The organism is Psychrobacter sp. UBA3480 (assembly GCF_002377945.1).
GTDB lineage: Bacteria > Pseudomonadota > Gammaproteobacteria > Pseudomonadales > Moraxellaceae > Psychrobacter.
Map to the genome: position 1 here is coordinate 1 of NZ_DFQV01000027.1, position 57,671 is coordinate 57,671.

At 42.4% G+C, this 57,671-nt stretch carries 48 protein-coding genes and 1 tRNA gene (1 of these 49 running past the window's edge); 25 read left to right on the forward strand and 24 right to left on the reverse strand.

Going from position 1 to position 57,671, the window contains the following annotated elements:
* The first annotated feature begins 29 nt into the window (after window positions 1–29).
* The 6 genes from yidD to B2863_RS11225 all read left to right on the forward strand — a co-directional run bounded on the left by yidD (window position 30) and on the right by B2863_RS11225 (window position 6,798).
* Window positions 30–410, forward strand: coding sequence for a membrane protein insertion efficiency factor YidD (yidD, locus tag B2863_RS11200; RefSeq protein WP_296210569.1), 381 nt, complete (start codon window positions 30–32; stop codon window positions 408–410).
* A gap of 215 nt (window positions 411–625) precedes the next feature.
* A complete protein-coding gene (gene yidC / locus B2863_RS11205) occupies window positions 626–2,308 on the forward strand; it encodes a membrane protein insertase YidC (protein ID WP_102094844.1) in 1,683 nt (560 codons plus the stop codon).
* Window positions 2,309–2,588: 280 nt separating this feature from the next.
* Entirely contained in the window at window positions 2,589–3,977 is a 1,389-nt protein-coding gene (gene mnmE / locus B2863_RS11210; protein ID WP_296210682.1) for a tRNA uridine-5-carboxymethylaminomethyl(34) synthesis GTPase MnmE, read from the forward strand.
* 87 nt (window positions 3,978–4,064) lie between these two features.
* Window positions 4,065–4,523: a transcriptional regulator NrdR gene (gene nrdR / locus B2863_RS11215; protein WP_057762240.1), complete on the forward strand. Its 459-nt coding sequence runs from the start codon at window positions 4,065–4,067 to the stop codon at window positions 4,521–4,523.
* Between the two features lie 113 nt (window positions 4,524–4,636).
* The gene (ribD, locus tag B2863_RS11220) at window positions 4,637–5,692 is read left to right on the forward strand and encodes a bifunctional diaminohydroxyphosphoribosylaminopyrimidine deaminase/5-amino-6-(5-phosphoribosylamino)uracil reductase RibD (RefSeq protein ID WP_296210574.1); all 1,056 of its coding nucleotides are present in this window, start codon (window positions 4,637–4,639) and stop codon (window positions 5,690–5,692) included.
* A 431-nt stretch (window positions 5,693–6,123) separates the two neighbouring features.
* Window positions 6,124–6,798 carry a riboflavin synthase gene (locus B2863_RS11225; RefSeq protein WP_296210575.1) on the forward strand — a complete coding sequence of 225 codons (675 nt, stop codon included), beginning with the start codon at window positions 6,124–6,126 and terminating at the stop codon, window positions 6,796–6,798.
* Window positions 6,799–6,903: 105 nt separating this feature from the next.
* Here the strand turns inward: B2863_RS11225 and B2863_RS11230 are convergent, their stop codons facing one another.
* A complete protein-coding gene (locus B2863_RS11230; RefSeq protein ID WP_296210579.1) occupies window positions 6,904–9,657 on the reverse strand; it encodes a response regulator in 2,754 nt (917 codons plus the stop codon).
* 327 nt (window positions 9,658–9,984) lie between these two features.
* Between B2863_RS11230 and fmt the strand changes: the two genes are divergently transcribed.
* The 9 genes from fmt (at window position 9,985) to B2863_RS11275 (ending at window position 20,671) form a co-directional block, all read left to right on the forward strand.
* Window positions 9,985–11,055 (forward strand): methionyl-tRNA formyltransferase, encoded by a 1,071-nt coding sequence (gene fmt / locus B2863_RS11235; RefSeq protein WP_296210581.1) that lies wholly within the window; start codon window positions 9,985–9,987, stop codon window positions 11,053–11,055.
* A gap of 65 nt (window positions 11,056–11,120) precedes the next feature.
* Window positions 11,121–12,701 carry a transcription antitermination factor NusB gene (locus B2863_RS11240; RefSeq protein ID WP_296210584.1) on the forward strand — a complete coding sequence of 527 codons (1,581 nt, stop codon included), beginning with the start codon at window positions 11,121–11,123 and terminating at the stop codon, window positions 12,699–12,701.
* Window positions 12,702–12,705: 4 nt separating this feature from the next.
* Window positions 12,706–13,191, forward strand: coding sequence for a hypothetical protein (locus B2863_RS11245; RefSeq protein ID WP_290178166.1), 486 nt, complete (start codon window positions 12,706–12,708; stop codon window positions 13,189–13,191).
* A 41-nt stretch (window positions 13,192–13,232) separates the two neighbouring features.
* Window positions 13,233–14,654, forward strand: coding sequence for a threonine synthase (gene thrC / locus B2863_RS11250; protein WP_296210587.1), 1,422 nt, complete (start codon window positions 13,233–13,235; stop codon window positions 14,652–14,654).
* 325 nt (window positions 14,655–14,979) lie between these two features.
* Complete coding sequence (locus B2863_RS11255) at window positions 14,980–16,077, forward strand: LysM peptidoglycan-binding domain-containing protein (protein ID WP_296210590.1); 1,098 nt, start codon at window positions 14,980–14,982, stop codon at window positions 16,075–16,077.
* Between the two features lie 75 nt (window positions 16,078–16,152).
* Window positions 16,153–17,403 (forward strand): DNA-processing protein DprA, encoded by a 1,251-nt coding sequence (gene dprA / locus B2863_RS11260; protein ID WP_201568551.1) that lies wholly within the window; start codon window positions 16,153–16,155, stop codon window positions 17,401–17,403.
* Window positions 17,404–17,520: 117 nt separating this feature from the next.
* Entirely contained in the window at window positions 17,521–18,150 is a 630-nt protein-coding gene (locus tag B2863_RS11265) for an L-threonylcarbamoyladenylate synthase (protein ID WP_296210592.1), read from the forward strand.
* Between the two features lie 290 nt (window positions 18,151–18,440).
* Window positions 18,441–19,451: a TIGR01777 family oxidoreductase gene (locus B2863_RS11270; protein ID WP_296210594.1), complete on the forward strand. Its 1,011-nt coding sequence runs from the start codon at window positions 18,441–18,443 to the stop codon at window positions 19,449–19,451.
* An 86-nt stretch (window positions 19,452–19,537) separates the two neighbouring features.
* Window positions 19,538–20,671 carry a metallophosphoesterase gene (locus tag B2863_RS11275; RefSeq protein WP_296210597.1) on the forward strand — a complete coding sequence of 378 codons (1,134 nt, stop codon included), beginning with the start codon at window positions 19,538–19,540 and terminating at the stop codon, window positions 20,669–20,671.
* 32 nt (window positions 20,672–20,703) lie between these two features.
* Here B2863_RS11275 and B2863_RS11280 read toward each other — a convergent pair whose 3' ends face one another.
* A complete protein-coding gene (locus B2863_RS11280; protein WP_296210600.1) occupies window positions 20,704–22,116 on the reverse strand; it encodes an alpha/beta hydrolase in 1,413 nt (470 codons plus the stop codon).
* A gap of 433 nt (window positions 22,117–22,549) precedes the next feature.
* Between B2863_RS11280 and grpE the strand changes: the two genes are divergently transcribed.
* Window positions 22,550–23,149, forward strand: a complete 600-nt coding sequence (gene grpE / locus B2863_RS11285) for a nucleotide exchange factor GrpE (RefSeq protein ID WP_057762215.1) — start codon at window positions 22,550–22,552, stop codon at window positions 23,147–23,149.
* Between the two features lie 183 nt (window positions 23,150–23,332).
* Complete coding sequence (dnaK, locus tag B2863_RS11290; protein ID WP_296210605.1) at window positions 23,333–25,273, forward strand: molecular chaperone DnaK; 1,941 nt, start codon at window positions 23,333–23,335, stop codon at window positions 25,271–25,273.
* A 227-nt stretch (window positions 25,274–25,500) separates the two neighbouring features.
* Here the strand turns inward: dnaK and B2863_RS11295 are convergent, their stop codons facing one another.
* Together B2863_RS11295 and B2863_RS11300 are read right to left on the reverse strand one after the other, a co-directional pair.
* A complete protein-coding gene (locus B2863_RS11295) occupies window positions 25,501–26,310 on the reverse strand; it encodes a methyltransferase domain-containing protein (RefSeq protein ID WP_296210608.1) in 810 nt (269 codons plus the stop codon).
* A 71-nt stretch (window positions 26,311–26,381) separates the two neighbouring features.
* Window positions 26,382–27,614, reverse strand: a complete 1,233-nt coding sequence (locus tag B2863_RS11300; RefSeq protein WP_296210610.1) for an 8-amino-7-oxononanoate synthase — start codon at window positions 27,612–27,614, stop codon at window positions 26,382–26,384.
* 304 nt (window positions 27,615–27,918) lie between these two features.
* Here B2863_RS11300 and B2863_RS11305 point away from each other — a divergent pair, with 304 nt between their 5' ends.
* The 3 genes from B2863_RS11305 to B2863_RS11315 all read left to right on the forward strand — a co-directional run bounded on the left by B2863_RS11305 (window position 27,919) and on the right by B2863_RS11315 (window position 30,044).
* Complete coding sequence (locus B2863_RS11305; RefSeq protein ID WP_296210613.1) at window positions 27,919–28,458, forward strand: porin family protein; 540 nt, start codon at window positions 27,919–27,921, stop codon at window positions 28,456–28,458.
* 214 nt (window positions 28,459–28,672) lie between these two features.
* Window positions 28,673–29,167, forward strand: a complete 495-nt coding sequence (locus B2863_RS11310; protein ID WP_296210616.1) for an NfeD family protein — start codon at window positions 28,673–28,675, stop codon at window positions 29,165–29,167.
* A 16-nt stretch (window positions 29,168–29,183) separates the two neighbouring features.
* Window positions 29,184–30,044 carry an SPFH domain-containing protein gene (locus B2863_RS11315; RefSeq protein WP_057762202.1) on the forward strand — a complete coding sequence of 287 codons (861 nt, stop codon included), beginning with the start codon at window positions 29,184–29,186 and terminating at the stop codon, window positions 30,042–30,044.
* A 77-nt stretch (window positions 30,045–30,121) separates the two neighbouring features.
* Here the strand turns inward: B2863_RS11315 and hemN are convergent, their stop codons facing one another.
* Window positions 30,122–31,600 (reverse strand): oxygen-independent coproporphyrinogen III oxidase, encoded by a 1,479-nt coding sequence (gene hemN / locus B2863_RS11320; RefSeq protein WP_414706946.1) that lies wholly within the window; start codon window positions 31,598–31,600, stop codon window positions 30,122–30,124.
* A 430-nt stretch (window positions 31,601–32,030) separates the two neighbouring features.
* Between hemN and B2863_RS11325 the strand changes: the two genes are divergently transcribed.
* Window positions 32,031–33,611 (forward strand): YifB family Mg chelatase-like AAA ATPase, encoded by a 1,581-nt coding sequence (locus B2863_RS11325; RefSeq protein ID WP_296210622.1) that lies wholly within the window; start codon window positions 32,031–32,033, stop codon window positions 33,609–33,611.
* A 49-nt stretch (window positions 33,612–33,660) separates the two neighbouring features.
* Here B2863_RS11325 and B2863_RS11330 read toward each other — a convergent pair whose 3' ends face one another.
* Both B2863_RS11330 and B2863_RS11335 read right to left on the reverse strand, forming a co-directional pair.
* Window positions 33,661–34,344 (reverse strand): phosphoglycolate phosphatase, encoded by a 684-nt coding sequence (locus tag B2863_RS11330; protein WP_296210624.1) that lies wholly within the window; start codon window positions 34,342–34,344, stop codon window positions 33,661–33,663.
* A 117-nt stretch (window positions 34,345–34,461) separates the two neighbouring features.
* Window positions 34,462–34,962 carry a DUF4385 domain-containing protein gene (locus B2863_RS11335; protein ID WP_165597783.1) on the reverse strand — a complete coding sequence of 167 codons (501 nt, stop codon included), beginning with the start codon at window positions 34,960–34,962 and terminating at the stop codon, window positions 34,462–34,464.
* A 184-nt stretch (window positions 34,963–35,146) separates the two neighbouring features.
* On the opposite strand from B2863_RS11335, the gene B2863_RS11340 reads away from it, so the two are divergent.
* On the forward strand, window positions 35,147–35,503 hold the full coding sequence (locus tag B2863_RS11340; RefSeq protein ID WP_296210628.1) for a hypothetical protein: 357 nt from the start codon (window positions 35,147–35,149) through the stop codon (window positions 35,501–35,503).
* A 141-nt stretch (window positions 35,504–35,644) separates the two neighbouring features.
* Here B2863_RS11340 and B2863_RS11345 read toward each other — a convergent pair.
* A tRNA-Phe gene (locus B2863_RS11345) sits at window positions 35,645–35,720 on the reverse strand.
* A gap of 122 nt (window positions 35,721–35,842) precedes the next feature.
* Window positions 35,843–36,265, reverse strand: a complete 423-nt coding sequence (locus tag B2863_RS11350) for a hypothetical protein (protein ID WP_102091078.1) — start codon at window positions 36,263–36,265, stop codon at window positions 35,843–35,845.
* 386 nt (window positions 36,266–36,651) lie between these two features.
* Here B2863_RS11350 and hisB point away from each other — a divergent pair, with 386 nt between their 5' ends.
* The 3 genes from hisB to B2863_RS11365 all read left to right on the forward strand — a co-directional run bounded on the left by hisB (window position 36,652) and on the right by B2863_RS11365 (window position 38,727).
* A complete protein-coding gene (hisB, locus tag B2863_RS11355) occupies window positions 36,652–37,317 on the forward strand; it encodes an imidazoleglycerol-phosphate dehydratase HisB (RefSeq protein ID WP_220455963.1) in 666 nt (221 codons plus the stop codon).
* Window positions 37,318–37,518: 201 nt separating this feature from the next.
* A complete protein-coding gene (gene hisH, locus B2863_RS11360; protein WP_296210635.1) occupies window positions 37,519–38,154 on the forward strand; it encodes an imidazole glycerol phosphate synthase subunit HisH in 636 nt (211 codons plus the stop codon).
* Between the two features lie 204 nt (window positions 38,155–38,358).
* Window positions 38,359–38,727, forward strand: a complete 369-nt coding sequence (locus B2863_RS11365) for a hypothetical protein (RefSeq protein ID WP_296210685.1) — start codon at window positions 38,359–38,361, stop codon at window positions 38,725–38,727.
* 22 nt (window positions 38,728–38,749) lie between these two features.
* Here the strand turns inward: B2863_RS11365 and B2863_RS11370 are convergent, their stop codons facing one another.
* The 15 genes from B2863_RS11370 to B2863_RS11440 form a co-directional block, all read right to left on the reverse strand.
* Entirely contained in the window at window positions 38,750–39,217 is a 468-nt protein-coding gene (locus B2863_RS11370) for a hypothetical protein (RefSeq protein ID WP_296210638.1), read from the reverse strand.
* A gap of 31 nt (window positions 39,218–39,248) precedes the next feature.
* Complete coding sequence (locus tag B2863_RS11375) at window positions 39,249–40,571, reverse strand: valine--pyruvate transaminase (protein ID WP_296210640.1); 1,323 nt, start codon at window positions 40,569–40,571, stop codon at window positions 39,249–39,251.
* Between the two features lie 233 nt (window positions 40,572–40,804).
* Window positions 40,805–44,539 (reverse strand): hypothetical protein, encoded by a 3,735-nt coding sequence (locus B2863_RS11380; protein ID WP_296210642.1) that lies wholly within the window; start codon window positions 44,537–44,539, stop codon window positions 40,805–40,807.
* 181 nt (window positions 44,540–44,720) lie between these two features.
* Entirely contained in the window at window positions 44,721–47,363 is a 2,643-nt protein-coding gene (locus B2863_RS11385; RefSeq protein ID WP_296210644.1) for an ABC transporter permease, read from the reverse strand.
* 19 nt (window positions 47,364–47,382) lie between these two features.
* Window positions 47,383–48,102 (reverse strand): ABC transporter ATP-binding protein, encoded by a 720-nt coding sequence (locus tag B2863_RS11390; protein WP_296210647.1) that lies wholly within the window; start codon window positions 48,100–48,102, stop codon window positions 47,383–47,385.
* Between the two features lie 12 nt (window positions 48,103–48,114).
* Window positions 48,115–48,978, reverse strand: coding sequence for an arylesterase (locus B2863_RS11395; RefSeq protein WP_296210650.1), 864 nt, complete (start codon window positions 48,976–48,978; stop codon window positions 48,115–48,117).
* 311 nt (window positions 48,979–49,289) lie between these two features.
* Complete coding sequence (locus B2863_RS11400) at window positions 49,290–50,522, reverse strand: CynX/NimT family MFS transporter (RefSeq protein ID WP_296210652.1); 1,233 nt, start codon at window positions 50,520–50,522, stop codon at window positions 49,290–49,292.
* Between the two features lie 396 nt (window positions 50,523–50,918).
* Entirely contained in the window at window positions 50,919–51,164 is a 246-nt protein-coding gene (gene nqrM, locus B2863_RS11405) for a (Na+)-NQR maturation NqrM (RefSeq protein WP_057762175.1), read from the reverse strand.
* A gap of 200 nt (window positions 51,165–51,364) precedes the next feature.
* Window positions 51,365–52,519 (reverse strand): FAD:protein FMN transferase, encoded by a 1,155-nt coding sequence (locus B2863_RS11410; RefSeq protein ID WP_296210655.1) that lies wholly within the window; start codon window positions 52,517–52,519, stop codon window positions 51,365–51,367.
* A 123-nt stretch (window positions 52,520–52,642) separates the two neighbouring features.
* Window positions 52,643–53,443 (reverse strand): SDR family NAD(P)-dependent oxidoreductase, encoded by an 801-nt coding sequence (locus B2863_RS11415; protein ID WP_296210658.1) that lies wholly within the window; start codon window positions 53,441–53,443, stop codon window positions 52,643–52,645.
* Window positions 53,444–53,618: 175 nt separating this feature from the next.
* Window positions 53,619–54,854 (reverse strand): NADH:ubiquinone reductase (Na(+)-transporting) subunit F, encoded by a 1,236-nt coding sequence (nqrF, locus tag B2863_RS11420; protein WP_134292662.1) that lies wholly within the window; start codon window positions 54,852–54,854, stop codon window positions 53,619–53,621.
* 122 nt (window positions 54,855–54,976) lie between these two features.
* Window positions 54,977–55,585, reverse strand: coding sequence for an NADH:ubiquinone reductase (Na(+)-transporting) subunit E (gene nqrE / locus B2863_RS11425; protein WP_011281361.1), 609 nt, complete (start codon window positions 55,583–55,585; stop codon window positions 54,977–54,979).
* On the reverse strand, window positions 55,585–56,256 hold the full coding sequence (locus B2863_RS11430) for an NADH:ubiquinone reductase (Na(+)-transporting) subunit D (protein WP_057762168.1): 672 nt from the start codon (window positions 56,254–56,256) through the stop codon (window positions 55,585–55,587). The genes nqrE and B2863_RS11430 overlap by 1 nt, the downstream gene beginning before the upstream one ends.
* Before the next feature lies 1 nt (window position 56,257).
* Window positions 56,258–57,160, reverse strand: coding sequence for a Na(+)-translocating NADH-quinone reductase subunit C (locus B2863_RS11435; protein WP_165598635.1), 903 nt, complete (start codon window positions 57,158–57,160; stop codon window positions 56,258–56,260).
* On the reverse strand, window positions 57,141–57,671 hold the 3' portion of the coding sequence (locus B2863_RS11440; RefSeq protein ID WP_296210666.1) for an NADH:ubiquinone reductase (Na(+)-transporting) subunit B. Its footprint extends 705 nt past the window's final position; 531 of the gene's 1,236 nt are visible here — the last part of the coding sequence; the start codon falls outside the window, past its right edge — the gene reads right to left on this strand; its stop codon occupies window positions 57,141–57,143. Before B2863_RS11440 ends, B2863_RS11435 begins: the two co-directional genes overlap by 20 nt.

Genomic DNA, 57,671 nt, shown 5'->3' on the forward strand with positions numbered 1-57,671 from the left:
TATATTTAAAAAAATAGAAAAAAAATAAAATGAGTATTTTTTTTAAAAGAATATTTATAAATAAAATTTTTTATAAAATATTTTTTAATTTAATTATTTTATATCAAAAAATAGTTAGTCCTATAATACCTGCTCGTTGTCGCTATTATCCAACATGCTCAAATTATGGCAAACAAGCTTTAACATGGCATGGTGCCCGTAAGGGTGGTTGGTTGTTGTTAAAACGTCTTAGTAGGTGTCACCCTTTAGGTGGGCATGGTATAGACTTTGTACCCTTACCCTTAGCTTCTTATATATATCAATACATATCTTTGACTGATATACCAAATACTGACAATCAGGGTTTGGGTGTCTATCGAGACATTACTAGCTATGCTTCACAGCTTAATTATTTGATGAAATCAACATAAAGTCGACATCTTTAGTCTCAGATAGATACTCTATTGAGTTACCCACAAGTTATCCACACTCTTGGTATCATTTGAGACAGATTTTTAGTAAAATGATGCACATTTTATGTAAATGACTACTGATGCAGTTGCAATGTGACAGGACAGCTGTGTAGTACAGTCATGACACATGCCCTAATTTTTCATTCCCTAATTTTTTAATCTAGGAAAGGTTTATGCAAAAGATATTTCGGGTGATGATCATCATTGCGATGCTAATTACCGCTTATCTGCTGATTTTGGCATGGCGAGATGATTATGCCGATGCTCCAGCTGTAGATGCGGTGCCAGAAACTACGAGTTCGGTAGGTGCTGACATTCCTTCTACTACTGGTGCAGCAGGTGATATCCCGGTACAGACATTACCTGTGGATAACAGTGCCGTGACAGCGACTCCTGCGAAAAACGCTGGTCTAATCACGGTAACAACTGATCGCTATGATATAAAAATCAATCCAGAAGGTGGTGATATTGTTTATGCTGCGCTCAAGCAGTATGACGCAACGCTCGATAGCGATAAGCCTTTCGTATTGTTAGAAAACAATAGTAACCGTGTGTATGTGGCTCAATCTGGACTTATTGGTCAGAACGGTATTGATACAGCAGAAGGTAGAGCGACTTATAGCCATACTGCTAACAATTATGTGATGGAAGATGGACAGCAAACGTTGTCAGTGCCGCTTACTTACAAAAAAGACGGCGTGACGATCACCAAGACTTTCACTTTCACTGAAAATAAATATCCAATCGATATTAGCTATCAGATCCAAAACGCGTCTACCAATGCTTGGCAAGGTCAGATGTTTGCGCAATTAAAGCGTGATGATAGTAAAGATCCTGGTATGTCTGATAAAGGCGCGCTGAGCATGGCGACTTATCTAGGCGGTGCTTGGGGTACACCAGATGATCCTTATAATAAGCTGAAATTTGGTGACTTTAGTGATGGTGAATTGACGACAACTAGCGATAAAGGCTGGGTTGGTATCGTACAGCATTACTTTGTATCTGCTTGGACGCCTGAAAACTTCACTGGCAAATTCTTCACACGTGAAACAGGTAGTGATTACTTTATCGGCTTCAATAGCCAACCAGTGAACGTAGCACCAAACAAGCAAGTTACTTTAAATGCAACACTGTATGCAGGTCCAAAAGTTCAGTCTGAGCTAAAAGACGTTGCGGTAGGCCTTAACAAAACAGTTGATTATGGTCTGCTGTGGCCAATATCAAAGGTCTTGTTTGCTATCTTGGAAGGTGTGCATAAGGTTGTTGGTAACTGGGGTTGGTCAATTATTTTACTGACTATCTTAGTAAAAATTGCCTTAATGTGGTTCTCTAATAAGAGCTACTACTCGATGGCTAAAATGCGTGCCATTGCGCCAAGACTCAAAGTGCTTAAAGAAGAGCATGGCGATGATCGTATGAAAATGTCGCAAGAGATGATGGCGATATACAAAGAAGAAAAAGTCAATCCGATGGCGGGTTGTCTACCGATTTTGATGCAGATGCCGATTTTCTTAGCCTTATATTGGGTATTAGTAGAAAGTGTTGAGCTGCGTCATGCACCATGGATTTTGTGGATTCAAGATCTATCAGCGATGGATCCATGGTTTATCTTGCCGTTGTTAATGGGGGCATCAATGTTTGTGCAGCAGCAGTTGAACCCGCAGCCAGCAGATCCGATGCAAGCAAAAGTCATGAAGTTCTTGCCGATTATCTTTACGGCATTCATGCTATTCTTCCCAGCAGGTTTGGTTTTATATTGGACAGTCAACAACTTGTTTAGTATGACTCAGCAATATATTGTCAATAAGAAAGTTGATGAAGAGCAAAAGCGTCGTACGGTAAAAGTGGTCGATTAATTAGTTCTTTGTCAGAAACACCAAAAACCATCGCGCAAGCGGTGGTTTTTTTATAGGTGGTAGACAAGTGGTAAATGTTATCCACAGCTTATCAACATTATCCACAGTTTATAAATATTGAAACTAAAATATATCTGATGCGACTACCTTTCAAAGTTTGCTTTGTCAGTATGAGTCCAGACGTCTATAATGGAGCTTTTAAACATTGAGAGTCATTGTGGATTCCTTAGAGAAAGCATTAGCCGTACCTAATTCTTCTGAAAAGTCTAATACATCTGGATTGGCCACAATTGCTGCGATTGCAACGCCGCTCGGGCGAGGGGGTGTGGGTGTCATACGTCTATCAGGCAGCCGTGCTTACGATATGGCATGTGCTCTAACAGGTAAGTCTGCTTTTACGCCGCGAATGGCCAGCTTTTGTCGTTTTTATCAGGCTGATGGCACTGTCATTGATGAGGGATTGGTCTTGTTTTTCAAAGGTCCGCATTCATTCACAGGTGAGGATGTGATTGAGCTGCAAGGACATGGCGGCGTTATTTTACAAAATCAATTGCTCGCGCGCGTATCTGAGCTAGGTGCCAAGCAAGCGAGTGCAGGAGAGTTCTCTTACCGTGCCTTTGATAATGATAAGTTGGACTTGGTGCAGGCAGAAGCGATCGCTGATGCGATTGATGCGACTAGTGCCGCCGCGGCCAGTAGTGCGATTCGCTCTCTGAGCGGTGAGTTTTCACAAAAGATTAACCAGTTATTAGAACAACTCATTCATCTTCGTTTACATGTTGAAGCAGCGATTGATTTCCCCGACGAAGAAGACGTTGATTTTTTGTCTGATGGCGTCATACAAAGTAAGCTTGAGCAGACGCAAGATAAGATACAGCAAGTTTTAGCAACGGCAAAGCAAGGTCAGCTTTTGCGCGATGGTATCCATGTCGTGCTAGCAGGTAGGCCAAATGCAGGTAAATCTAGCTTGCTCAATCGTCTTGCAGGGCAAGAACGTGCTATCGTGACTGATGTCGCGGGTACCACACGTGATACGCTGCAAGAGACAGTTGTGCTCAATGGTTTGACGCTACATCTGACCGACACGGCAGGCCTACGCGAGACAGAAGACACTGTGGAACGTATTGGAATTGAGCGTGCCCGTACTGCCATCACGCAGGCTAATATGCTACTGATGGTCTATGATGTGACTCGCGATGTTGAAGAAGAGAGCACACCTTTACAGCTTGCTGAACAGTTATTTGGTGAATTGCCAGAAGCCAAACGCTTACTAATCATTGCTAATAAGAGCGATTTATTGAGCGATAATGATAGGGAAGAAAGTGCTGCTATGACCCAAGCTGAGATCAAGAACAGAGGTTATCAGCAAGTCAATGTTTCATGTGAAACAGGTATTGGTATTGATGATTTAGTTGAAGCACTATGTGAGAAAGTAGGCTTTCATCCACCAGAAAACAGTTTAATTGCTCGTACCAGACATCTCGACGCGCTTAGACGAACTGCTAATTTCTTGGCAGAAGCTCATGAACAATTAACCGTATTTGAAGCAGGTGAGTTAGTTGCTGATAGCTTACGTCAGGCACAGCAGAGTTTGGGTGAAATTACGGGTGAGTTCAGCGCTGATGACTTATTGGGTAAGATATTCGGCAGCTTTTGTATTGGTAAATAACTGATAAACGGTATTCTTTATTTTTTAATAAAATTAGCTATTTTGGAAATACTGCTCTTATTCTCAATCGTAAAATAAGGAAATGCTATGCACTGTCCGTACTGTAATGCGTCAGAGACCAAGGTTATTGACTCACGTCTTGCTGCGGAAGGTGCACAAGTGCGTCGACGCCGTTCGTGTAACAGCTGCCAAGAACGTTTTACGACTTTTGAGATGGTAGAAGTTGTCATGCCAAGGATTATCAAATCAAGCAACAAGATTGAACCTTATGACAATGAAAAGCTGCGCCGTTCTATTTTACTACCTTTACAAAAGCGTCCTATCACTATCGATGAACAAGAGGCGATGATTAGTCGTATTGAAAAGCGTGTTAGGCAGATGGGTGAGCGAGAAATCAGTAGTAAAGTCTTGGGTGAAATCATCATGAGTGAACTCAAAACTTTGGATGATGTCGCCTATGTACGCTTTGCTAGCGTGTATCGAGACTTTCAAGATATCGATGCATTCCATCAAGAGATTGCCAATATTCGTCCAAATGAAAAATAAGCGAAGTAAGCTTTTAAATAAGCCCTAGTTGATAAGTAATTCCTAATTGTTAATCAGCTTTCGAACCTTATTTTCTTATATAGAACCCTTAATCATTTATTAAGACCAGCCTTATGTCTATTCAAAGCCATGCTCAAGATGCACAAGACCGCTACTTTATGATGCTTGCTATCGAACAAGCGAAGCGCGGTTTGTATACTACTAGACCCAATCCTGCAGTGGGCTGCGTTATTGTTCAGGCAGAGCAGATTATTGGTCAAGGTTTTCACCCTAAAGCTGGTGAGCCACATGCAGAAGTGTTTGCGCTGAAAGAGGCTGTTACACAGGCAGCAGGGGCAACTGCTTACGTTACATTAGAGCCATGTAGTCATACGGGACGTACGCCGCCATGTGCGTTGGCGCTGGTTGCTGCTAAGGTAAATCGCGTTGTGATTGCAGGTCTAGATCCTAATCCGCAGGTTGCAGGTCGCGGTGTAAAACTATTGGAGCAAGCTGGCATAGAAGTGACGGTCGGTGTTCTGACAGGGCAGGCAGAAGCAGTAAACCGTGGGTTTCTAAAAGCTATGCGCACTAAAATGCCCTATGTACGATTGAAAATAGCGACTAGTTTAGACGGTCGTACAGCAATGGCGTCTGGAGAATCAAAGTGGATTACCTCAACTGCTGCTCGCGAGGATGTACAAAAATTACGAGCACAAAGTGGTGCGATTATTACAGGTAGTGAAACTGTAATAACTGATAACCCGCAGCTCAATGTGCGCTCAGAACAATTGGACGTGCCAACTGAGAATATACCTAACCCTAAAATAGTCATACTTGATAGGCGTCAGCGTTTAAAGCACAGTCTACAGTCTGAGTATCAGCTGTGTCAGCATCCAGATACTATATATTGGCATGAAGGCGATTTGTCTGTGTTGTTGGCTAAGTTAGTCAGTGAGCACCAGTGCTATGATGTGTTGGTGGAGGCAGGTGCTAGCGTTGCAGGTAGCTTTTTGAGTCAACAGTTGGTAGATGAGTTAATCGTGTATCAAGCACCTTGCTTACTTGGTGAGCAAGCTCGTCCAATGGTTGATTTCAATCCTATGTCCCTTGCTCAGCAGTTACGGTTTGATATAAAAAGCCATCAGCAGCTTGGTCCAGATCTCAAATTAACTTTATTACCTTTATAAATATTTTTCAAATAAGTATGTTGTACATGAGTTCTGATAATAAGCCCAAAATGTGGGTAAATTAGCTATTGGTTTACGTGTTTCACATGGAACTGTGCATAACTTTGTTTCACATGAAACAGAGAAGAGGTGCCTATCTTAATCATTTTAATGAATATTATTTTAAATCAATAACTTATGATCTGTTTTCTAGATAAGTACGTACTATGAGAAATTTACATTTGTTGTGGGTAACTATGTATTTATAGATGCTTTCAGTTATATCTCTATTGATTTATCCCTACTTATCCACAATCTATCCTATTAAAGGTCAAGTCTAACGATGTTTCACTGTCAGTTATTTGAACAAGTTGTGATAAAGAATTGATAGATGATTTGATAAACTAAAATATTCGCCTATGAAGGCAATACAGTAATGAGACGAGGGTAATATGTTTACTGGAATTATAGAAAGCGTTGGAAAAGTTAAATCTATGCAGGCGACAGGCGGTGACATACGTTTAACAGTAGAGTCTGATGACTTAGATTTCAGTGATGTGAAGCTAGGCGATTCTATTGCATCAAATGGTATTTGTTTAACTGTGGTGGAGCTCGGAAGTAACTACTATTCTGTTGATGTCTCACGTGAAACTATTGCTAGAACAGCATTAGAAGGTTTAAAAGCAGGTCATACGGTCAATCTAGAAAAGGCCATGCTACCAACGACTCGTTTTGGTGGTCATATCGTCGCCGGTCATGTAGATGGAGTAGGGGTCGTTAGTAAATTACAACAAGATGCTCGTTCTATCTATATTGAGATTGAGATACCGCAAGAGCTAGCGCACTATACAGCGACCAAAGGCTCTATTACCGTAGATGGTATTAGTCTGACGACCAATTTAGTGCGTGACAATATTGTCTCTCTAAATATCATTCCGCATACTGCTCAAGTGACGAATATCGCTAAGCATTGGTTAGTAGGCAACAAAGTGAATATTGAAGTAGATATCGTTGCCCGTTATCTAGAGCGTCTACTAAATAAATCTCAATCTGGCGGTATGAACGCGTCAAGCCCGCAAAGCCAAATCACAGAAGCATTTTTGGCCGATAATGGGTTTATGAAATAACAATTAAGCTTACCGAAATATCATCCTCGCACCAATTTTTTGACCCTATCGATATTATTTTGATTAAGTGATATCGATAGGGTATTTTTTATTTGCACTAGAGATTTATTGTATGAAACTCTGCAAAACGGATTCTAAGTCTTTCTTGCTAATGGGTTTGGATAAAAACTCGTCCATACCAACTTGCATACAGGCCTCGCGATCTTCTTCTGTATTATTCGCAGTTAGTGCCACAATTGGTATTTTATCACCTTGCGAGCGAATCACTTGTGTGGCTTGTAAGCCATCCATAACGGGCATTCGGCAGTCCATCAAAATCAAAGAAATTTCTTCACGTTGGCTTTTGAGTTTCTCGAGTGCTTGCTGTCCATCTTCTGCGACAATACTACGATAACCAAGCTTACTTAACATCTTACAGGCTATCTTTTGGTTAGTAGGACTGTCTTCTACGACCAAAATCAGTGGAGACAAGGTTTCTTTCTTAGGTGTATCTTCTACAAAAGATAGACTGCTGTCATATTGATGTTTGACCAATATGTCTAGTGTTTTCCTTGCAAACAAGGTTAAGCGTAGCAGTTCAGACAGTAATAAACTTGCGTCCAAGGGTTTGGTCAAAAACCCATCATATTGGCCTAGTAAAGTAGAAGGTATATGCCTTTCAAGTTTCATGCTAAGTAATATCTTTGGTAGTGAAGGCGTAGTGACTAGGTCGTTTAACACTTCTAATTGCTCGCTATACTTGTTGCTCGCATGAGCTGATAAGGTGATGGATTCGCTGTATTCATAATCTAATAACAAGACAGGAATGACAGTTTGCTCATCTTGTTTTAATTTATTTTTTAGCTGCTGTACAGTGGCTCTATCTAAAGTGCTGTAGATAGTCACGGATATCGTTAAGTACTCGCACAAACGTTGTAAATGTTCAGCAACTAGAGGCTGATTGATGACAGCGATAAGGTGAATGTGTGGCAGCTGCGAACAACGATGATATACCGATTGATAAGTGGTATGAGGATAAGGAAGGTAGAGGCTAAATATCGTCTCTTTATCCACCGTATTACTTAGTTCGATAAAACCGCCGAGTAACTGAGCAAAGCTATTGGCATCACTCAAGCCAATATTACTGTCTTCAACTAAGTTATGATTGCTTTGATTCAAGATATTGACTAATTGATTTTTTCTCTCAGGAGTAATAGTTACTCCAGTGTCTTTTACGCTAAATCGAATCCAATAAGATGTCTGCGCAGGTATTGTCGTGTCATTGTTAGGAGTTAAAGGCTGATTACTTATTCGCGTTACTTTATCTTCAGGTACACGATCAACAGTGAGCGCGACATAGCCTGATGTTGTAAAATCAATAGCGTTTTTCAACAGATTTAATAGGATATGGTGCAGACGAATGTAATCAGTTTCGATGTAACGAGGACAGTCCGGCGCAAAGAAATAAATCAATTCTAACCCTTGTTGTCTTATTTCTTGTGTGACTAAATTGCTAACTTCTTTGCTTACCTTATAAATATCAACCGTTTCGATACTTAGACGTGTTTTTCGGACTTCAACTTCCTCTGTTGCTAGCGTCTCATTGAGCACAGTCAACATGCTTTGACTGGTTGTAATTAATGTATTTAGAGTCTTTTTGCCTTGAGCCGTCAATGTTGAAGGGTCGATGGGTTCCAACGAATCAATTATTTTCTCTAGTGGTATCCTTAACTTGCGACCTATAAATGCTTGGGCTTCGTTTGATTCATCAATTTGTAATTGCAGTTGTTGGTTGTGCAGCTGTAGTTGTTCAGATTGATGGAAAATCTCATCGACATTATTAAAAATCACAGTAAAACCGTGAACTTGCCCATGTTCGCCAAACCATGGTGTTACGTGTAGTTGGTAGGCTTGTTTGTTCTCCAAGCCATAAACTATCAGTGTGCGAGTAACGCGCAAACTTGAAATAGTTTTTAACAGTATTTGAGTGGCCTCATCTTTCCCTTCAACAAAATCAGTCAGCTCATAGCTTTGCTCTCTCTGTGTAGGAGGAGTAAACACTTGCTCAAAACGCTGATTATAGAAACTAATTTGACCATGTCGTATACTCATCAACATCGGTAAGGGTGCTTGATTAACCAAGCGTTCTAAACGATGAGTCAATGTTTTGATACGCCGATAGTCATTATGTAGCTGGTAGCTGACGCGACTTAGCGCATGACCTAATAACATGAACTCGGTAGTAGATTTCTTTTGTAAAAACGGTGGCGGCGTATAAGATTCTTTGGCGCGGCTACTCAAATTATCGGTATAAACCAGTAATTGCTCCCAGTTAGTACGACGATTGAGCATATAGAGCAATGCCATGAAGAATAGTATGATGGCGACCATCAAAGGGAGCCAATAACGGTAAGATATCCAGTCAACAACAAAAGGCTCATGACGTAATACGATATAAATCTGATGTCCGCTTTTTAGATTAATGATCCCTGTTAGTTCATTACTATTGACAGTATAAGAGCTATGGTCGCTGCTGCTAGAAGCTGATGTACCGATGGTAGGGAAAGCAACGGTAGAAAAAGCAGATTCATTAGGACGAGTATTATGATGAATATAGGTTTGCCCAGAAGGCATCATCAAAATCAGCTGATAACTCAGTTGATCAAAAGTAGGTTGTTCTAAGATTTTTTTTATTTCACTATCTACAGGTGCTGCATGCTCAATAATACTGTGCTGTAGGGAATAAAAAGTATCTATGCTATGTTGCTCACTATGTTTTTTTATCCCATCAAACAGTGTGACATAGTACAGCAGTAACATAACCGTGAGAGACAAGGTATAGAAAATCAATAAGCGCTGTAAGGACTGAAACTGTTGCATGAAAGCGTGGCCCTATCTCGACACGAAAGAATATAGTGAAATAAAAATGAAGTTTCTACATATAGTAGGTGAATTATACGACAGTTGAATTGTCTAAAATTTTTAGTGTTACCTTCTATTTATAGCAGAATAACGGCTTACTGTTTACAGAGAGTGGTTATTAACACCAAATTGTTTTGTAAAAGATATAAATAGAACGTTCGATGTTCTTGATATTATAAAGGCAAATAATGTCATTGGTTATCATGAAGTGGGGTCATTACAATCATGGCACTGCGCCGTAAACTCACCTATAATGAACAAATAAACCTTATATAATGCATGATTATGACTACAACTGCTCCTACCTTTGATACATCTAACTCGCTTACTGACCATGATAACCCAACTACTAACCGATTAAGGGTAGTATTTGCGGGGACGCCTGAATTCGCTGCTATTAGCCTTGAATCGTTAATTAATCAGCAAGAACCGCTGAATATAGAGATAGTCGCTGTTTACACCCAGCCTGATCGTAAGGCAGGTCGTGGTCAAAAACTGTCAGCTTCTGCGGTAAAAGAAGTTGCATTGGCAAATGATATCGCTGTAGAGCAGCCAGTCACTTTTAAAAAGTCTAGTGCAGAAGGGCTAGCTGCTAGGCAAACTCTGCGCACCTACCAACCAGATGTGATGATTGTCGCCGCTTACGGATTGATTTTACCTATCGGTGTATTAGAGACGCCTACTCATGGTTGCTTAAATATCCATGCCTCACTATTACCGCGTTGGCGCGGTGCTGCACCTATCCATCGTGCACTCTTGGCCGGAGATGATGAGACCGGCATTACCATTATGCAGATGGACAAAGGTCTTGATACAGGTGACATGCTGTATAAAGTTAGCGAAAGTATTGCCTCTGATGATACCGCTGCTAGCCTACATGATAAGATGGCTGCATTTGGTGCGACAGCCATTAGTACGGTGCTAAAAGATTTAGCTACTTATCAAGCTCAAGCTATTGCTCAAGACGATAGTCAAGCCAACTACGCTGAAAAACTAGTCAAAACCGAAGGCGAAATTGATTGGGCGCAGCCTGCTGCCGCTATTGAACGCCAAATTCGTGGGCTGACACCATGGCCAGGTGCTTATGCTTTCCTAGCAGGGCAGCGCGTTAAAATACTGGCTAGCTTACCTGTAAATACATCGCAGCAAACCAATGAGCCTGCTGGAACGGTTATCAGTGTTGGACGAAAAGCGATTTTAGTCGCTTGTGGTAAAGAGAGTGACGCTGAATCATCAGCCACCACTTTAGCCATTACTCATTTGCAGTTTGCGGGTGGTAAGCCAATGACAGCTGAACAAGTTTGCCACGGCAACCAATTAAATGATGGCGATCAATTTACGTCAGAAACAAAATAACGTTACTTATATTTAACCTACTTGCACAAGACGCTATCGATGATACGTCAAGGAAATGAAATTTAATGAGACAAAACAGTACTGCGCCTAGAAACAATAAGCTCAAACCATCAAGCAATCTTATTATGAATGGCAGCGTACGCGTGCGTGTGATTCGTACTTTACTGGCTATTCAAAACGGTCAGTCGCTCTCAAGCGTCCTTGATCCATTATTGAATAGTCTACATGATGGTGACAAAGGTTTTGCCCATGCGCTACTACTTACGACGTTGCGCCAGTGGCATGCGCTGGCACGTTTGCTCGATAGCTTAGCAGACAACCCTATCGACGAAGTTGAAGTGCGTACCACCATTCAAGTCGGCTTGGTACAGTTGCTTTACTTAGAAGTGGCTGACCATGCTGCAATTCATGAAACCGTTGAAGCTGCCAAAGAGATTGAGTTCGCTCACTCGACTGGTTTGGTAAATGCTATTTTGCGTAAAGTCGCTAAGAATCCAAGCAAATTCCGTAAGAAATGCGATAAAAAGCATAGTCTACCGAATTGGCTTGCTTACCAGCTTAAGCAAGACTGGAGCGAGCAGTATGATGAGCTGACACAAGGCTTGCGCCAACCAGCACCAATGTTTTTACGAGTGAATTCGGCGGTTACTTCAGTAAAAGACTATCAGCATGCATTAGATGGCGCAGAAATTGATGCAGATATCGTTGAGCTAACGACTGGTTTTAAGGTAGCAAACTCATCAGGGTCTGCCACTTCCACCACGCTATCAACCAAAGGTCTTAGACTACATCAAAGCACTGCCGTTAACGCTTTGCCTGATTTTGCTTTAGGAACAGCTAGCGTTCAAGATATGCATGCTCAGTTAGCTGCACCGATTATCAATAAAGCATTAATGGCTAAGCTTAGTGCTGAAAAATCTGATACGGAAAATACGAATAATGAGATACATATTCTAGATGCTTGTGCGGCACCTGGTGGCAAGCTTGCTCATTGGTTAGAGCTCATGAGCGCTAGTGACGAGTCATCGTTGTTTCACGTGAAACAAGACAATAATGAGATATCATCTGAAACGTCACCTGCGATTACTGATATCAAGGTAACGGCTATTGATAATGAAGCGCCGCGTATTGAACGTATTCGTGAGAATTTACAGCGCTTGAATCTAAGTCAGCACGATTTGCAGCAAGCAGATAACAGCATCGCATTGAATGTTGTCTGTGCAGATGCGACCAGATGGCAGCATGGAAAAAATAAAAAAGCGGCGACAAATGAGCCGGTATTTGATGCAATATTATTGGACTCTCCTTGTACCGCGACGGGTGTGATTCGTCGTCATCCTGATATCAGTATCCTGCGTACCGAAGAAGACATCGAGCAAACGGCACTGTTGCAAGCAGATATCTTGCATAACTTATGGCCACAACTCAAAGCTGGTGGTTATCTGCTGTACGTGACATGTTCCATCTTAAAGCAAGAAAACGTCGAGCAAATGCAGGACTTTATCACTCATCATAATGATGCGGTAGTGATTGAATTCACCGACGATTGCAACTGGGGTATCGAACAAGCAATCGGTCGTCAGTGCTTGCCAATTGATAGCGCAAGCGGCGATGGTTTTTATTATGCGCTGTTGATGAAGAGTTAAAGTAATGACTACTCAAGCTAAAAAAGTATTGGGTGATTTGCGGCAGTCATACTTAATGTTAGAAAATGAAACGAATTATGAGAGTTTTAGAGTACTATGGGTTGCTGCTATTACTCTAGCGAGAGCAATTGGACATATATTAGATAAAGTTGACTCTCTACAATCTGAACTAATGAAAATAACTGTCAGTAATAAATGGAAAAGTCTTAAAGAAAACAAAGAAGCAGCAGCTAATAAAATATTCTTTGAGTTCATTGAAGATGAAAGGAATAAAATTCTAAAAGAATATGAGTTTGGACTACTGTCTTCCCCTATTGATTTATTTGTTGTAGATACTGACTCTATTCCTAGTAAATTTACGTTGGGTGATGGGATTTATATACCTTTACAAAATGGATTTTATGTTGGGACTGATTGTAGAGACGTTCTAGCTGAAGCTATTCAGTGGTGGGAAGAGTACATAAACGAGATAGATGTAGAAATAAAATAAATTTACTATTCAGTAGCTAGAAAAATTGACAGGACAATCTAATGAAATATATCAGTACCCGTGGTCAGACAGCGCCGATGGATTTTAGTGATGTGCTTTTGATGGGTCTTGCCCCAGACGGTGGTTTGATGTTGCCTGAGCATTATCCAAATATCGATAGTGCAACCCTTGATGAATGGCGTACGCTCAGCTATCCGCAGCTTGCGATGGCGATTATGCAGTGTTTTGCCACTGATATTCCTACGGCTGATTTGCAAGATCTTATCGAGCGCACTTATACCGCTGAGGTGTTTGGTTCTGAAGAGATTGTTCCTGTCCGCAAGCTCGAAGACAATTTGTATATTCTAGGATTATCAAACGGTCCGACATTGGCATTTAAAGACGTTGCCATGCAGTTTTTGGGCAATGCCTTTGAGTATGTGCTTAAGAAAAAAGACGCGCGTATTACGATCATTGGTGCAACCAGTGGTGACACGGGTAGTGCAGCAGAGTATGCATTGCGCGGCAAAGAAAATATCGAAGTCTTTATGCTGTCACCTCATGGCAAAATGAGTGAATTCCAGCGTGCGCAGATGTATAGCTTGACCGATGATAATATTCATAATATTGCTATCGATGGTATGTTTGATGATTGCCAAGACATCGTTAAAGCGCTACAGCAAGATGCTGAGTTTAAAGCCGCTTATAATCTAGGCACGGTAAACTCTATCAACTGGGGTCGTATCCTAGCGCAGATTGTTTATTACTTTAAAGCTTACTTTGCGGTCACGACGAGCAACGATGAAAAAGTCAGCTTTAGCGTACCATCAGGTAATTTCGGTAATATTTGTGCCGGTCATATCGCTCGTGAAATGGGACTGCCAATTGACCGTCTGATTGTTGCAACCAATGAAAACGACGTTTTAAATGACTTCTTCAATCAAGGCGCTTATCAGCCGCGTCCGACTGAAAAAACCTATGTAACCTCTAGTCCGTCGATGGATATTTCAAAAGCCTCTAACTTTGAGCGTTTTGTTTATTTGCTATTAGAAAAAGACAGCGCACGCGTTCATGAGTTATTTAACGGCGTAAAATCAGGTCGAGGCTTTAACTTATCTAACTTGATGGAAGCGGTTAATACGCGTTATGGCTTTGCTGCTGGTAAATCTACTCATAACGACCGCTTGCAGACTATCAAAGCGCTTTATGAGCAGCATGGTGAATTGGTTGACCCACATACCGCAGACGGAATTAAAGTCGCCAAAGAGCTACAGCTAGATGGCGAAATCATCGTTTGTGCAGAGACAGCATTACCCGTTAAGTTTGCGGACACTATTGTTGAGGCTATTGGTCAGATAGATATCGCTCGCCCAGCACATACTGAAGGGTTAGAAGATTTATCACAGCACGTAGTGGTACTGGAAAACAAGGCTGAACTGGTTGCTGAACAAATTCGCCAACATGTCGCACCGAATTCTGCTTAAGTAACTACGGTCTTTAGGCTTCTTATCAACAAGGAAAAGTATCCGTGTAAAAGTTACACCATTGTAATAAAGTGTTTATGATTGTGTTATGGTAGATATAATTGTAATATTAGAAACGGCGTCAGCAAGTCATCATCGTGCTAGGCGCTTTTTTAGGAATTATTCTAGCCAATTACACTGAACAGTTACCCTGTAATTTTCATAAGAATTTTATTAATAAGTTACTGATATAGTTAAATTTTTATTAATTTAAAGTGTTTTTACAGTGATAAGTTAAGTACGGTTCTTTATGATAAGCACAGTGGTACATATTGTGGATATAACGATGAAGATGAGCTTAAAAAAGATAGCAAAAGCACTGTTAATTACGACGTTTAGTAGTGCCATGTTGATGACCACAGCCCACGCAAACAATCCACCACCTACTATCAAGGCAGATGCACCCAATCGTTATATCGTGAAAAAAGGCGATACATTATGGGATATCTCAGGTCGTTATCTAGATAGCCCTTGGCGTTGGAAAGAAATTTGGGCCACTAATAAACAAATTAAAAATCCAAACCTTATTTACCCTAATGATGTTCTCATCCTTTGTGTGATTCAAGGTAAAACGCTAATTGGTGTTGATACAGGTGAAGGTTGTGCTGGCGTTGAAAAGCAGCTTACTGGGAATGTAAGTACAAGTACTGTGGCTCTTACCTCGACGGCTAACAGTGTTCCTCCTATTCCATTATCTGCTATTCAGCATTGGCTTGATAAAACACTTATCGTTAATCCTCAAGACTTTAATACCACGCCTTATATTTTGGCTTCTAAAAACCGTAACTTGATTACTGCGAGCGGTGATAAAGTCTATGCTAAAGGCGTACCGCTTATCGTGGGTCAGCGTTACGGAGTCTACCGTGAGGGTGAGCTATATGTAGACCCCAAAACGCAAGAAGTGATGGGTTTAGAAGTTACTCAGGTAGCGACTGGTCTTGTTACTTCTACAGAAAGTAATGGTGTGACTAGCTTGCAGCTTATTGATAGTTATGGCAAAGAAGTACGTGAAGGGGATCGCGTATTCGTAGAGTTAGATAACGCTATTCCTCCTGTCTTTTATCCAACGCCTGCAAGTGTTAGTCGCGGCGGTATGATCGTACGTGTGATGGACTCTATCAGCTCGGCTGCGAAGGGGAGTGTGGTCGCCATCAATTTGGGTAGCTTACAAGGTGCTAAGCCTGGTGATGTGCTGACGGTTTATCAAAAAGGGCCTTTGGTACGTGATACTAAAGATAATGACACACCAGTCCGTCTACCAAACGAGCCTAGCGGTATGGTAATGGTTTTTAATACCTTTGACCACATCAGTTATGCTTATGTACTAGACTCTGAGCTACCACTTAATATTGGCGATCAGTTATTACCACCTCCTTATTTATAAATAGCTATAAGGCTGTATTAAGCAATATATTGAAATAAATACTAATCTAAGCTTGCCTATACGAGACAGATGACAATGACGGCAGTCACCTCTTCTTTATCCGACGATCAGCGCGCTATCTTAGCGCTGTGGTACGAGGTGAATGCGTCGTTATCTGCTTATCACAAACTGATCACTTCTTTCGGTTATCCGCAGCTTGCTTGGCAAGCCAAAGTAGAGGCATGGAAGCAGCTCGGTATTCACCATACCCATCTCAAACGTCATGAACAGCCAGAGCAAACACTCGCCAATATCGATAAGATTCAGCTAGCATTGATAGATGGGCGCTATGGCTTGCTATTCGCTGATGACGCCGATTATCCTGCCCAACTTTCACAAATCTACGACCCACCGCCTTTATTGTTTTATCGTGGGAATAGCGCGCGCCTACATCAAGCACAAATCGCTATAGTAGGTAGCCGAAAACCCACCGCGCATGCGCAAAAAATCACGTTTGATATGGCGCAGTATTTAGCGCAAGCAGGGTATATCGTTACTAGCGGTCTAGCTATGGGTGTAGATAAACGCGCACATTTAGGTGCATTAGCACAGGCAGACCCTGACTATCATGGACGGACGGTTGGTGTAATGGGTACGGGGATCGATGTGAACTATCCCAATCATCGAGATCAGTTATTTATTCAAATTGTTGAGCAAGGTGGCTGCATTATTAGTGAGCTACTACCACACACTCAGCCGCATAAACATACTTTTCCGCGTCGCAATCGTTTGGTAGCTGGGCTGAGTCTCGCGACCATCGTAACGGAAGCGACAATCAAAAGCGGCTCGCTTATCACAGCACGTCTCACGTCTGAACAAGGTAAACAGGTCTTTGCCATTCCCAGTCATATTGACAATAGCAATGCAGAAGGTTGCCATCATTTAATACGTGAAGGTGCGACCTTGGTTTATCATCCTCAGCAAGTACTAGAAGACGTCAACGGTCAGCTTGACTATGATAAAGGCGCTTATAGAACAGCGAACGCTACCAATTCTATTAGTAATCACTCTAATATTAATCAGACTTCCGATGCGTTTGATATAGAGAAAAAATCAATCAAATCTACTAGCCAGCAACCATCCTCTGATATAAAGCCTGCGCGCAGCACAGTCATTGTGCCTGAGAATTTAGCTGCAATTTATGAGCAGCTTGACTGGCATGGGCAAGATTTAGATGCGCTTATTAGTGCAACCAAGCTTGCACCGCCGCAGTTGATTGGTCAGCTAATGGAGCTTGAGTTAATGGGTCTTATCAGCGAACAAGGTGGACGATATTTACGCATTTAAAATATTGCAAATATTCCTTATTGGACACTGGCATAGATAGCCCTTAGTTATAGACTCTCCTAGACAATATCTTTCTTGTGGTATTATTAGAATTTACTTCTACGAACCATTTAAGTCATGAGCCAACCTACACCTCTTATTACTAATTCTGCCATCCAAGCTGCTAAGTGGCTAAAAGAAGGACAACTGCTCGCGTACCCCACAGAAAGCGTTTGGGGTATTGGTTGCGACCCTTATGACCAAGCAGCTGTTCAGCGTATTTTGGATATCAAACAACGTCCACAAGCCAAAGGCATGATAGTCGTCACTGATAGTGTGTCTCGCTTAGCCCCTTTACTAGCATCCTTAGATGATGTTCAGCGCCAGCAGGTTATTGATAGTTGGCAGACAGACGATAGCGGAGACGAACAGCACAATCGCCAAGCACATACTTGGTTATTACCGATTCCTCAGCCGCTTGCGAGCACTGTGCCTACTTGGATTACCGGTCAGCATCAGACTATTGCTGTTCGAGTTATCTCGCATCCTACAGTTCGCCAGCTTTGCCAACAGATGGTCAGTGAAGAGAACCCATTTGGTCTATTGGTTTCTACAAGCTGCAACCCATCAGGGCAAACGCCTGCTAGCACTTTTGAAGCCGCCTATGCTTATTTTAATGAGCAAATTGGTTATTTGCAGGGCGATACTTTAGGTTATACCTTGCCTAGCCAGATTCGCGATGCAACGACAGGTTTCGTCGTTCGATAGCATTGTCTATTAAAACTCTTAAACTTCTCAGAAGCGATTGCTTGCAATGCAAAGTGATAAGTGTCGCTGCTCCTTATTTACGTGAGCGTTTACAGATTGACCATTTGCTAGCTTGCCTATTTGCTCACCTTCCTTTACCAAAAGTATGTAAAAGTTGTTTTGATAAAAACTGCAAAAAAGCAGACGATGGTTATAACGGTCTGGTTTTTATTAAACGATAAGTACTTCAGCAATAAGTAACTCAAAGATAAGTCATAGTGGTGATATTTGAGGCATATAGGGAGTAGGGTATGAATGTTTTGATCAGTGGTGGTTCAGGGTTTTTGGGAAGTGCGTTTAGTCGAGAGCTACTAGCACGGTCTCGCGCGCAAAATAAAGATGTGACGATTACTTGGCTAACTCGTGATAGCGGTCAATCACATCCCGATGATATCAATATGATGACTTATGACGAGCTTGCAACGTCTGATATGAGCTTTGATGTCATATTAAATTTAGCAGGCGCTGGGATTGCTGACTCTCGTTGGAGCGATGAGCGCAAAGAACAGTTAATGGCGAGCCGTATCAAACCTACTCAGTCGATACTGGGTTTTATCGCACGTGCTAGCACAAAGCCTAGGTTACTGGTGAGCGGATCAGCAATCGGTTGGTATGGTACGCAAGGCGATAAGCCACTGACTGAAAACAGCGATTATGAGACAGATTTTGCTCATACACTATGTGATGAATGGGAGCAATTAGCGCTTAAAGCGACCGAACACGATGTTCCTGTGGCTATCGTCAGAACAGGTGTGGTTATTCATCCTGAGGGCGGAATGGTGGCTAAACTGTTGCTACCATTCAAATTTGGTGTCGGTGGACAGTTGGGTGATGGACAACAAATCATGAGCTGGATTAGCCGTGAAGATTGGGTTAGTGCGGTCATCTTTATTATCGAGCAGCAACTTAAACTTATTAGCGACTCAGATGTCAATCACCCCAATAGCTTAGCTCAAGATAGTACACCTATTAATGACAGCACTATCAAATCTGCAAGCGGTACCGCAAATGATACAAATGCAGTCGTATATAACCTTACTGCTCCGAATCCTGTGACCAATCATACTTTTACCAAAGCACTTGGCTCATGGCTACATCGCCCCACCTTTTTTACTTTACCAGAGTTTTTGCTTAAGCTGATGTTTGGCGAAATGTCGACCTTACTTATCGATGGTCAAAAAGTGCTGCCACAAGCGCTATTAGACGCAGGTTATTCGTTTAAACACTCGACACTGCAGCAAGCATTAGAAAACCAAAAATAGTTATATGGGTGTTGTTTCATGTGAAACATTAGAGCTTATTTTCTGATAATCACTTACTGAACTGTATTTATATCTAAGGGCAGTCCATGCGTTACGCATTTTTCTTTACCATCTTTCTACTATTACAATTGTTTAGCTTAGGTACAGTATTGAGCATACAGTGGTGGCTTCAGCCTTGGATAACGCCAACATTACAAACAGTGATATGGGTCAGTGTATTTATTATTACTAATGGTCTATTAGTATTGAGCGTAAAGAGAGCATTTGCTAACAGTTATCGCTGGGTTAGTGGGTGGATGCTGATCATGCATTTTATGATACTGACAGCGTTGGCAGTGAGTCTACTCTACGGAGGGTATTTACTAATAATTTCTTTATCAGGCACTACGTTGCACCAATCGAATGAGATGACTATAGGGCTAAGAGTACTAGCGCTATTCCTATTTATAGGATTATTTATTTATTCGCTATATAATGCCTATGCTCCTGTTATACGCAAGCTGTCTATTAAGATAGATAAACCTTTAACCAAGCCGCTACACATTGCAGTTGCTAGTGACTTGCATATAGGGCGATTATTTGGTGTGAGAGCCATAGATAGATTGCAGCAACTTATGATTCGCTCTGGTGTAGATATGCTGCTGATGCCAGGGGATATTATGGATGATAATACAGATGCCTTTAATGAATATCATATGGAGCGAAACTTAGCAGAACTGTGCCGTAGTCTGCCACGTGGTGTCTATGCGACATTGGGTAATCATGATTTGTATGGTCATGAGCGACCTATTAGCGAAGCGCTGCAAAATGCAGGTATACAATTGTTAAACGATGAGGTGCTCTGTATCGAGCATGAGGGTCAACCAGTATGGTTAGTTGGACGTTTTGATAATCATAAACGTCAACGTGTAGCAACTACCAATCTACTTGCGCAAGTAGATACGTCGCAGCCAGTGATATTGTTAGACCATAGACCGAGTGATATAGCTAATCACAGTCAATTACCTATAGATTTACAAGTCTCGGGACATACCCACAACGGTCAAGTATTTCCCGCTAATTTTATCGTAAATGCTATTAATCGATTAGGCTATGGCTATGAGCAGATTGGTAAAGGACACTTCGTCGTGTCCTCTGGTTATGGTTTTTGGGGAATTCCCTTTCGATTGGGATCGCGCTCAGAGATTTGGTTAATTACACTATCTGGTAATACAAATTAGTTATAGAAACCGATAATTAGCTAGCAAGCGGTCTATGCAGCTAACCGCGATTGTGTACTGATGATCTCACGTACAAAGCTGCTAAACCCATGAATGATATTGTTTGTCTCTTGTCCAAGACCTTGGTGAACACTCATAAAGTGAATAAAGCCATGCGGTGCACCAAGCACAGTATACGTCTCTACAGCAACGCCGTAACCTTTCAGCTGCTTTGCATAAGCAAATGCCTCGTCACGCAATACATCGAGCTCAGAAGCCACAATGTAAGTTGGGCAAACTTTACTATTATCACCGAGCATAGGTGAGTTCAGTATATGCAATCGGGGCAGCGGACTATTTTCCAAGCAAGCAGCATCAAATACTGCTACATCAGCATGATCTAATAGTAGACCCTCACCATATAGCTCCCAACTAGGATAATCTGTTTCAATATCAGTAACTGGATACAAAGGCATCTGCGCTAGAGGTTCGGGTAGTTTTTCTAATAGATTAAACGTTTTCTGACCATCTATCCCTAGGTCTGCCCATGCGCTTTTGCTCGGTGCGGTCAGCTGCTGCGCGATTAAAGTTGATAAACCACCACCTGCGCTATCACCTGCTAAAACGATACGAGAAGGTAATGCGCCCAATATGTGACAGTGCTCAACCAACCAATCATACGCAGTGATACAGTCTTTTAATGCTGCTGGAGCAGGGCATTCAGGCGCTAAGCGATAATCGACACTAACCACAGACCAGCCAGTCTGCTCACATACCGCATGACAGAACTCATGATGTGTATCGACATCACCAATGCAGAACCCACCACCATGAAAAAACAGCATGACTGTTTCATCAGGATTATGGATACGTTTTCTTCTAAAACCAGATTTTTTGCCGCCTGTTTTATAGCAACGAACAGTCATGTCGCCATTATCCGCATTGGCAATCGTTTCATCTTTCCAGCTAACAGGTGAATCACTTTTTTTAGTGAAGGGCTTTATATTGCTTAGCATAGTCGTATTGGCTTGTTGCCATACTCTAGGTGATTGCATGGCTACCGCATCAGCAGTAAATCTCTCACGCAATTCGGGCATTGGGGTTAATTCTAACGGCGTTTTGAGGTAGCTATTTACTGCAAGGATGAGACGCAGGTGAGCGTTTGCATGTAGGTATTGTTTTGAATTAGGGCCTTTAAGGTAACCAATTACACCTTCCAAAATAGGGTCTGGTAAGTAGCCCAGACTTTTCATTGCATAATGCAATGTATGCGGCTGGTAGTTTGCTACAGGGTTATAAGCGAGTATTTTCTCTTTAACGCTCAGACGTTTTTCTAATGAGTCATATGCTTGTGCATCTTGATTCGATGACTCTTGTGACGCTGGATGTTCTTTTGACGCTAAGTGCAATGTCATTAATGCTTTATTAAGCAAAGTATTGATAGATAAATTTTTTGAATTAGACATAACAGCTCTCATAAATGATTTTTAGCGTGCATTTGAGTGTAGGCGATAGTATTTATAGCAATGATAAAATAGCTAGCAGAATAATAGGGTATCGTTTGGTAATAGCTTGATTAACAAGCGTAAAGCAATTGGAATAAATAGCGGTTTTTTGTTCTTTTTGTGAGCGAATATTGAGATTTATTGACATGGAACAAAAACGTTTGACGTATCTCTTTAATCAGACTCCACAAATATTTGTCATAAATGGTAAAAATTCCTTTGTTCTAGGCTTGAAATTTGTACTTATCACCTTTATCAAGCAGCTATTGAAGCGTATTAAAAAAACAATGAGTTAGAAACATCGAGCATTTAATAATGGCATAGTAGGACCAGTAATTATTCGGTCTACTGTGCCGTCTCTTAATCTTCATTATTGAAATTCCAAGGAGCTATCATGAGCGAGCAAAACCCGAACCACGAAAATCTTGACCAGAATGTGGCACATGAGAATATTGATCACAATGACAGTATCTTAGAAGAAACCATGAAAGAGTTTGATCCACAGAATAATTCAGGTGAAGAAACGACTATCGAAAACGAAATCAACCTTGATACTTTCAAAGCGCGTATTGCTGAGCTAGAAGGCGAAGTAAAGCAAGCCAAAGAAGGTACTGCACGTGCTAATGCTGAAGCTTACAATGCGCAAAAACGCATGGAGCAAGAAGCGGATAAGAGCAAAAAGTTTGCACTACAGAAATTTGCTAAAGAATTGTTAGACATCGTTGACAATTTAGAGCGTGCTATCGAAAATGCCGATGCCAATGATCCAGTCGCTGAAGGTGTTCAATTAACGCACAAAGCGTTGGTTGCAGTATTGACCAAAAACGGCGTAGAAGTGGTCGATCCACAAGGCGAAAAATTCAACGCTGACTTTCATGAAGCAGTAGGTATTGACCCAGAAGCAGCGGCAGATACAGTTGGTACAGTCTTACAAAAAGGCTATAGCTTAAACGGTCGTCTATTGCGTCCAGCCATGGTTCGTGTTGGTCAGTAATATTTTTAGGGCTAAACCCTACTAATATGAAGGTTTTTCACAAAAAATGACATGAAACACAGTTTTTGCGTGATTATCGCCTTGAAAAATACGACGGGTAAACCGATATATAGCAACAAGTGACCGACTACGGTCTGGATAAATAAGTATTTATAGTTAAAAACAAATTAGGAGCAATTGATTATGGGTAAAGTAATTGGTATTGATTTAGGTACTACTAACTCGTGTGTAGCAGTAATGGAAGGTGACAAAGTTAAAGTCATCGAAAATGCTGAAGGTACTCGTACAACACCATCAATCGTCGCTTATAAAGATGACGAAACGCTTGTTGGTCAGTCAGCTAAGCGTCAAGCAGTAACTAATCCAAGCAACACTTTGTTTGCGATTAAGCGTTTGATCGGTCGTCGTTTTGATGACAAAGTCGTGCAAAAAGATATCGGCATGGTTCCTTACAAAATCGCTAAAGCAGACAACGGCGATGCATGGGTAGAAATCAACGGTAAAAAACTTGCGCCACCACAGGTTTCTGCTGAAATCTTGAAAAAAATGAAAAAAACAGCAGAAGATTATCTTGGTGAGAGCGTGACTGAAGCAGTTGTAACTGTACCTGCTTACTTCAATGACTCACAGCGTCAAGCAACTAAAGATGCGGGTAAAATCGCTGGTCTTGATGTAAAACGTATCATCAATGAGCCAACTGCTGCTGCACTTGCTTATGGTATGGACAAGAAGCAAGGCGATAGCACTGTTGCTGTATATGACTTAGGTGGTGGTACTTTCGATATCTCAATCATCGAAATCGCAGACGTAGACGGCGAGCAGCAGTTTGAAGTACTAGCGACTAACGGCGATACTTTCCTAGGTGGTGAAGATTTTGACTCAGCATTGATTGATTTCTTAGTAGCCGAATTCAAAAAAGAGCAAGACGTGAACCTAAAAGGTGACTCTCTTGCGATGCAGCGTCTAAAAGAAGCGGCAGAAAAAGCGAAGATTGAGCTATCAAGTGCACAAAGCACTGAAGTAAACTTGCCATATATCACTGCTGATAGCAGTGGTCCTAAGCATTTGGTTGTTACTATCAGCCGCTCGAAACTAGAGAGCCTAACTGAAGAATTAGTACAACGTACAATGGGTCCTTGTAAGACTGCACTTGAAGATGCTGGCCTAAAAATTGGCGACATCAACGATGTAATCTTGGTTGGTGGTCAGACTCGTATGCCACTAGTACAGCAAAAGGTACAAGACTTCTTTGGTCAAGAGCCACGTAAAGACGTGAACCCTGACGAAGCAGTTGCAGCTGGTGCAGCGATTCAAGGTGCCGTATTGTCTGGTGACAAAACTGACGTATTGCTACTTGATGTAACGCCATTGACCCTAGGTATCGAAACGATGGGCGGTGTCATGACGCCAGTTATCGAGAAAAACACTATGATTCCTACTAAGAAATCACAGGTATTTTCAACGGCTGAAGACAACCAGCCAGCAGTAACGATTCAGGTATATCAAGGTGAGCGTAAAATCGCTAACCAAAACAAAATGCTTGGCCGTTTTGACTTGACGGATATTCCACCAGCACCACGTGGCCTACCGCAAATCGAAGTGTCTTTTGACATCAATGCTGATGGTATCATGAACATCTCTGCAACGGATAAAGGTACTGGTAAAGCCCAAAGTATCCAAATCAAAGCAGATTCTGGTTTGTCGGACGAAGAAGTCGAACAAATGGTTCGCGATGCAGAAGCCAATGCTGCTGAAGATGAGAAGTTCGCTAACCTAGCGCAAGTTCGTAACGAAGCAGATGGTCGTATTCATGCCGTACAAAAAGCGCTAAAAGAAGCAGAAGATAAAGTCACTGCTGAAGAAAAATCAACAGTAGAATCTGCTATCACTGAGCTTGAAGCTGCAGCGAAAGAAGACGATCATGACGAAATCAAAGCTAAGCTTGAAGCATTAGATAATGCATTCTTGCCAATCAGCCAAAAAATCTACGCTGATAGTGGCGCTGGCGCAGAAGGTATGGATCCAAGCCAGTTCCAACAAGGTGCTGATGATGCTGGTAGCAACAAAGCTGATGACGACGTCGTTGATGCTGAGTTCACTGAAGTAAACGAAGACAAGAAGTAATACCAAATCCAAAAACGCGATTAGCTGCGTCAAACTCGCTTAGTCTACTTAATGTAGTACTTACGCTTGTTTTCCTTGCTACTCAAGTTTTTGAAAATGGTATAGTCGATATAAATCGATAACTAGTTAAATTAAAAAACGCATCCTTCGGGGTGCGTTTTTTTATGGCTGTTTTTCTATCAGCTACTATTCCTGCTAGCTATTATTTTTCTTCATAAGATGCGTGCTTATGGTTTAAACGCGCTCACTATGAGAACTTCATAGGTTAAATTAACCACGAGCTGTCCTGTTTCATCCTTTGCTGAAAAATGTTGCCAATAGTCTGACTCAAATTGCTGTAGACGCGATTTTGTCCATACAAAGGTTTGAATATTATCTGACGTAACCTGAGTTTGATTGGTCGATACGCCGGTGAGTTTCATATGCTTTAGGATAGCGTAGGGGGTAGGAAATGGTAAATCAAAACGCTGAATTGATAGTTCGATATTCTCAAAGCCAGCACTATCTAATGCCAATTGCCATTCATTAATATCTGGGTAGTGAAGTCCTTGGCCAGTTAGAGTCTTAATTTGCAAAAAGTTATTTGGCGTAAAAGTACTAAAGACCAGTTGTCCTCTAGATTGTAGACGCTGCGCTGATTTCGTGACAAAACTCAACGGACTATCAAACCATTGCACGGCATTAGCACTGATTATCAAGCTATGATTTTCTGCCAAATCTATCGTTTCAGCATCACCAATCATTACGTCAGCAGTTGGCATTATTGATTGCAATGTAGCCGTCTGCTCATTACATAACTCATTGATGAGCCAGTGCTCGCTCTGTATATGCTCAGCGAGTAGGCGTGTCATTTGACCTGTGCCTGCACCCACTTCTAGCACACTGCTTTGTTTGGTATGAGCAATACTGTCTAATAAATACTGACAAACGATCTGCTGAATACTGGCATGCTGGTCATAGTTACTTGCATTAGCAAAGTGGCGAGCGATGGTTTGTTTTCTAACACTGAGGTCATCAGCTGTGTCGAATGTTGTCATAGGCTTTATTATGTCCAAGTGCGCCAGTTATCTATCAATAGTAGGAGTAAAGTTTGTGTCAAACGATAAGGTTACAACTGCTGTATCAGTCGCTCGCAGTCTTCATTAGTCAGTTTGGCATTCATAACTAAACGAATGCGAGCAGTGTTTGCAGGCACAGTAGGTGGCCTGATAGGCAGCGCGTAAAATCCAGCGGTTTGCAACTGTTGCGCTTTGGCAAGCGTACTCGCATTATCGCTTAATATATAAGGAACGATAGGGGATTCATAGTGTATATCTTCCAAGGCTAGCGATACACGATGCCGTGGGTCAATGGCTTGGCTAAGCGTGGTAGATAGCTGTGCTAGATGCGCACGTTGGTTAGTTAAGGTCGGCATCTTTGCTAAAATAAATCGTGTCCATGCGTGATTGATAGGAGGGAGTGCAGTGCTAAAAATCAGTGGACGCATGGCATTGATCAGCCATTGTTTGACGATTTCATCACACATTATATAAGCACCCACTGAAGCAAATGCTTTACCAAAGGTACCCACCAAGTAGTCAATATCCGCCAAGGTATGTGTTTCTTCCGCCAACCCTAGACCTGTATGGCCAAGCACTCCAACAGCATGTGCTTCATCGACATAAAGCTCAATACGATCATCTTTGGATTTCAATTGTACTAGTTCAGGCAAGTCAGCACGGTCACCATCCATACTAAATATACTCTCGGTGACAATAATGATGCGTTCAACCGTCTCGTCTGCTTGTTCAATAAACTTGGCCAAATGTTCATAATCGTTGTGACGGTAACGACGATAGGTGACAAGTTTACTTTGGCTCAGGCGCAGCCCGTCGATGATGCTGGCGTGTACTAGTTTGTCAGCCAAAATGAGCGTCTTGACTGGCAAAGTTGTTAATGCTGGCAAGATACCCAGATTGGCATGATAGCCACTGTTTAAGACCAGCACTGACTTCGAATCGGTTAAACTCTGTTTTTCTATGGCGATTTGATACCAGCTTTGTAGTTCTTCTTCTAGAGCTTCTAACTGTATATCGTTGCCTGTTAATAGGCGTGAGGAAGTGGCACTCATTTTAGGAGTGTGTGTAACAGATAGCTGTCCCACTTGAGCTAGAAATTGAGCTTGCAGCTCAGTATCGCCGCCTAAGCCAAGATAATCATTACTCGCAATATTAAGTAAAGCCTTACCATCGCTAATCACATGTCGCCCGTCATGCTTTAGGTTTGGTAATTGACGATACTGCTGCTTTGCTTTTAAGTCTACAAGTGCGCTTTGCAAGCGCTTAGTGATAGAATTTTGCATTTTCTCTCTCTAATTATTGTTATATCAGCCATGGTTAGCTGACTTGTCTAGCAAGAAAACTGTGAAATGAGTACGGATTATTGCATAAACTGAGTGGATGTAACAAAAGGTTTCATATCTAAGCCTTTGTAACCCACGCACTGATAAACACTTTCAAATCTTAACTTTCATACCATTAAACACTGACAGAGTGGCTGAAATAGTTTGTTACTATGTATTCATCGTTAGCAGACAAGGCGATAGGGCCACAAGGCCAATATAAATAAATAACTTGTTTGTCCAAATTTCTTTCAAGGAGCTAATAATGAAAATTCTACAAAAAACAATACTTGCACTAGCAACTGGTTCTTTACTTTCTGTAGGTGCACAAGCTGCTGTTAACTATGGCAACGGCTACACAGGTCAGCCATATGTTGCTGCTAAAGTTGGTCAGTTTGATCTAGATGTTGATGGCGCTGATGACCCAACTGCATACGGTGTAACTGCTGGTTATAACTTTGATCCTAACTTCGGTATGGAAGCAGAATACGTAGGTTCAGATGATGCTGACTATAGAGGCGGTGACATCGATGCTAAGACATACGGCGCTTATGGTACTTACCGTTATGCATTTCCAAATAGCGGCTTATACGCAAAAGGTAAGCTAGGTGTTGCAAAAACTGAAGTAGAAGCTAACAACACTAACTTTGCTGGTGCTTCTGACTTCTCAGACGACGATACTAATATCGCTGGTGGTGTAGGTCTTGGTTACGCAGTAAACTCTGACTTCAGTGTTGAAGCTGAATACGACATGCTAGGTAGCGACGCTGATCTTATGACTGTTGGTGCACAGCTAAAATTCTAATTACTTAGAAAATAAGCTTTTAGCTAAACAGCTATAATAAAGAAACGATCACTTTAAGTGGTCGTTTTTTTTGCTTAAAATTTATGCAGAAGCTTTTAGGACGGTAATTTATAAGTAGCTAATAGGCAATATATCATTATCGTTAAAGCGTTGTTATCCTTAAAAATGTGCTACATTAAAAACTGGAATGATAAAGACAGGAATGGTGGCAAGGATGGAGATACTTTGGATGATTGAACCTTGGCATTGGTTAGTATTAGGCTTCTTATTATTAATCGTTGAGATGTTTGTACCGACGTTTGCCAGTCTGTGGTTTGGTGCCGCTGCCGTCATCGTTGCAGCGCTATCATGGCTGTTGCCTATTTCTGTTTCTGTTCAGATTATCGTCTGGTTAGTGCTCTCTGCTGTGTTCTTACTGGCTTGGTTCAAGTTTATCAAACCGTTGTCAGTAGATCGTACCAAAGCTGGGCTAGGCGGTAGTGTCATAGTTGGTGAAGTGGGGATGATTATCGTGTCACCGCAGCTAGATAAAGCTGGAACGGTCAGATTTAGTGTTCCTATCGTTGGTGCGGCTGAATGGATGTGCCGTACGAGAGGGGAGCAGGTGGCAATCGGCGATAGAGTGGTAGTGACGGATATCGTTGGCAACGAGCTGATTGTGAGCAGTACAAAAGCGCAGGCAGCGATGCATAAAAGTATGCAGGTATAATAATAAGGGATGAGTTATGGAAAGCTTTAGTATTGTCATGGTGGTATTGATTGCACTGGTGGTATTCACTGTTTTTAAAGGCGTACGCATTGTACCGCAAGGTTATAAATGGGTAGTTCAGAGACTGGGTAAGTATAGCCAAACGCTAGAGCCTGGACTCAACCTCATCATCCCTTATGTAGATGATGTGGCTTATAAAGTAACGACCAAGGACATCGTACTCGATATCCCGTCACAAGAAGTCATTACTCGTGACAACGTCGTTATTATTGCAAACGCTGTTGCTTATATTAATATCGTGCGTCCTGACAAGGCGGTCTATGGTATCGAAGATTATGAGTACGGTATCCGTAATCTAGTACAAACGTCATTGCGCTCAATCATTGGTGAGATGGATCTTGATAGTGCATTGTCCAGTCGCGACGAGATCAAAACCAAGCTAAAACATGCGATTTCAGAAGACATCGCAGATTGGGGTATTACTCTTAAGACAGTAGAGATTCAAGATATTAATCCTTCGCAAACCATGCAAGCGTCTATGGAAGAGCAAGCAGCGGCAGAGCGTTTACGCCGTGCAACCGTGACCCGTGCTGATGGTCAAAAGCAAGCTGCTATCTTAGAAGCGGATGGTCGCTTGGAAGCGTCACGCCGTGATGCTGAAGCGCAGGTGGTACTAGCCAGAGGTTCTGAAGAGTCGATTCGTTTGATTACTAGTGCGATGGGCGAGGAAGAGATGCCGATCGTATACTTGCTGGGTGAGCAGTATATCAAAGCGATACGAGAGCTGGCTGAATCTGATAACTCCAAAATGGTGGTACTACCAGCAGATATCTTAAGTACCGTAAAAGGTATGGTGGGTGATAAATTAAAAGTGTAAAAGTCATAGCAACATTAAAAAAAGACCTCGTTTGAGGTCTTTTCTATGTTTAATAACTGGACTAAAGTTTCGCTAACTTAGATAACTTTCGAAAAGCGGTTTTGGTGTTTCTTTTCTAAGTATTCATCAAATACTATGGCGACGTTACGGCCAAGCAAGCGACCTCTGGGTAAGACGCGAATACCTGCTGCATCCATATCAATCAGTCTGTCGTCTTGCATAGTGCCCAACTGCTGAATCTCATTAATAAAATAGGTGATGGCATCGATACCAAACTTTTGATTCACATCTTTAAAATCGAGATAGTCATGACATAGTAGGTTCATGATGACATATTCACGCAAGCGGTCTTTAATAGAAGTTTTTATATACTTGACCGCGGGCATGACAGTTGGATTGATTTTCGCCATATCAATCTTGGCTTGATAGCTCTGTAGATCAGTATCGTTTTGCAAAATATAGCGCGTATTGGCATTAGAAATCTGACTGATTGATGAGACACCAAAGCCTAATAAGTCACAATCACCCATGATGGTGTAACCCTGAAAGTTACGATGTAATTTGCCTTCACGCTGGGCGATAGCCAATTCATCATCAGGTTTGGCAAAATGATCGATACCGATATATTGATAGCCAGCTTCGGTCAACGTGTTAACAGTACTGCCGAGCATCGTCAGTTTGGCAGCTGGGCTAGGCAAGTCTTCATCTTTTATCTGACGTTGGGCTTTAAATCGCTCAGGCAAATGCGCATAGTTAAAGACTGACAGGCGGTCTGGTGACATCTCGATGATACGATTTACGGTTTTGTCCAACGTATCAGGCGTTTGATGCGGCAAACCATAAATCAAATCAATATTGATAGAGCGAAAACCAAGCTCACGTGCTTCTGTTAGCACGCTTTCAATAAGCTCTGCTGAATGCACACGATTAACGGCGATTTGCACCGTTTCATCTAAATCTTGCACACCTAAGCTGATACGGTTGAAACCGAGATTACGTAATATCTGTAGGGTGTTTTCACTCAGCTCGCGAGGATCAATTTCGATAGAATAGTCACCTTCAGCTTCTGGCAAAAACTCAAACTGAGTCTGTAAAAACTCCCATAATTGCACCATCTCTTCGTCGCGCAAAAATGTTGGTGTACCACCACCCAAATGTAGTTGTTTGACCAATGGTTTGTCGCTGCCTTCTGGCGTAGATAACAAGCGGCGTTTATGAGTAATTTCAGCGATTAAATACTGCAAGTAATCGCCAGAGTCGCTATTTTTTTTGGTAATAATCTTATTACAAGCACAGTAGTAGCAAAGGTGGCGACAGAACGGAATATGAAAATATAGCGATAAAGGAGCGCGCGCTTCACGATTTTGCAAGATTTTCGTCTCAAGACCGATATTCTCGAAGCTATCTGGTATGGGCGCGAACTCTAGAGCAGTTGGATAAGAGGTATAACGTGGCCCTGAGCGATTGTACTTATTGATGATTGCCTCATCAAATGCTGGTAGCTGCTTGCTAGTAATGCTGCCGCGTGTACTGGCATAAGGGTTGTCAGATTGCATAACAGGGCGCACAATCGTGGGCGGCTCGTCCGCACGGTTGTAGGGCTGCTGAGTGTTCTGCTCTGAATAGTCTGTCATGCGATATTCCTCGTTTTTACTCTAGATACTGTTGGTTTCTGGATTAAAAATGATTTTGGATTTAGTGTTTATTTTTTACTCTTAAGGTTGATTAATAACATGGCTTGAATAGTTCATCGGCAGTAGTATGTATCGCTAAATGTATAATAGATAGTATAACAAATCCTTGTTAGCAGTGGGGTGGTCGGTGAGTATTCTTAAATATTAGAATAGAGCGTTATTTATACATAAAAAACCTTAGAACGACGCTGAGGTTTTGGTGATTCTCTCTACACCAGCAATAAAACACGACGTTTGCGCGTTGATAAATAATACTTTATTATCAATGACACTCTGTATTAGGAAGATGCTGATGTCGTTTGCCCAAGTCTATACCCGTTCGGTGGTTGGTCTGCATGCTCCCAAGATCATCATTGAAGTGCATCTATCGCAAGGACTGCCTGCATTGACCATCGTTGGGCTACCTGAGGCCGCCGTGCGTGAGAGTAAGGACAGGGTACGCTCCGCCATTCTCAATTCAGGTTTCCAGTTTCCTAACCGCCGCCTCACGATCAATTTAGCTCCTGCTGATTTGCCTAAAGATGGCGCGCGTTTAGACTTACCAATTGCTATCGGCATACTGGCAGCAAGCGGACAGCTTGAGCCAGAGGTATTATCAGGATTTGAGTTTATTGGCGAGTTAGCGCTCAATGGTCAATTGCGACAAGTAACTGGCAGTTTGGCAGTCGCACGGGCGATTAAAGCTGAGAGATTGGCAATAGCGTTGTCTCAGGTAGCAGCGAATGAGCAAGGACAAAATAATTCAGATACCTCACCGCCGATAACACCGCAACTGATCGTACCGATTGATAATGGTCATGAGGCCAGCCGCGTTGATGGTGTAACGATACTAGCTGCACCAAGCCTAAAAGCAGTTTGTGACCATCTACAGTCGCTCGTTGACCCAACTGCAAGCTATGAGAGTTTGTCAGTGGTGCAGCCAGGTCCTGCACAGCAGCATGTCGGCTATCAAGTAGATTTAGCTGATGTCAAAGGACAGCACCATGCTCGGCGCGCGTTAGAGATTGCCGCCGCTGGTGGTCATTCATTGTTATTTACAGGGCCACCAGGTTCTGGCAAGACGCTCATGGCATCACGATTGCCAACGATATTGCCAGACTTGAGTGATGAGGATGCGCTAGAAGTGGCTAGTACGTATTCGGTGGCAGACAGCGACTACGACTATGGGACGCGACCATTTAGACAAGTGCATCATACGATATCAGCTGTGGCGTTGGTCGGTGGTGGCTCACGGCCGAAACCAGGTGAAATTACGCTAGCCAATAAAGGTGTGTTATTTCTAGATGAATTACCAGAATTTGATCGGAGCGTGCTGGAAGTATTGCGTCAGCCGCTAGAAGCCAAACAAATCACTATTAGCCGCGCTAACTCTCAAATTACCTTTCCGGCGAATTTTCAACTGGTTGCCGCGATGAATCCTTGCCCATGTGGCTATGATGGCGATACATCAGGACGTTGTCGCTGTCGACCTGAGCAGATCAAACGCTATCAAGATAAGTTATCTGGGCCTCTCTTAGATCGTATTGATTTGCATATCACCGTACCTGCGTTACCGATTGCCGATCTGCAAAATAGTCAGGTAGGTGAAACCTCTAAGCAAGTACGGGCTCGCGTAGTGGTCGCGCATCAGCATCAAATGCAGCGCCAGCAAAAGGTTAATAATGAGCTTAGCCCTAGCGAAATCGATGAATATATCCAGCTAGGCGACAATGAAAAGCAGTTATTACAACTTGCTCAGCAGCGTCTAAATTTGTCCGCGCGTGGCTACCACCGAGTATTACGGGTGGCTCGTACAATCGCGGATTTGGCTAACAGTACCGATATCAACAGCACCCACGTATCTGAGGCGCTGAGCTATCGTAGTAAAGCGTAATCTCTGTTTGCAAAAGTTACACCGTGATAATTGATAGATTCCATATAGACTAGACTTTATCTTTCATAATCCAAGCAACCAAGTCAGCAAAGTGGTCAAATGCTTCGGTCGGATTTAATTCGCGAATGTCTTGCCCGTAGTTATAACCATAAGACAGACCGAGCGTGTCCATATTGGCGTTCTGTCCAGCCAACATATCGTTTCTAGAGTCTCCAATCATTACTGCCCGATCAACACTGACATTGAGAGTCTCACAGACGTGTAATAGGGGCGCTGGGTCTGGTTTTTTAACAGGTAAACTGTCGCCGCCCATCACTTCACTAAACAAATCTTGCCAGCCAAACGACTGCAATATTTTCGGTACAAATCGAATGGGCTTGTTTGTGACCAAAGCAAGCGTATAGCCAGCTGCGTGCAACTTTTTGAGTCCGTCATCGACATCTGGATAGGCAACGGTTTTGCTACCACTAAGACTCTTATAAGCCTCAAAAAATATTTGCTCTGCATGATCAGCTTCTTCGACCGTTAGCTCACCTTCTGCTACTTCCACTTTACCAACCAAAGCGCGCTCTACGAGCAGGCGTGAACCATTTCCTATCCAGTTACGTATCGTCTCGATAAGGTAGGTGTCTTTACCCAATGTGGTTAGCATGGCGTTGGTGGCGTCGGCCAAATCGGGTACGCTATCAATGAGCGTTCCATCAAAATCAAAAATTAAAAGCTGCTTATTCATTGTTCCTCACTATTGGAAATCGTTATATTTATTATGTTGAGCATACCTTAGCACATTAGCATTTTGAGGCCAGTCAATTTAGTTACCTGTTGTGCTGAATGTCTTGAGTCTTAGCAACTATTCGACATCTTTATAGCGTTCACGATGCTCTTTCTTCATCCTTAAATAATCTTCGTTCTCACGGCATTCATCCCATTTAACTTTAAAGATCCGTGCAGATTCTGCTTTGACTGGGTCTTCCTCTTGTCGTGGCAATTCTTCGCGGCCATGGGCGCCGCTTTGACCTTTTTTATCATCAGGTACCGCGCCTTTATATTTTTTGCCACCTTTGTGATTGGCATAACGACGAGCACGGGTATAGCCCATTTGGATAAACTTGCGCGCCATATCTGCGCCGACGAAGTCATCGTCAGCCAAGTAATCTAAAAACATCTGATAGATAGCTTCACTACTCTCGCGAGCGATGTCGGGAGTCGCAAAGCGCCAATGAGGTAAAATCTCAGACTTATAAGGTTCTACCAGTAATACGCCTTGCTCACCGCGACCGACACGGTACAACTCAGGCTGAGCGCGCAAATCCAAACTCTTATAATCTAAGTCGTAATCAAACTCTCTCATATCTATGACCTATTATTTTTATCTATTCGTATATGGTTATTGAGTATACTTAGCCAAGCTGTTTAGAAAAAAGCACAAAAATGTTATGCAACCGTGACAGTAGGTATTTAGCATCAGAAGCGATGAGTGAAAATGGTTATGGTAAAGTCAGTTGTGAGACGAATACAATGCTACGAGAGATGTTATGTTGAGAAATAAAATAAGTGTAAATGAGCCGAGCCGTTTGCGATTGCCCAAAAACATACTGGTAGCGTGGCTATTGCTAACGACAAGCATACTAGCTACTACGGCTGCCCACAGCGCGTGGTTTGAACGTTTGATTCCGCAAGGTGAGACGTATACGGTACGCGAGATAGATCGCGATTTAGCATTTGTGATAGATGGCTTTATCTACGATGCGCGCACGTCTTGTTTTTTGGCAGTGGGCGACCGAGTGATATTTTTTGAGGGGCGTCACGGTATTGATTACCGCGCAACTATATACGACTTGGATTCGCGTGAGCGCTGCAATTTACTACTGCGTGGTCGGTTGTACGAATAGTGGTCGGCTCTACGAATAAAAGCAACGCATGAATAAAAGCGACGCATGAATAAAATGAACGCTAAAGAGTACGGTAAAATTTAAACATAAAAAAAGCCCCGAACATTGCTGTTCAGGGCTTTTTAGAATTCTATTAACGAATGGTGGCTCGAGGCAGGATCGAACTGCCGACACACGGATTTTCAATCCGTTGCTCTACCTACTGAGCTATCGAGCCGTCTTCGTTGAGGCGCTATTAAACTAAATATAGGCTCAGCTGTCAAGCAATTTTTGCATTATATCTGATAAAAGACGATAAATAATCAGATATTAGTAAAATTAACCGTTTTAGCGCTTAGTTTAGTCTTTTACACGCAACAGTTCGTACTCGCTCATGATGCGGTGAATATCAGCGTCAGCAGGGACAAATTCACGTACGCCTTTTCTAACTTCGCAATCATAGACCAGTTTAATAAACTTGGCATCGATAGCACGTTTACGGTTTTCTGGATGCACAGTGAGATATTGCAGGCGTTTAGCATTGGTCTGACCATCATCAAAGCAGGCGACAGCTGCGATAGGCTTATCATTGAACATCCCGACATAGAGATACTGTCCACGTTTAAACCCTTGCTCAACGATATTTAATACCTCGAGACCGTCAGGCTGTGCATCATCACTATCGTACAATGCCTGCAAGCGCTCTGCTAGCTCATTGTCGCGAGCAGGTTTTTTGATAAGTGGCGCATCCAAACTATTAATGGCGATCGCTTCTAAAGGCATAGCAGTTCCTATAAATAGAGGGTTTCTATAGTATAAATAAGCAGTATGAGACAGCACGATGTCATAGCGTGCAGTGCCGTAAATAAAGGTCTTCAAAGTCGGCGCGAGTCATGATTGATAATACTGAACACACTATTTTAGCAGAATGAGGTGATTTTGTGCGTGGTTTACCGCTTGGTCGTGGCAGTAAATGTTAGGGTTTGCTATGATGAGGCTATATAATATTTAGTATGTATAAACCCTAATATGTTGATATCTTTTGTATATATCATTTTCTAATATAGTTTTTGCTAAGGTCTGACCCAGACACTAGTAAAATATTTTGGGCAGGTTTTTGCCTTATTTATTGACCGCTTTTCACTGATAAAAACTGATAGAGAGTAGCCATGACAGCCAATGCAACGACGACTGCTGCCACACCTGAGCAAACTGAGTCAAAAAACGTAAATCTATATGGTCGCCCTGAACGTATCGCGACCGTTGAACGTATCACTGCCGAAACGCAAATCACCTGTACCGTTAATTTAGATGGTACGGGTAAAGGCACGGTAGACACTGGCGTACCATTTTTGGATCATATGATTGATCAAATTAAGCGTCACGGTTTGTTTGACTTAGATATAAAATGTACGGGTGATACGTTTATTGATGACCATCATAGCGTCGAAGACACTGGTATTACCCTTGGTCAAGCTTTTAACAAAGCATTGGGTGACAAAAAAGGCATTCGTCGTTATGGGCACTTCTATGCGCCGCTAGATGAGTCATTAACCCGTGCTGTCGTCGATCTGTCAGGGCGTCCTGGTTTGCATATGGATATCCCATTTACGCGCTCGCACGTCGGCCGTTTCGATGTTGACCTATTTAGTGAGTTCTTTTACGGGTTCGTCAATCACTCATGGATGACTGTGCATTTGGACAATCTAAAAGGCAAAAATAGCCATCATCAAATTGAATCAACCTTTAAAGCCTTTGCTCGTGCGTTACGTATGGCCTGTGAGTACGATGAGCGTGCATTGAATACCCTGCCATCGACCAAAGAAGCTTTCTAAGGCGTATTTAAGGCTGTTCTATAAGGTTACTCAAAAGGGCCAGTCAAGCTTGGCGTACTAGTTGTACAGCCTGCGCTTGACTTCCTTGTAGCAAAACCTTATCTACACCCGCGATAATAGAAAAGGCCATAGCCAACAATATAAATGGTCAATAATATAAATAGTACAGTAGTCAAAATATTTAAAAATGAGAACCAATCGATGACTAAAGTAGCACTACTAGATTATGGTATGGGCAACCTGCACTCTGCTTGCAAGGCCCTATCGGTAGTCGGGGCAGAAGTCTCTATCACCAATGATCCAAAAATCGTCGCGGCGGCTGATAAGATCGTTTTCCCTGGTGTGGGTGCGATGCGCGACTGTATCGCTGGCATGCATAAAGCAGGCATTGATGACGTCATACGCCATGCAGTATTTAACAAGCCCGTTATGGCCATCTGTGTGGGCATGCAGGCATTGTTTGAGCAGTCAGCTGAAAATGGTGGCACGGACTGTTTGGGCATCTTAAGCGGCAGTGTAGAAGCGTTTGACCCTACGTGGAAAGACAAACAGGGTGCAACGATAAAAGTACCGCATATGGGCTGGAATACCATTAGCGGTATGGATTTTGACCATCCGCTCTGGCACGGTATTGAAGACAACGCGCATTTTTATTTCGTGCATAGTTATTACTGTGAACCTGCTGATAGCTCACAAGTGGCGGCGGTATGTGACTATGGTCAACCGTTCTGTGCCAGTGTGATCCAAGACAATCTATTTGCCACCCAGTTCCATCCAGAAAAGAGCCATACCGCTGGCTTGCAACTGCTCAAGAACTTTGTAGAGTGGAATGTGTAAGTAGTTGATAAACGTGAAGTGAATATTTAATTTAGTAGAAGGTAGATTATCAATTGTATAATCTGCCTTTTTTATGCTCAGCAATCACTTTGTAGCTGCCATTCTTTAGCTACTATAGTTTAGCCATCATGGTTTAGTGATACGCTCAGTTATTTTCTACTTGCTTATACTTGGAATATCTCAGTGGATTTTACTGCCTTTAAAATGAATGTTGTGGAAACAACTGGCCTTGCCAAAGATGCCTTACATATCTATGTCGGTGTCGGTGTTTATCTGCTGTGTCTGATTGCGCTGCGTCCTATTATAAAAAGCCAAGGTATTCGGTCATTTATCGCTTTGATCGTCGTGACTTGCATTGCGCTGTTGGGTGAGTATTTAGACAATCGAGATACGATTGAATCGCTTGGCTTGGCAAGCTTGAGCCGTGATCAAATACTCGCGAGTATCCGTGATTTGATTAATACCTGTATGCTGCCGTATGTGCTCTTTGCGCTGAATAAGTGGACGACTATATTTCGACCAACCAATAAATCGACTTCACTGACCAAACGCCATAAAAAAACGGACTATTAATTAGTCCGTTTTCTGTTGTACCTCAAAAAATATTTAGTTTATTGCTTGAGGAGAGGAACAAAGCTAATATCACAGCAATTATCGGCAATACCAAAAATTTACTCCATCCAAACGGCAAAGCATAAGCCAGCTTCGGGTAAAAAGGGCAGACATAGACAGCTATTCTGTCTTCTGAAGTTATCGAATTCGCTACTGCCTTTCTAACTCCTTTTTCACCAAAACTACGCACCCCTCCAAAAGCATTTAGTAATGTGCTGGTATAGATGACACCTTCGAACTCATATTGATACTTAATAAAAAGCTCATGCACATCATCCAGATAAGAGAATTTGGCAGAAGTAATCACTATTCTTTTGCTTAAAACCTTTGAATCTACTTTTGGAAAACATAAAAAGATAAAGTCAGTTATGATCGCTATTAAGATCCACACCAAAAAAATAGCTGAAAATATAAATATGCCATAGAGTAAAAATATTGGGTACATAGCCATCAGACTCTAGGTTATATGTTAGCTATATTTATTAGCTATTAGCCTCGTCATACAGCTCACGTACGACTTCACCAATCGCTTTGATACCATCAGTCAGTGTCTGCTCATCAGCGGCAATACTCATACGGATACATTCGTGCGCATGCTGATAATCGCTAACATCGACGCCAGGGAAGAAGTACTCACTTGGCACAATAAGCGTGCCTTTTTCTTTTAGGCGCTCGTATAGATCCAGCGTGCTAATCGGCAAGTCTTTAAACCATAACCATAAGAATATTGCGCCTTCAGGTTTATGAATGACCAAAGGATAGTCGCCCAAGGCTTCTTTTAATAGCTTCACCGCGAGTGTCGCCTGCTTTTGATAAAACGGCTTGATGTCGTTATCAGATAATTGCTTGATACGATCGTTTTCTACCAGTGGCGTAGCAATCGCTGCACCAAAGCGTGTCGGCGCTAGATTAACCACGGCATTCATCGCACTAACCGCTTCAATGACTTTGGCGTCGGCCACAATAATACCCGTACGCATACCAGGCAAACCAATCTTCGACAGGCTGAAGCAAAGAATCGTATTGTTATCCCAATTCAGATGCGCGTCAGAATAGATGATATTGGGGAAAGGCATACCATAGGCATTATCAATGATGAGAGGTATGTCATAGCGTTTGGCAATCTCGGCCAAATGCGCCATTTCATCATCGGTTAGCACATTGCCAGTCGGATTGGTCGGGCGTGAGCAACAAATAGCCCCGATACGACCTTCCTTTAGCGCTGGCAAGTTCTCTAATGCGTCAAAATCCACACGGTATTTAAAGAAGCCTTCCTCACCATCATGCGTCACTTCATCGATATGCGGTAATACGGCGGTGAAATGCTGACCTTCCACATGCACATCGCTATAGCCAATATATTCAGGGGTCAATGGCAGTAGAATGGACTTGTCGATAGACTCGCTATTCTCATCAGCGAACGCACCGCCAAATAGGTTAAACAAATAGAAGAACGCATTCTGTGAGCCATTGGTCAGAGCGATATTTTCTGAGGTGAGATTCCAATCGTAATGACGGTTAAAGAAGCCAACCAACGCATCGATAAAGGCGGCATCACCTTGCGGATTAGAGTAGTTCGCCATGCTAATAATCGCGCTACTATTGGGCACGCCTGCATCGTTATCAACACCTAGTGCCTTATACGTCTCCAAAAACAACTCATTGACGGCATCAATTTTGGCAGGGTTACCACCGCCCAGCATGTTGACTGGCTGATCGCTTTTTAGCGCGTCGCCCAGATCATCCATCAATTGTGAGATGCCAGTGGGCTGGGTAAATTTTTGACCGAACTTTGAGAATTTCATAAGGCTACCATGCTGTTTGGGAGGGTGTTATAAGTTGGTATTTAACCGATAAAGTTGGGCTAGTATAGCAAATGAGGACTATAAAATAAGCAAAGTGCATGGTTGATATTGGTTTATATGCTTATACGTCTAATGAAGCAAAAAACGCCTGCTATATGAATAGAAGGCGTTTGGGTTTGAGGAGCTTAGTAAGGCTTTAGATGGATAAAAGAAGTACAACGTATTGCAATTGTCTAATAATCAAAACCCTCGTCTTTTTTTCCTTTTTCAGCTTCTTTTAACTCTTGAGTGTTGATAGCTTCTAACCATTCAGTGCGTTTAGTTTCTAAATACGGAACATAATTTTCTAAGCTATTCTTAATTAAATATTCTTTGAGTGAGTCGAGTACATCAAGTCGCTCTCGCATACCATTAGAGTAACTACCTGTATAACTGTATATTTCATAGACATTATGGACTAACACTGCGTCTATAACAGATTTAGGGTTATTAGTATTATTAATAAAATAAACTATTAGATTGCTCCAATGAAATTTCCTAACTCCTATTTGGTCTTCAATCCTTAATAAGTTCGCGTATTTAATCCAAAAATCTATCCTTACTTGCTCATCTTCATTTATCCAGTTAATTACTGTGCTTTCTTCAGCATAAAAAAGCAAATCTGATCTATCCCACGATATAACATTAAATATTAGATATCCATTCTCTACAAACCTTTTGATAAACTGCTTAGTATCAGTTTTTAATAGAGCTTTTAAAGCTACAAAGGTTTGGGTTTCGTGATTTAATGATAAATATTTTTCTGAGTTAAATAGCTCAATAAATACGTCAAAAGCTTTTTCGATACTCTTATTGTTAGAGAGTAAAAGCTTAAGCATACCCTCTAGATCAAAGGTTTTATGACTACTATAAATTGAAGGCACACGTTTTAAAAAGGGTGAAATATATTTATCTGGTAGGCTTTTTATGTAGGTTGATTCAAGTTGAAAGGTTTGATCAATAGCAATTTCATAACCATTCTGGATCAAAGAATCAAAAACTTTTTCGAATTGCTCTGATGATATTTCTCTACGTCCTTTTTTCACAGAAATCCAAGCATAGTCGTAAAAATCAATATCTAATTTTAAGTCTAACAATTCACACAGAAAGTCAAAGTCTTCATCTGTTTGACTTAACTCAAAAGTTAACCAAGGTACGACTTGCTTAAATTCATCTGATTTCACTAGCTCTAAGATAGTTGATTTATAGTCACTAAAGGAGTTGTTTTTCAATTCCTTTAACAAGCCTAGTAATAAGTAAGGACACCTATTTATTGATAAGTCCGCAAGTCCCTGTAAAACATTAATTAAATTGCTATGTTCTATCAATTTTGGATAGATTACTGTGCCGGTGTATTCAAGACTTGGGTTGTCGCTACTCAGTAATAGTGCAAGATAAGAGTGCAAGTCATTGTTGTTCACTAATTCGTTAGAAATATATTGAATAAAATTATTATAATTATTAAAGTTGGGAACTTTAAGGCTCAAGCGTTTATCAGCTTGTCTTTGATATCTTGCTAAATCAAAACCACCTATCAGTATATAATGGTGAATTAACTGTTTTAATTCACCTAACTTAGGTTGAAGCGTAATAATTAAACTTTGCAAGTCTTGAAGAGTTTGAGGGTGTTTCTTTTGTAATTCTTCATAATCATATGCAATAAGCTCATTCAAGGCAATTGAGGCTTTAATAAACGGTTTCCTACTATGGAAATCTAGTATATATCTATCCATAAACCCACCTTGATAACAACTTCGAATGAGTGGTTTTAGCTGACTGGCGAAAATCTCTCTAGCATCTGTATAATCTAGACTATCAAGTTGATTTAAAAGATTTAATAAGAAATCGGTCCAATTCCAAATTTCACCATTAGTCTTGGGGCGATAGCCATATCCATCTCTTTTTTCACCATTATCTAAGTTTGAATATAAAACACCACCTGAATTAAAATCTATTGCTGATTTTAATATGTTTAAGAGTATCTCAAAGTCTTTATTATCGAATAGCTGTTGTAGTAGTGGTTTTTTCAAATCTAATGTAGCTAAGCTTTCAGATGTATAAAGACTAAACATTGAGGTTAGAGTGCTTTGAGTAGATGAGTCTTTTGGCTTATTTTTTGCTATAGCCAATAGTAAATTAAAAGACTGACTGAAGCTCTCATATTTATAAGATAGAAGTTTAATAAGATATTCGATTTTAGAGATGTGAGGGTTTTTAGAAGTTAAAAAGAGATTATCTCGAGTATGACGTTCTTCTATTAACTCTAAGATAGCTCTAGGTTCAATATGGGATAGTAGGCGCAAGTAATTAATTTCTTCTTCAGAGATAGATCCATCGAGAAGTTTTTTACCTATAACTCCTTCCTTAGTTAATATTTTTTGAGCAAATTTACGTACTTCTTCATTATCATGTAAGTAACTTAAACGTTTAATCATCGAGCGTTGTAATCGATTTGGCATTTTAACAAATATGTCGTGTAGTTCATCATCATCAATCCACTGTAAGGCTTGTTTAGAGAGATGGTTTGCTAAGACATGAGGTAGTATGGCTCTAAAATTACCACGTTGTTGAACAACATCTTTAGCCTTTAATTGCTCAATGACTTGTTTTGCAGTTCTAGGTGATATTTCAGCGATATCAGACAATATTTGGAGTTCTGAGTTTGGCTCTGATAAATCCTTAATATTAAATGAAAAAACCAATGAGAAAACTTGAGCAATCTTGTAGTTCTCTTCATTGATCTGGCCATTTTGATAAAACAAACGCTCAAATAATTGTTTATCATTTAATATAGCAATATTATCTACATTATTCACAGTCGACGCGATAGCAAGAGCTAGTCGATAATTGCCACCTGTTAACTGCGCAATATCATGTGGGATAGGGTTGTTGATTTCAGGGTAATGGCGTTCTATTACCTTTTGAACAAGAGTAGGACTATTTGGCTCAAGTTTAAAAACTGACGTTTTTTCGGGTAAGTCATCAGAAATATCGTATTCGATAGTCAGTAGAGAAATCTGACTATCGTCATTAGTGACAGATTTAGTTAATATTTCATGTTGGTCACGCCCACAGTTATCAACGATAACGAGAAATTTCTTATTTTTCTGTTTAAGATCTTCTATAAAGTGTAGTGGAAGAGGGGATGGTGATTCACCATAATCACAATACCAAACCTCTCTAACGTCTAGTGGATTCTTACCTATACGGTCGTCAAATAGTGCTTGAGCTAATCTAGTTTTACCGGCACCAGATAAGCCTACAAGCCGAACAGAGTTTTTAGGCTGATTCAACTCTTTGCGTATAGCGTTTATGCCGTTGATTACGCGACTTGCATCGTCTCTTTTCTGATTAGGTAGTATTACCTTAATATCGTTATCAGTAAAATATAGAGAGTCTACATTGGCTTGGGTGCTAGACCAATCCTTAAATCTATCCCAACCTTGATAATCATCATTCGTAAAAAAGTGTCTGGCTAAGTCGTTATTTTCTATACAAACAAATTCTGATTCGAAGAATGAATGCTCATTCCAAATAATTTCAATATTCAATTCAGATGCGCGCTCTTCAATAGCTATAAGAGCTGTAGATTTACCATCTTTAGCATTACCTTGTCCCCATAATTGATTCGTATAAATTATTAAGTGAGTTAAATTTGGATAATTTTCTTTAGAAGTATTTAAAGTTTTAATCAATTCATCTTTTTTAGATGATAAAGGTACGTCGTAAAATTTGGACTGAAAGCCTATAACTTTGTTACCCAGTACAAGTGGTTGTTTTTCTATTCCTGACTGATTTTTATAACCAAACCATCCTTCTTTAAGGTCATACTTTCGACAAAATAATAAATAACTAAACCATTCGAAAGTATCATGAGGATTAGCACTGAATTTTGCTTTGAATACATTCCAATCTGGTTGAATTATCATTTTATACCTTCAAGAAATTGAGTAATGGAATGTTAATAGATATTAGCAAGTACCTGACGTTACTGCTAGTTCTGATGGCAGTAGTTATTTTGATGAGCTCAGCCTACATTAGCAGATAATAGCGTATGAAAAAAAACCCCTATTAAGGGGTTTTTTTGTATAAAGCCAAAATCCAATACGCTTAAACCATCGCCCTTACCCGTGCCATAATCCCGCGCCCAATCACCAATCTCACATAAATAATGGCAATAGCAAACAGCAATACGATTAATGCCGCACCGCCAATCGCCAAGCTTGTCCACGGCACACTAAATTGTAAATTAAACCACTGAGTGATAGCAGCCCATGCACCCACGCTGGCGATAACAACAGCAAATGTTGCCGCGCTAATACCAAGCACACCCAGCTCTAAAATATTGAGCATATACAAGTCACGCTTTTGCATACCGAGCAGTCTAAATGACGCACTGTCCTTCATACGATCTTGCGAAGTAGACAGTAGCGAGCTGATCAGCACCATGACTCCAGTGAGTAGGGCAAGCAAGGTGAACACATAGACTAGGCGGCTCATTTGTACCACCAACTCTTGAATTTGCTTCGCAATAGCAGTGCCATCGATTGTAGTGACAGCAGGGAACTCGCGTACCAGTTTGCCTTGTAGTTCTGGAATGGCATCTTCTGACACGTGCGCAGTGGCAAATTGAATCTGTGGGGCAGCGGACAGCACCGACGGCTCAAATAAGAAGTAAAAATACGGACTTGGGCCACGCTCATAGCGCGTGCGAATACTGGTAATCTGCCCGACGATCTCGATACCTTGAATGTTAAAACGCACCTGATCGCCCATACCGACATTGAGCATACTGGCGGCAGTGTCCAAGATAGATAAGGGTTTGACTTGCTCATTTGTCGCATCGATAGGGGTGTATAGCGCGTCGTCTGTGAGCGATTCAGTGATGTATTCGGTGTCCATGACCGTGTCTGTATAGCTCAAATTAAAGACACGCGTGGGATCATCAAACCCATCAGCAGGCTCGATATCTTTTGCCGCCACATCATTGGCCGTCTCCACACGCGCACGAATGACGGGATAATAAGTGACAGGCGCCTCAATGATCGCATCAATATCGTCATGTTGATCGCTCTGCACGTCGAGCAAAAACAAATTGGGCGCGTCTTCAGGATAGGCACTGATAAACTGCGCATTGATACTGTGATTGAGTGTGGTAATGAGCGTCAGCACCGCTACTGATAGTGATAATGTGATAAAGAACAACGCTGATTGGTTGCCTTTACGCGCAAGGTTATGGATGGCGATACGCTGCATCCAACTGACCTTGGTATTGCTTGCTAACTTGTTAAGCAGCCAGAGCCACCCACGCGCCAATAACCAAAATATCGCCACAAAGCCAATCAAGCCGCCCAATAGCTGTGCGCCTAATGACAGTGAGCCAACTTCATAAGCAAAGAAAGCATACAGTCCTGCCAGCACCAAGCCATACCATAGTAGCGGCACGCGCCGATACCAAGGCAAGCTTTGCGTCTGCGTACTCGCCCCTTGATTGAGTAGGGTAGCGGGTTTGGTTGTGTTAAGCGCGCTTAGACCACGCTGTGCAATCAGTAACGTCAGCGCTAAAGCAATTACAATGGTCTTGATCGCACTGATTGGATTGATGGCGAGACCAACGTCGGCAGGCAAAATAGCGACCAGATACGGCTGACCGATTTTAAGCAAACCCAGACTAAGGACAATTGCGGCGACACAAGCAATGATAGTCGTGACAATAAGCAATTGATAGTAGCTGCGTTTGAGTGAGCCAAGCGGCTCGCCTAACGCCAAGCGAATGGCGTTATTGGACTGCTGCTTACTGACAAACGCACTAATGACGCCGTACATAGTGACCGCAGATAGTAGCAACACCGCGATGACTAGCAGTTTTAAAAACATCAGCACATTATCAGAGATGCGCGAGACAGAAGTGTCTGCGGACTCAGCGTCAGATAGCTCAATATCAGGATAATTGGTCAGGATATCTGTGAGCTTGTCACGCTGCGTGGTTATCAGTTCTGGGTCGCCTGCCATCTCAATACGATAGTTTATTCGGCTGCGTTGTCCCAATAGATTGGTTGACTGTAGTGCATCTTGTTTCATCAACACACGCCCACCAAAACCAAAGGTAGTCAGCGGGCGATCAGGCTCTTTGGTCAGTACATCATTGATCGTGAACTGCGCATCGCCAATGGTGATACGGTCGCCGACATCGGCCTGTAGACTACTGAGCACTTCTGGCGCGACGATCACACTGTCAGATGTTAGCTGATCCCACAGCGGCTGTCCTGAGGCAAGCTCCGCTGTGCCGTATAAGGGATACGACGGCGAGACGGCTTTGACGCTGGCAAGCAAGGTTTGCTCATCATTGACCAGCATGGCGCTAAATTGATAGTCATACACGGTCTGTGTATTAGGGATAGTTTCTACCTGTGACAATACTTCGCTTGGCCAGTCTTGCTTACTGTTTAGGATTAGATCCCCACCAACGAGCGCGCGCTGATTGTCATTGATGTAGCTATCGACAGACTGCTGCACAGAGTCCAGAGTCAGGTAAGTTGCAAGCGACAAGGTCAATGTCAGCAAGAATAGCAGTGGATACACCCAGCGTTGCCACCAACTACGGCTGAGTGCTTGTGAGCCTAGTGTTTGAAAACCTAGGGTACGAGTAAATAGTTGACTAAGGATGCCGCTAGGATAACTGGACTCTTGATGCATACTGGTAGCAGTCTTTTTTGTATCAGGCGATTTGTTGTCTGTGGGCTTACTATTCATTAAGATACAATCCAGTTATTCATGTAGGTACAATGCGGCCGTCATGCATGGTGATGACGCGATCTGCCATCTCGGCAAGTGCAGGGTCATGAGTCACGACCACCAGTGCCGAGCCAACCTGTTGGCGTAAATCCAATAGCAGCTGCATGACTTGGTCTGCATTTTGCTCATCTAAGTTGCCCGTTGGCTCATCCGCAAAGACAATCTTTGGGTGCGATACCAGTGCTCGTGCTACTGCTGTACGCTGCTGTTCACCACCTGACAACTGATTGGGTAAGCTGTTACGTCTATGACCTAAGTCAACCGCGTCAATCAGCTCGTCTACCCGTGCGGGGTTTGGACGTCTGGCAATATCAAGTGGAAAGGCAATATTTTCAGCGACGGTTAGTGTGGGCAGTAGATGAAACGACTGAAAGACAAAGCCCATATCCTGTTGACGTATCACCGCCAGAGCATCCTCGTCCAGACTACTGAGCATTTGACCTGCCAGCGATACCGTACCGCTATCGGGATAGTCTAATGCTGCGAGTAAACCTAACAAAGTAGATTTACCTGAGCCTGATTTACCCATGATGACCACAAACTCGCCAGCGTTGACATAAATATCTACGTCTTTGATGATGGACAGCTTTTGCTCACCGACTTGCACGGTTTTATTTAACTGTGAGGCGGTCAGTAGAGCTTGTGTCTTAGCATCTGCTTGTGGCGTTGCTGTGGCAGTCGAAGATAATGATGTCATTACAGTGTCTCGTTAAGTAGTCTCGTTTGTCTTATTTTTTGTCGTATTGTCTTGAGCCGTTGCAGCTGTTTTATCTGTACCGGTTGTTTTTAGCTCTTCTAGTTCATTTAGCTCTTTTAACTTAGGCTCTAGAATAGGCAAGATATTGTCATTAACGATAATCTCATAGCCTTCTTTGGTTGGATGAATCGCATCCGCTTGGTTTAGCTCTCGGTCACCGCCGACACCCTCTAAGAAAAACGGAATAAGCGTCAGATTCATGTCTTTCGCAATGCGAGGATAAATGGCTGAAAACGAGGCGACGTAATCACTGCCTAGATTGTCATAGATCGACATACCCCCTAAGATGACGACACTGCCATTGTCTTGCAGATGCTTAACCGCAGTACGGATGTTAGCTTCAATGGTCGCCACATCGATACCGCGTATCGCATCGTTAGCACCGATGGTCAATATGGTGATGTCGGGTTCGGTTTGCGACACCCAGTCCAATCGATTGACCAATCCCGTACTGGTTTCACCGCTTAGACCTGAGTTGATAACTTTGGCGTTAGCGTAGCCCATCTCTTGTAGACGATCTTCTAACTGAGCAGGGTAGTTGTCATCTTTATCCACTCCCAAACCTTCTGTCAGTGAGTCACCAAGCGCTAAAATAGTCAGTGATGAGGATTTGACCTGTTGATCAGTTGAGGCTGCGGTTTCAGTGGCTACTGGAGCAGTGCTGGCTTGACTGTTAGTCGCTTCAGTACTGGTACTCTGCGTACCATCAGCAGGTGTCGTTTCAGCTTCTTTTTGACAGCCACTGATAGCCATTACAGCCGCGAGCATAGCGATAGCAGGTAAGCGCTGAGCAAAACGCAAGGGAAATTTCATCATGGGTGTTATGTCCTATATGCAATCAAACCAGTGTATAGTCAAATCCTATCTAAACCAGATACAGTATTAGTCGGATGAATCGTCAGGCTCGCTCAGTCTACTATTGATAGTACTGTCACTCACCTTCCTTTTATTCAGATTATATTGAGTATCCAGCTTATATTAAGTATCTAAGTTATATTGAACTGACTATAGCAAAATAAGACAGTGACCTATATTGCCCTAAGGTTAATTTAAGGCCGCTTTATTGCGCGTTAGCAATTATAGCCTTGTAGACCACAAAAACTGATAGAAATGAAAGCTGATAGCAATCAGATATATTTGCCATCGACCATCACTGGACGACTAACAAGCCAAGCAATCACGACGTTGACAATCATCAGTATCAGCATAATAAAAAGTGGCATACTCCAACTACCAGTCATTTCATGCAGCCAGCCTGTACCCAATGGCCCAAAAAACGCAATGACATAACCCACTGCTTGAGCCATACCAGACAGCTCACTTGCCTGATTGGTCGTATAGGTGCGCATAGAGAACAGCATCATGCTCAAGGTAAAAATCGCTGAACAGCCCATGCCCATCATGCCTGACCATAGCCATGCCAAATCAGTCGATAGATAACTGACACCCAATATGCCAACGACGTTTAGCACAGCGGCGAACACTGCTAGCGCTTGAATGGGGCGGCCACGATTGACCAACCAAGTTAGGCTTAAGATAGAAACCGGTGCCATAAACTGGAATACAGAGCCCATTTGTCCAGCGCTGACGGCAGATAGTCCCTTACTAACCCAAATTGACGGTAAAAAACTGGCAACGGTGTAAAACAATAATGACTGCAATCCCATAAAAATAGCAATCTGCCACGCAAAGGTGGTTCGCCACATGGAAATATCAGAAGAGCCTAAAGCCGCAGGGATAACCGCTTGATGGTTAGATGAACCCAAACGTACACGTAAGAATAGCCAGATAACAAAGGCAAATACACCTAGTATCGTCCAACCGCCTAATGCCCACTGCCAACCAACTTGCTCCGATAACGGTAATACGACGCCTGCGACGATACCTGCTGCTGTGGTCATCGTCAGACTAAACAGACCAGTAATCAGCGGAATATGTTGCGGGGTACGCTGCTTAATAACAGGCGCTGCTAAAGTATTAGCGAAGCCGATGGCAAGGGTAAGCAATAAAGTACCAATTAAAAACCCACTCCACGTCGGGATAGCGGTACGAATAATCATCCCTACCGTTAACAGTCCAATCATGGCAATCAGTGTATTTTCTAGCCCGAATCGCTTACCAATGGTTGGAGAAATCAGCGCACCAACGGCAAAGCTCAGCATAGGCACTGCTCCTAGCCAGCCTATCTGAAACTCAGAGATATCAAGCGCATCTTTTACCACTGGGGCGATAGAACCTAGCGCGACGATAGGTGCACGCATATTGGTGGCTAGCAGAATCATGGCACACAGAACCAACCAAAAGGTAAAGCGTGAGGAGGGCAGACTAGATGAAACAGATAGATTGGACGAGGTAGACATAACAGCACAACGATGACAGCGAAAAAGAACACGTTATTAAACAGCGCCAAGAAATTGCCGCTTATAAAATAACACCAGAGAGCATTTACCCAGATACGTACCTAAACGGTAATCGATATCGTAAGTTAGACCGAAAAATATATGTAGCGCGTAAGACATACAATTTGCTTAACTGACTTTACTAAATTGGCAGGCAGGTTAGTCAAAATGTATGTGTGGTTACTTCGAGTTACGGCTTTAGAACAGTGATAATAAGAGATGGCGATAATAATAAATCTTAAATAAGCAGTCTTATCGCACAATAAAAATAGCGCCAAGTCACTTCTGAATGACTTGACGCTATTATAAGAACATATGTCAGGTAAATGCTACCAACGTATGGTAACTAATAGGCTATTAAACCGATTTACCCAATTGAGCAGCTCTTAATGCATTCTCTTGCTGTTCAGCGATTAGTGAATCGCACTTATTGGGATCATTACCACAAAAAGAGCAATTTTCATCGCCCATCAATTTGGCAACACCGCCACAAGATCCTCTAAGCGGCTTTTTTTTGACCATATAACCGACGCCCATAAAAATAAAGAATAGGACAAATACGGTGAAAGTAATGGCAAGCATAGGAAGCAGTTGGCTAAGCATAGAGGAAACCTCATTTTAAAAAATAGGGCAGTTATTAGTAGTGTTGTCTAAGTTCATGACAGCTAAGCACCGTTAATAACAACTGTATAATAGTATAGCAAATTTTAGTGCGGCTCGTTGTGCGTTAACGTATTCTCTTGTTTCACATCTATCACTTACCAGTGGCTTTTAGAGTGTGCTGTCTAGAGCTTGGAGAACGATTAGAGCTTTTTATCAGCACGTAACGCTTTCATCGCTGGTGTCTGTACCACTTGCCAGTCGTCAATATTGTCGTCAGCAGCTTCGTTGGACATATCGTCAGAACCTTTTGCCTTTACATCGTCAGCTAGTACCACAAACATGGCTGCTAGATTTTGTGTTTTAGCGAGGTCTAGTGCTTTGTGATAAGGCATCGCGGTAAGAGCAGTTGCCCACGCATCCGCCAATGCAACCGAATCAGCTGCGACAGTAACTGAAGGTGCACCGCCTGCAATAGGGTTGCCCGTTGTCGGATCGATAGTATGGCTATAGCGTTTGCCATCGAATATGACGGAGTTGCGATAGTTGCCAGAGGTCGCCAGATGCATTTGGCTAGCCGTGTTTTTGGGTTGACGAATAGCAGATATGGTTTGGCGTTCGCTGACGGTGCTGCCTTCGATAGGAGCATCAATCGCAATTTGCCATGGCTGCTGCTGGTTGTTCACGCCAGAGGTGGCAATTTCACCGCCGATCTCAACCATATAGTTACGAATTTGATAATCATCTCTCAACACGTCAGCGATGACATCGACGCCATAACCTTTGGCAACAGCAGAAAAATCTAAGCCAACGCCGTCTTTGGTTTTATAGATAGTGTCGTCTTTCTTTATGATGCTCTCAAAATCGACCAATGCTTTTGCTTGCGCAATCTCAACGGCAGTTGGCGGACTTTGTAGACGCTCGACCGTCATGGTACTTCCAAAGCCCCACGTATTTACGAGTGGCATAACAGTAGGATCAAAAGCGCCGCCAGATTGCTGATAGACAATTTTTGACACATCGAGCACACGACTAAAATCAGCATCGATAGTGATAGGTTTGTCTTTGGCCAAACGATTGAACGTAGATATCGTTGAGTCGTTTTGATAAGTAGACATACTATCGTTAATTTGTTTCAGGCGCTCGTCTACCGCAGCTTGTATGGCAGCTTCGTCCGCATCATCAGGCAATTGATAGCTAATATGGTAGCTCGTTCCCATCGTCTCACCGATCAGATAGTTATAGTCTGGGGTTTGCTGGCAAGCGCTGAGACCTAAAGTACTAGCAAGGCTGACGACGCTTACTAAGGTAAGGTGCAGAGGTTTTTTGGAAGATAAGCTGGATATAGTGTTTTTCATAATATTTTCGGTATGGCGTAGAAATGAGTAGGGTGTAAAACAAGCCACGCTTATTTTACACCCCTTGAACCTAAAAATACTAATGAAGGCACCATTCAGCGACAATTCGTTCGGTTAAGTAGCTCATTTCACTTGTGACTCACGTATGAGTTTATAGAGTTTTGGCGGAGAGACGCGGTTGACCCGTGTGGCCAGTTTTTCTTTACGACCAGCGACGATGATATATTCCTCTCCCTTGGTGAGCGCCTTCACGACTTGTTTGGCAAACTCAGTCGTAGTCAGACCGTTATTGGTGGCTTCATCCATCGTACCCTGTGCACTACCGTCGCCAGTCAACGCATTGATAGAGATATTAGTCTGAATAAACCCGGGGAATATCGTGGCTACTTCGATTCCTTGGTCGTGTAGCTCTGCACGCAAACTATTTGCCCACATATGCAGCGCTGCCTTGGCTGCCCCATAAGCACCTCGATATTGTGTACCCAATAGGCCGGCCACACTCGAGACCATCACGACTTTGCCGCCGCCTTGTGCAATCATGTCAGGCAACGCAAGTCTGGTAAGACGCGTCTGAGCAAAGTAATCTATTTCCATGATTTGGCGTTCAACTTCTTCAGCCGTGTCCATGATGAGCGAACGCTGACTGATACCAGCATTATTGATGAGCCAGTCGATTTTTCTTGCCTGAGCTTTAGCAGTAGCATAAGCGTCTTTGGTTTGGTTGGCATCACTGATATCAAAAGGAACGACAATATGTTTGTTAGCACGTTTGCAGCTGTTCTTGACCACTTCTAACTTATCACTGTCACGTCCACTTAGAATGATTCTAGCTCCGCGTTTGGCGAAGGCAACGGCTAATGCTTGCCCGATACCACTAGAAGCACCGGTAATCCAAATGGTCAAATCTTTGTATTTCGTTTTCATAAGAGTCCTTTCTTAGTGTTTAGATAGTCCATAATATAGGATAATAAAGCGACTCTACTAGCTAGATTTGTAGCCTACCAAGCCACGACTATATGCAAAAATTGCACAAAAAAAGAGCCTCAGTTGAGACTCTTTTTTTATTCTTACATTTCTGCTGTTAGATTAATTATCTAACTTAACCACCGAAATCATCAAGCATGATGTTTTCGTCTTCCACGCCCATGCTGTGTAGCATGTCGATTACGGCAGCGTTCATCATCGGTGGCCCACACATGTAGTATTCACAGTCTTCTGGGTTTGGATGATCTTTCAGATAGTTTTCGAGCAATACGTTATGGATAAAGCCTGTTGGACCTTCCCAGTTATCTTCTGGTAATGGGTCAGACAGTGCAACATGCCACTCAAAGTTATCGAACTCTTTTTCTAGCTGATCATAGTCTTCAACGTAGAACATCTCACGAATAGAACGAGCACCATACCAGAAGCTAATCTTACGATCAGTGTTCAAGCGTTTGAGCTGATCAAAGATGTGCGAGCGCATTGGGGCCATACCAGCACCACCACCAACAAAGATCATTTCAGCTTCGGTCTTCTTGGCAAAGAATTCACCATAAGGACCTGAAACCGTCACTTTATCACCAGGTACTAAGCTAAATACCCATGAAGACATTTTGCCTGGTGGAATACCGTCAGGACCACGTGGCGGTGGACTTGCGATACGGATGTTAAATTTGATGAGGCCTTTCTCTTCAGGATAGTTGGCCATTGAGTAAGCACGGATAACTGGCTCATCAACTTTTGAGACATAGTTGAAGATACCGAATTTTTCCCAGTCTTCTCTATATTCTTCATCAACCACAAAGTCTTTGTAATGCACTTCGTGCGGTGGCGCTTCCAACTGTACATAACCACCAGCGCGGAAGTTTACTTCTTCGCCTTCTGGAATTTTTAGTACCAGCTCTTTAATGAAAGTGGCAACGTTATCGTTAGAGATAACTTCACATTCCCATTTCTGTACATCAAAGAACTCAGGATCAATCTCAATTTTCATGTCTTGCTTAACAGCTACCTGACAAGCTAAGCGCATGTGATTGCGGATTTCACCTTGGGTAAAATAGCCTTCTTCGGTGGGCAAAATAGAACCACCACCTTCAATAACGCGGCAACGACACTGCGCACAAGTACCACCACCACCGCAAGCTGAAGATAAAAATATACCTTCGCCCGCTAGCGTTTGTAGTAGTTTGCCGCCAGCTGGTGTCACCACATCATTATCGGGATTATCATTAATATGGATAGTGACATCGCCTGAACTGACCAGTCTTGAGCGCGCCGCCAAAATAATAGCGACGAGGCCCATGATGATCAAGGTAAACATAGCAACGCCACCAATCGCCGTAGCGTAATCCATGGTAGGTATCCTTAATCTATGGGGTAGGGGTGAGGGGGCATAATCTATGCTGTACCCAAACCTCTACCGAATAAATGAATTAAATAAGTCAAATAGCTAATGAAAGCTTTGAGCTTAGCGGTTTAGATGGACATACCACCGAACGACATAAAGCCGAGCGACATAAGACCAACCGTGATAAAAGTAATACCAAGACCACGCAGCGGTGCTGGAATGTCTGAGTATTTTAGCTTTTCACGGATACCCGCCAATGCTGTAATAGCAAGTGCCCAACCGAAGCCTGCACCCACACCATAGACAACAGATTCACCAAAGTTATAGTCACGCTCAACCATAAATAGTACACCACCTAAGATGGCACAGTTTACGGTGATTAGTGGTAAGAATACCCCAAGTGCGTTATATAGACTCGGTACAAACTTGTCCAAGAACATCTCTAGGATCTGTACGGTGGCTGCAATCAAACCGATATAACTTAGCAATCCTAAGAAGCTCAAGTCGATATCAGGGAAACCTGCCCATGCCAGCGCACCATCTTTTAGGATGAACTGGAATAGTAAATTGTTTAGTGGAACGGTAATTGCCATTACGACAACGACCGCAACACCTAGACCAATCGCTGTAGAGACTTTTTTGGATACGGCCAAAAAAGTACACATGCCTAAGAAGTAGGCAAGCGCCATGTTCTCAATAAAGACTGAGGTTATAAATAAACTAACATAATGTCCCATTAGTGACCGCCTCCATGTGCCATGCCTTTAGACTGCGGCTTCATTACAAACTCAGCTTCTTCAACTTGTTCTGGTTTCCAGATACGGACAACAGCGATGAACAAACCAATGATAAAGAACGCCGATGGTGGTAACAGTAATAGACCGTTTGGTATGTACCAACCGCCATCAGTAACTGGCTGTAGAATCGTAATACCGAACCAAGTACCAGCACCCAATAGCTCACGAATAGTTGCAACGAATAGTAGTACTGCTGAGTAACCAAGACCGTTACCAATACCATCTAAAAAGCTTGGGATTGGTGGGTTGCTCATAGCAAATGCTTCAGCACGGCCCATAACGATACAGTTCGTGATGATCAAACCAACAAAGACAGATAGACCCTTACTGACGTCATAAGCAACTGCTTTTAGTACCTGATCAACCAAGATAACCAATGAAGCAATAATCGTCATCTGTACGATGATACGAATGCTTGATGGAATTTGTTTACGAATAATCGAGATAAAGAAGCTTGAAAATGCCGTTACCAAAGTCAATGCTACACACATGACCATAGCGTTAGCCATGCTGGTGGTGACGGCCAATGCCGAACAGATACCAAGGATCTGTAGGGCAATAGGGTTATTATCAAAGATAGGCGTGGTTAAAATGCTTTTAGTGTCAGCCATGTTATGCCTCCTTGCCGTTTGCTACTGGTAGCTTGGCTGCCAATTCGGTTTTAGGTTGAGCTGCCAGCTTTGATTGATTTGCTTGCGTGTCTGCACCTTCAACCGTTTGGCCGCTCTTTTCGCGTAGCGTATCTAGATAAGGTTTATAACCTTGCTCGCCTAACCAAAACTGAATCATGTTGCTGACGCCGCGGCTAGTCAATGTCGCACCGCTGATGCCATCAACCCAGTTCTCTTTTGGGTTACCAGCTTTGGTTACACCAGTGGCAACGTTACCATTCTCGTCATAAGACTCGATACCGCTCCACTTTGCACGCCACTCTGGCTCTTCGATACGAGCGCCAAGGCCTGGGGTTTCTTTATGCTCGTAGAAACTGATACCTTTGATGGTATTCATATCACTTTCGAGCGTTAAGAAACCATAGATAGTGCCCCATAGACCGTAGCCTTGAATTGGCAATACAACCGTTTCTGGCTGACCTGCGTCATCATTTTTGACATAGACTTTGGCATATTTTGGCTTACGACCAATACCAGCAGGATCGTTGTCACCCAAGTCTTCACTTAAAGCTTGGTTTTTTGTCGCTTGACTGGCGTCATAAGCATTACGATCAGGGATGCCAGCAGTTTTTAGCGCATCGTCATCGAGATAAGTACCTTCGTTTAGATCAATGATTTTCACTTCAAAGTCTTTAAAACGTTCGGCGACATCATCTGCTGTATCAGACTCAGCGTCATACATATCAGCCGCAACTAAGATGTTTTTGTTGCGGTCTAAACGAGCGTTTTCAACTTGCGCAGGCTTTAGACCAACAGCCACTGCTGAGACCAACACTGAACACACCAAGCATAGCGTCAAAGCCACACTGATGGTTTTCGCGTTATTACTTTTGGGCTTGGACATAGCGAACCCTCCGAGCGGTTTGGCGTTTGATATTTGCTTGAGTCACAAAGTAATCAAACAATGGAGCAAATAAGTTGGCGAATAGAATGGCCAGCATGATGCCTTCTGGGAAAGCAGGGTTGATGACGCGAATCAATACGGTCATAAAACCAATCAAGATACCGTAAGCCCAGCGGCCTTTGTTTGTATGCGCAGCTGATACTGGATCGGTTGCCATAAATACAGCACCGAAAGCAAAGCCACCGATAACTAAGTGCCAGTAGAACGGCAAGCTCATCATCATGTTGTCTTCAGAACCAATCATGTTGAATACAAGAGACGTCACAATCAGACCGACCACACAACCTGCCATAATGCGCCAAGAAGCGATACGCGTCCATAGCAACACTGCAGCGCCCATTAGGATAGCTAGCGTCGATACTTCACCGATACTACCTTGCATATTACCTAAGAATGCATCACTCCACGTGATGGCATTACCATAGACATCGACGAAGTCCTGAGGAACCAC

Excerpts from the sequence above, each read along its gene's own strand:
- B2863_RS11390 (WP_296210647.1), bottom strand. The coding sequence starts at position 48,102 with ATGACATCATTATCTTCGACTGCCACAGCAACGCCACAAGCAGATGCT.
- B2863_RS11375 (WP_296210640.1), bottom strand. The coding sequence starts at position 40,571 with ATGAAATTCTCAAAGTTCGGTCAAAAATTTACCCAGCCCACTGGCATC.
- yidC (WP_102094844.1), top strand. The coding sequence starts at position 626 with ATGCAAAAGATATTTCGGGTGATGATCATCATTGCGATGCTAATTACC.
- dnaK (WP_296210605.1), top strand. The coding sequence starts at position 23,333 with ATGGGTAAAGTAATTGGTATTGATTTAGGTACTACTAACTCGTGTGTA.
- B2863_RS11255 (WP_296210590.1), top strand. The coding sequence starts at position 14,980 with ATGAAGATGAGCTTAAAAAAGATAGCAAAAGCACTGTTAATTACGACG.
- B2863_RS11305 (WP_296210613.1), top strand. The coding sequence starts at position 27,919 with ATGAAAATTCTACAAAAAACAATACTTGCACTAGCAACTGGTTCTTTA.
- B2863_RS11380 (WP_296210642.1), bottom strand. The coding sequence starts at position 44,539 with ATGATAATTCAACCAGATTGGAATGTATTCAAAGCAAAATTCAGTGCT.
- B2863_RS11350 (WP_102091078.1), bottom strand. The coding sequence starts at position 36,265 with ATGCCTTTAGAAGCGATCGCCATTAATAGTTTGGATGCGCCACTTATC.
- B2863_RS11370 (WP_296210638.1), bottom strand. The coding sequence starts at position 39,217 with ATGGCTATGTACCCAATATTTTTACTCTATGGCATATTTATATTTTCA.
- B2863_RS11295 (WP_296210608.1), bottom strand. The coding sequence starts at position 26,310 with ATGACAACATTCGACACAGCTGATGACCTCAGTGTTAGAAAACAAACC.
- fmt (WP_296210581.1), top strand. The coding sequence starts at position 9,985 with ATGACTACAACTGCTCCTACCTTTGATACATCTAACTCGCTTACTGAC.
- B2863_RS11225 (WP_296210575.1), top strand. The coding sequence starts at position 6,124 with ATGTTTACTGGAATTATAGAAAGCGTTGGAAAAGTTAAATCTATGCAG.
- B2863_RS11435 (WP_165598635.1), bottom strand. The coding sequence starts at position 57,160 with ATGTCCAAGCCCAAAAGTAATAACGCGAAAACCATCAGTGTGGCTTTG.
- nrdR (WP_057762240.1), top strand. The coding sequence starts at position 4,065 with ATGCACTGTCCGTACTGTAATGCGTCAGAGACCAAGGTTATTGACTCA.
- thrC (WP_296210587.1), top strand. The coding sequence starts at position 13,233 with ATGAAATATATCAGTACCCGTGGTCAGACAGCGCCGATGGATTTTAGT.
- ribD (WP_296210574.1), top strand. The coding sequence starts at position 4,637 with ATGTCTATTCAAAGCCATGCTCAAGATGCACAAGACCGCTACTTTATG.
- B2863_RS11270 (WP_296210594.1), top strand. The coding sequence starts at position 18,441 with ATGAATGTTTTGATCAGTGGTGGTTCAGGGTTTTTGGGAAGTGCGTTT.
- B2863_RS11385 (WP_296210644.1), bottom strand. The coding sequence starts at position 47,363 with ATGAATAGTAAGCCCACAGACAACAAATCGCCTGATACAAAAAAGACT.
- B2863_RS11340 (WP_296210628.1), top strand. The coding sequence starts at position 35,147 with ATGTTGAGAAATAAAATAAGTGTAAATGAGCCGAGCCGTTTGCGATTG.
- B2863_RS11430 (WP_057762168.1), bottom strand. The coding sequence starts at position 56,256 with ATGGCTGACACTAAAAGCATTTTAACCACGCCTATCTTTGATAATAAC.
- B2863_RS11335 (WP_165597783.1), bottom strand. The coding sequence starts at position 34,962 with ATGAGAGAGTTTGATTACGACTTAGATTATAAGAGTTTGGATTTGCGC.
- B2863_RS11300 (WP_296210610.1), bottom strand. The coding sequence starts at position 27,614 with ATGCAAAATTCTATCACTAAGCGCTTGCAAAGCGCACTTGTAGACTTA.
- B2863_RS11325 (WP_296210622.1), top strand. The coding sequence starts at position 32,031 with ATGTCGTTTGCCCAAGTCTATACCCGTTCGGTGGTTGGTCTGCATGCT.
- nqrE (WP_011281361.1), bottom strand. The coding sequence starts at position 55,585 with ATGGGACATTATGTTAGTTTATTTATAACCTCAGTCTTTATTGAGAAC.
- B2863_RS11330 (WP_296210624.1), bottom strand. The coding sequence starts at position 34,344 with ATGAATAAGCAGCTTTTAATTTTTGATTTTGATGGAACGCTCATTGAT.
- B2863_RS11245 (WP_290178166.1), top strand. The coding sequence starts at position 12,706 with ATGACTACTCAAGCTAAAAAAGTATTGGGTGATTTGCGGCAGTCATAC.
- hemN (WP_414706946.1), bottom strand. The coding sequence starts at position 31,600 with ATGCAATCTGACAACCCTTATGCCAGTACACGCGGCAGCATTACTAGC.
- B2863_RS11315 (WP_057762202.1), top strand. The coding sequence starts at position 29,184 with ATGGAAAGCTTTAGTATTGTCATGGTGGTATTGATTGCACTGGTGGTA.
- dprA (WP_201568551.1), top strand. The coding sequence starts at position 16,153 with ATGACGGCAGTCACCTCTTCTTTATCCGACGATCAGCGCGCTATCTTA.
- nqrF (WP_134292662.1), bottom strand. The coding sequence starts at position 54,854 with ATGGATTACGCTACGGCGATTGGTGGCGTTGCTATGTTTACCTTGATC.
- B2863_RS11365 (WP_296210685.1), top strand. The coding sequence starts at position 38,359 with ATGAATGTTGTGGAAACAACTGGCCTTGCCAAAGATGCCTTACATATC.
- yidD (WP_296210569.1), top strand. The coding sequence starts at position 30 with ATGAGTATTTTTTTTAAAAGAATATTTATAAATAAAATTTTTTATAAA.
- B2863_RS11415 (WP_296210658.1), bottom strand. The coding sequence starts at position 53,443 with ATGAAAACGAAATACAAAGATTTGACCATTTGGATTACCGGTGCTTCT.
- hisB (WP_220455963.1), top strand. The coding sequence starts at position 36,652 with ATGACAGCCAATGCAACGACGACTGCTGCCACACCTGAGCAAACTGAG.
- B2863_RS11400 (WP_296210652.1), bottom strand. The coding sequence starts at position 50,522 with ATGTCTACCTCGTCCAATCTATCTGTTTCATCTAGTCTGCCCTCCTCA.
- nqrM (WP_057762175.1), bottom strand. The coding sequence starts at position 51,164 with ATGCTTAGCCAACTGCTTCCTATGCTTGCCATTACTTTCACCGTATTT.
- B2863_RS11265 (WP_296210592.1), top strand. The coding sequence starts at position 17,521 with ATGAGCCAACCTACACCTCTTATTACTAATTCTGCCATCCAAGCTGCT.
- B2863_RS11230 (WP_296210579.1), bottom strand. The coding sequence starts at position 9,657 with ATGCAACAGTTTCAGTCCTTACAGCGCTTATTGATTTTCTATACCTTG.
- B2863_RS11395 (WP_296210650.1), bottom strand. The coding sequence starts at position 48,978 with ATGATGAAATTTCCCTTGCGTTTTGCTCAGCGCTTACCTGCTATCGCT.
- grpE (WP_057762215.1), top strand. The coding sequence starts at position 22,550 with ATGAGCGAGCAAAACCCGAACCACGAAAATCTTGACCAGAATGTGGCA.
- B2863_RS11280 (WP_296210600.1), bottom strand. The coding sequence starts at position 22,116 with ATGTCTAATTCAAAAAATTTATCTATCAATACTTTGCTTAATAAAGCA.
- B2863_RS11275 (WP_296210597.1), top strand. The coding sequence starts at position 19,538 with ATGCGTTACGCATTTTTCTTTACCATCTTTCTACTATTACAATTGTTT.
- B2863_RS11410 (WP_296210655.1), bottom strand. The coding sequence starts at position 52,519 with ATGAAAAACACTATATCCAGCTTATCTTCCAAAAAACCTCTGCACCTT.
- B2863_RS11310 (WP_296210616.1), top strand. The coding sequence starts at position 28,673 with ATGGAGATACTTTGGATGATTGAACCTTGGCATTGGTTAGTATTAGGC.
- B2863_RS11240 (WP_296210584.1), top strand. The coding sequence starts at position 11,121 with ATGAGACAAAACAGTACTGCGCCTAGAAACAATAAGCTCAAACCATCA.
- hisH (WP_296210635.1), top strand. The coding sequence starts at position 37,519 with ATGACTAAAGTAGCACTACTAGATTATGGTATGGGCAACCTGCACTCT.